This window comes from Pseudomonas sp. SWRI22, from assembly GCF_014268395.2.
Taxonomy (GTDB): domain Bacteria; phylum Pseudomonadota; class Gammaproteobacteria; order Pseudomonadales; family Pseudomonadaceae; genus Aquipseudomonas; species Aquipseudomonas paracarnis.
Genome location: NZ_JABWQK020000001.1, coordinates 2,230,795 through 2,288,009, shown reverse-complemented (window position 1 = coordinate 2,288,009; position 57,215 = coordinate 2,230,795). Strand labels below are relative to the sequence as shown.

General features: G+C 61.3%; 50 protein-coding genes, 2 tRNA genes and 1 rRNA gene (2 of these 53 only partly in view). 24 read left to right on the top strand and 29 right to left on the bottom strand.

Features of this window, described 5'->3' with window-relative positions:
• A protein-coding gene (locus HU730_RS10170; protein WP_034126426.1) for an alpha-2-macroglobulin crosses the window boundary here: on the top strand, positions 1-3,052 show its 3' portion. Its footprint begins 1,844 nt before the window's first position; only the last 3,052 of its 4,896 coding nucleotides appear in the window; its start codon lies off the left edge, out of view; the stop codon is at positions 3,050-3,052.
• A 124-nt stretch (positions 3,053-3,176) separates the two neighbouring features.
• Here HU730_RS10170 and HU730_RS10165 read toward each other — a convergent pair whose 3' ends face one another.
• Positions 3,177-3,470 (bottom strand): hypothetical protein, encoded by a 294-nt coding sequence (locus tag HU730_RS10165; protein ID WP_003188208.1) that lies wholly within the window; start codon positions 3,468-3,470, stop codon positions 3,177-3,179.
• A 224-nt stretch (positions 3,471-3,694) separates the two neighbouring features.
• Between HU730_RS10165 and pbpC the strand changes: the two genes are divergently transcribed.
• The 6 genes from pbpC (at position 3,695) to HU730_RS10135 (ending at position 10,636) form a co-directional block, all read left to right on the top strand.
• Positions 3,695-6,007: a peptidoglycan glycosyltransferase PbpC gene (gene pbpC, locus HU730_RS10160; RefSeq protein ID WP_186527444.1), complete on the top strand. Its 2,313-nt coding sequence runs from the start codon at positions 3,695-3,697 to the stop codon at positions 6,005-6,007.
• Between the two features lie 184 nt (positions 6,008-6,191).
• On the top strand, positions 6,192-6,500 hold the full coding sequence (locus HU730_RS10155; RefSeq protein ID WP_003188211.1) for a MazG-like family protein: 309 nt from the start codon (positions 6,192-6,194) through the stop codon (positions 6,498-6,500).
• The gene (locus tag HU730_RS10150; RefSeq protein WP_047712475.1) at positions 6,493-7,242 is read left to right on the top strand and encodes a methyltransferase; all 750 of its coding nucleotides are present in this window, start codon (positions 6,493-6,495) and stop codon (positions 7,240-7,242) included. The genes HU730_RS10155 and HU730_RS10150 overlap by 8 nt, the downstream gene beginning before the upstream one ends.
• 23 nt (positions 7,243-7,265) lie before the next feature.
• Positions 7,266-7,868, top strand: a complete 603-nt coding sequence (locus HU730_RS10145) for a DUF4136 domain-containing protein (RefSeq protein WP_003188213.1) — start codon at positions 7,266-7,268, stop codon at positions 7,866-7,868.
• A gap of 43 nt (positions 7,869-7,911) precedes the next feature.
• Entirely contained in the window at positions 7,912-8,469 is a 558-nt protein-coding gene (locus tag HU730_RS10140) for a DUF4136 domain-containing protein (protein WP_034126431.1), read from the top strand.
• 223 nt (positions 8,470-8,692) lie between these two features.
• Positions 8,693-10,636, top strand: coding sequence for a pilus assembly protein TadG-related protein (locus HU730_RS10135; RefSeq protein WP_186527435.1), 1,944 nt, complete (start codon positions 8,693-8,695; stop codon positions 10,634-10,636).
• 466 nt (positions 10,637-11,102) lie between these two features.
• On the opposite strand, the gene HU730_RS10130 is transcribed toward HU730_RS10135, so the two are convergent.
• Both HU730_RS10130 and HU730_RS10125 read right to left on the bottom strand, forming a co-directional pair.
• On the bottom strand, positions 11,103-13,853 hold the full coding sequence (locus HU730_RS10130) for a PAS domain-containing sensor histidine kinase (protein ID WP_106117955.1): 2,751 nt from the start codon (positions 13,851-13,853) through the stop codon (positions 11,103-11,105).
• Positions 13,850-14,287, bottom strand: coding sequence for a TadE family protein (locus HU730_RS10125; protein WP_003188217.1), 438 nt, complete (start codon positions 14,285-14,287; stop codon positions 13,850-13,852). The genes HU730_RS10130 and HU730_RS10125 overlap by 4 nt, the downstream gene beginning before the upstream one ends.
• A gap of 71 nt (positions 14,288-14,358) precedes the next feature.
• Here HU730_RS10125 and HU730_RS10120 point away from each other — a divergent pair, with 71 nt between their 5' ends.
• Both HU730_RS10120 and HU730_RS10115 read left to right on the top strand, forming a co-directional pair.
• Complete coding sequence (locus HU730_RS10120) at positions 14,359-14,862, top strand: prepilin peptidase (RefSeq protein WP_054896406.1); 504 nt, start codon at positions 14,359-14,361, stop codon at positions 14,860-14,862.
• Positions 14,863-14,933: 71 nt separating this feature from the next.
• Complete coding sequence (locus tag HU730_RS10115; protein WP_034125881.1) at positions 14,934-15,719, top strand: response regulator transcription factor; 786 nt, start codon at positions 14,934-14,936, stop codon at positions 15,717-15,719.
• Positions 15,720-15,855: 136 nt separating this feature from the next.
• Here HU730_RS10115 and HU730_RS10110 read toward each other — a convergent pair whose 3' ends face one another.
• Genes HU730_RS10110 through cpaB form a run of 8 tightly spaced genes read right to left on the bottom strand, consistent with a single transcriptional unit; the run spans position 15,856 to position 23,282 of the window.
• On the bottom strand, positions 15,856-16,128 hold the full coding sequence (locus HU730_RS10110) for a DUF3613 domain-containing protein (RefSeq protein ID WP_060764614.1): 273 nt from the start codon (positions 16,126-16,128) through the stop codon (positions 15,856-15,858).
• A gap of 10 nt (positions 16,129-16,138) precedes the next feature.
• Complete coding sequence (locus tag HU730_RS10105; protein ID WP_034125883.1) at positions 16,139-16,864, bottom strand: tetratricopeptide repeat protein; 726 nt, start codon at positions 16,862-16,864, stop codon at positions 16,139-16,141.
• Between the two features lie 10 nt (positions 16,865-16,874).
• On the bottom strand, positions 16,875-17,762 hold the full coding sequence (locus HU730_RS10100; protein ID WP_106117953.1) for a type II secretion system F family protein: 888 nt from the start codon (positions 17,760-17,762) through the stop codon (positions 16,875-16,877).
• Between the two features lies 1 nt (position 17,763).
• Positions 17,764-18,645, bottom strand: a complete 882-nt coding sequence (locus tag HU730_RS10095) for a type II secretion system F family protein (RefSeq protein WP_034125885.1) — start codon at positions 18,643-18,645, stop codon at positions 17,764-17,766.
• 9 nt (positions 18,646-18,654) lie between these two features.
• Positions 18,655-19,926 (bottom strand): CpaF family protein, encoded by a 1,272-nt coding sequence (locus tag HU730_RS10090; protein WP_186527436.1) that lies wholly within the window; start codon positions 19,924-19,926, stop codon positions 18,655-18,657.
• Complete coding sequence (locus HU730_RS10085) at positions 19,923-21,116, bottom strand: pilus assembly protein (RefSeq protein WP_034125887.1); 1,194 nt, start codon at positions 21,114-21,116, stop codon at positions 19,923-19,925. The genes HU730_RS10090 and HU730_RS10085 overlap by 4 nt, the downstream gene beginning before the upstream one ends.
• A complete protein-coding gene (locus HU730_RS10080) occupies positions 21,113-22,318 on the bottom strand; it encodes a type II and III secretion system protein family protein (RefSeq protein ID WP_034125888.1) in 1,206 nt (401 codons plus the stop codon). The genes HU730_RS10085 and HU730_RS10080 overlap by 4 nt, the downstream gene beginning before the upstream one ends.
• 19 nt (positions 22,319-22,337) lie before the next feature.
• Complete coding sequence (cpaB, locus tag HU730_RS10075; RefSeq protein WP_106117952.1) at positions 22,338-23,282, bottom strand: Flp pilus assembly protein CpaB; 945 nt, start codon at positions 23,280-23,282, stop codon at positions 22,338-22,340.
• 337 nt (positions 23,283-23,619) lie between these two features.
• Between cpaB and HU730_RS10070 the strand changes: the two genes are divergently transcribed.
• A complete protein-coding gene (locus HU730_RS10070; protein ID WP_034125890.1) occupies positions 23,620-23,817 on the top strand; it encodes a Flp family type IVb pilin in 198 nt (65 codons plus the stop codon).
• A 53-nt stretch (positions 23,818-23,870) separates the two neighbouring features.
• Positions 23,871-24,275: a response regulator gene (locus HU730_RS10065; protein ID WP_057977745.1), complete on the top strand. Its 405-nt coding sequence runs from the start codon at positions 23,871-23,873 to the stop codon at positions 24,273-24,275.
• 226 nt (positions 24,276-24,501) lie between these two features.
• Here HU730_RS10065 and HU730_RS10060 read toward each other — a convergent pair whose 3' ends face one another.
• The 5 genes from HU730_RS10060 to HU730_RS10045 form a co-directional block, all read right to left on the bottom strand.
• A complete protein-coding gene (locus HU730_RS10060; RefSeq protein ID WP_034125892.1) occupies positions 24,502-26,184 on the bottom strand; it encodes a POTRA domain-containing protein in 1,683 nt (560 codons plus the stop codon).
• A gap of 186 nt (positions 26,185-26,370) precedes the next feature.
• Positions 26,371-27,630 carry a collagen-like triple helix repeat-containing protein gene (locus HU730_RS26905; RefSeq protein ID WP_081095849.1) on the bottom strand — a complete coding sequence of 420 codons (1,260 nt, stop codon included), beginning with the start codon at positions 27,628-27,630 and terminating at the stop codon, positions 26,371-26,373.
• Entirely contained in the window at positions 27,585-28,139 is a 555-nt protein-coding gene (locus HU730_RS26900; protein WP_275959750.1) for a hypothetical protein, read from the bottom strand. The genes HU730_RS26905 and HU730_RS26900 overlap by 46 nt, the downstream gene beginning before the upstream one ends.
• A gap of 424 nt (positions 28,140-28,563) precedes the next feature.
• Positions 28,564-29,412: a MaoC/PaaZ C-terminal domain-containing protein gene (locus HU730_RS10050; RefSeq protein WP_060764618.1), complete on the bottom strand. Its 849-nt coding sequence runs from the start codon at positions 29,410-29,412 to the stop codon at positions 28,564-28,566.
• A gap of 2 nt (positions 29,413-29,414) precedes the next feature.
• A complete protein-coding gene (locus HU730_RS10045) occupies positions 29,415-30,767 on the bottom strand; it encodes a 3-oxoacyl-ACP reductase (protein ID WP_186527438.1) in 1,353 nt (450 codons plus the stop codon).
• A 113-nt stretch (positions 30,768-30,880) separates the two neighbouring features.
• On the opposite strand from HU730_RS10045, the gene HU730_RS10040 reads away from it, so the two are divergent.
• A complete protein-coding gene (locus HU730_RS10040) occupies positions 30,881-32,158 on the top strand; it encodes an acetyl-CoA C-acetyltransferase (protein ID WP_034125895.1) in 1,278 nt (425 codons plus the stop codon).
• A gap of 134 nt (positions 32,159-32,292) precedes the next feature.
• On the top strand, positions 32,293-33,192 hold the full coding sequence (locus HU730_RS10035; RefSeq protein ID WP_014716761.1) for a PA4780 family RIO1-like protein kinase: 900 nt from the start codon (positions 32,293-32,295) through the stop codon (positions 33,190-33,192).
• Positions 33,193-33,328: 136 nt separating this feature from the next.
• Here HU730_RS10035 and cueR read toward each other — a convergent pair whose 3' ends face one another.
• The 3 genes from cueR to HU730_RS10020 all read right to left on the bottom strand — a co-directional run bounded on the left by cueR (position 33,329) and on the right by HU730_RS10020 (position 36,557).
• Positions 33,329-33,730 carry a Cu(I)-responsive transcriptional regulator gene (cueR, locus tag HU730_RS10030; RefSeq protein ID WP_003188242.1) on the bottom strand — a complete coding sequence of 134 codons (402 nt, stop codon included), beginning with the start codon at positions 33,728-33,730 and terminating at the stop codon, positions 33,329-33,331.
• Positions 33,727-35,928 carry a heavy metal translocating P-type ATPase gene (locus HU730_RS10025; RefSeq protein ID WP_186527439.1) on the bottom strand — a complete coding sequence of 734 codons (2,202 nt, stop codon included), beginning with the start codon at positions 35,926-35,928 and terminating at the stop codon, positions 33,727-33,729. The genes cueR and HU730_RS10025 overlap by 4 nt, the downstream gene beginning before the upstream one ends.
• A gap of 248 nt (positions 35,929-36,176) precedes the next feature.
• Complete coding sequence (locus tag HU730_RS10020; RefSeq protein WP_034125899.1) at positions 36,177-36,557, bottom strand: hypothetical protein; 381 nt, start codon at positions 36,555-36,557, stop codon at positions 36,177-36,179.
• Positions 36,558-36,704: 147 nt separating this feature from the next.
• On the opposite strand from HU730_RS10020, the gene HU730_RS10015 reads away from it, so the two are divergent.
• Entirely contained in the window at positions 36,705-36,902 is a 198-nt protein-coding gene (locus tag HU730_RS10015; protein ID WP_072445975.1) for a cation transporter, read from the top strand.
• Between the two features lie 86 nt (positions 36,903-36,988).
• Entirely contained in the window at positions 36,989-38,182 is a 1,194-nt protein-coding gene (locus HU730_RS10010; RefSeq protein WP_034125901.1) for a multidrug effflux MFS transporter, read from the top strand.
• Between the two features lie 8 nt (positions 38,183-38,190).
• Here the strand turns inward: HU730_RS10010 and HU730_RS10005 are convergent, their stop codons facing one another.
• The 3 genes from HU730_RS10005 to HU730_RS09995 all read right to left on the bottom strand — a co-directional run bounded on the left by HU730_RS10005 (position 38,191) and on the right by HU730_RS09995 (position 39,961).
• Positions 38,191-38,370, bottom strand: coding sequence for a hypothetical protein (locus HU730_RS10005; protein WP_014716767.1), 180 nt, complete (start codon positions 38,368-38,370; stop codon positions 38,191-38,193).
• Between the two features lie 146 nt (positions 38,371-38,516).
• Positions 38,517-39,530 carry a zinc-binding alcohol dehydrogenase family protein gene (locus HU730_RS10000; protein ID WP_186527440.1) on the bottom strand — a complete coding sequence of 338 codons (1,014 nt, stop codon included), beginning with the start codon at positions 39,528-39,530 and terminating at the stop codon, positions 38,517-38,519.
• A 137-nt stretch (positions 39,531-39,667) separates the two neighbouring features.
• Positions 39,668-39,961 carry a putative quinol monooxygenase gene (locus HU730_RS09995; protein ID WP_003188253.1) on the bottom strand — a complete coding sequence of 98 codons (294 nt, stop codon included), beginning with the start codon at positions 39,959-39,961 and terminating at the stop codon, positions 39,668-39,670.
• Positions 39,962-40,078: 117 nt separating this feature from the next.
• On the opposite strand from HU730_RS09995, the gene HU730_RS09990 reads away from it, so the two are divergent.
• From HU730_RS09990 to HU730_RS09980, 3 genes are all read left to right on the top strand, one after another.
• Positions 40,079-41,008 carry a LysR family transcriptional regulator gene (locus tag HU730_RS09990; protein ID WP_034125904.1) on the top strand — a complete coding sequence of 310 codons (930 nt, stop codon included), beginning with the start codon at positions 40,079-40,081 and terminating at the stop codon, positions 41,006-41,008.
• 134 nt (positions 41,009-41,142) lie between these two features.
• Positions 41,143-41,829 carry a helix-turn-helix transcriptional regulator gene (locus tag HU730_RS09985; RefSeq protein ID WP_034125905.1) on the top strand — a complete coding sequence of 229 codons (687 nt, stop codon included), beginning with the start codon at positions 41,143-41,145 and terminating at the stop codon, positions 41,827-41,829.
• Positions 41,830-41,926: 97 nt separating this feature from the next.
• Positions 41,927-43,297 carry an MFS transporter gene (locus HU730_RS09980; protein ID WP_034125906.1) on the top strand — a complete coding sequence of 457 codons (1,371 nt, stop codon included), beginning with the start codon at positions 41,927-41,929 and terminating at the stop codon, positions 43,295-43,297.
• Positions 43,298-43,434: 137 nt separating this feature from the next.
• Here HU730_RS09980 and HU730_RS09975 read toward each other — a convergent pair whose 3' ends face one another.
• Complete coding sequence (locus tag HU730_RS09975) at positions 43,435-44,388, bottom strand: adenosine deaminase (RefSeq protein ID WP_186527441.1); 954 nt, start codon at positions 44,386-44,388, stop codon at positions 43,435-43,437.
• 193 nt (positions 44,389-44,581) lie between these two features.
• On the opposite strand from HU730_RS09975, the gene HU730_RS09970 reads away from it, so the two are divergent.
• Complete coding sequence (locus tag HU730_RS09970; protein WP_186527442.1) at positions 44,582-45,673, top strand: calcium:proton antiporter; 1,092 nt, start codon at positions 44,582-44,584, stop codon at positions 45,671-45,673.
• 135 nt (positions 45,674-45,808) lie between these two features.
• On the opposite strand, the gene HU730_RS09965 is transcribed toward HU730_RS09970, so the two are convergent.
• The 6 genes from HU730_RS09965 to HU730_RS09940 form a co-directional block, all read right to left on the bottom strand.
• The gene (locus HU730_RS09965) at positions 45,809-47,167 is read right to left on the bottom strand and encodes an 8-oxoguanine deaminase (RefSeq protein ID WP_096143479.1); all 1,359 of its coding nucleotides are present in this window, start codon (positions 47,165-47,167) and stop codon (positions 45,809-45,811) included.
• A 212-nt stretch (positions 47,168-47,379) separates the two neighbouring features.
• Positions 47,380-48,066 carry an SDR family oxidoreductase gene (locus HU730_RS09960; RefSeq protein ID WP_047712496.1) on the bottom strand — a complete coding sequence of 229 codons (687 nt, stop codon included), beginning with the start codon at positions 48,064-48,066 and terminating at the stop codon, positions 47,380-47,382.
• 56 nt (positions 48,067-48,122) lie between these two features.
• Positions 48,123-48,704, bottom strand: a complete 582-nt coding sequence (locus HU730_RS09955) for a YigZ family protein (RefSeq protein ID WP_186527443.1) — start codon at positions 48,702-48,704, stop codon at positions 48,123-48,125.
• A gap of 12 nt (positions 48,705-48,716) precedes the next feature.
• Positions 48,717-49,376 (bottom strand): TetR/AcrR family transcriptional regulator, encoded by a 660-nt coding sequence (locus HU730_RS09950; protein ID WP_034125910.1) that lies wholly within the window; start codon positions 49,374-49,376, stop codon positions 48,717-48,719.
• Positions 49,377-49,463: 87 nt separating this feature from the next.
• Positions 49,464-50,858 (bottom strand): nucleobase:cation symporter-2 family protein, encoded by a 1,395-nt coding sequence (locus tag HU730_RS09945; RefSeq protein ID WP_034125911.1) that lies wholly within the window; start codon positions 50,856-50,858, stop codon positions 49,464-49,466.
• An 88-nt stretch (positions 50,859-50,946) separates the two neighbouring features.
• Positions 50,947-51,867, bottom strand: coding sequence for a LysR family transcriptional regulator (locus HU730_RS09940; RefSeq protein WP_034125912.1), 921 nt, complete (start codon positions 51,865-51,867; stop codon positions 50,947-50,949).
• Positions 51,868-51,993: 126 nt separating this feature from the next.
• On the opposite strand from HU730_RS09940, the gene HU730_RS09935 reads away from it, so the two are divergent.
• The 5 genes from HU730_RS09935 to HU730_RS09915 form a co-directional block, all read left to right on the top strand.
• A complete protein-coding gene (locus tag HU730_RS09935; protein ID WP_034125913.1) occupies positions 51,994-53,343 on the top strand; it encodes an aspartate aminotransferase family protein in 1,350 nt (449 codons plus the stop codon).
• 39 nt (positions 53,344-53,382) lie between these two features.
• Entirely contained in the window at positions 53,383-54,876 is a 1,494-nt protein-coding gene (locus HU730_RS09930) for a CoA-acylating methylmalonate-semialdehyde dehydrogenase (protein ID WP_034125914.1), read from the top strand.
• 572 nt (positions 54,877-55,448) lie between these two features.
• A 16S ribosomal RNA gene (locus HU730_RS09925) occupies positions 55,449-56,985 on the top strand.
• Positions 56,986-57,066: 81 nt separating this feature from the next.
• A tRNA-Ile gene (locus HU730_RS09920) sits at positions 57,067-57,143 on the top strand.
• 30 nt (positions 57,144-57,173) lie between these two features.
• Positions 57,174-57,215: transfer RNA gene (locus tag HU730_RS09915), tRNA-Ala, on the top strand; it runs 34 nt beyond the window's last position.

The following is a 57,215-nucleotide window of genomic DNA, read 5'->3' as shown; positions in this document are numbered from 1 at the left end:
GGAAACCAACGGCGATGGCCCGGTGGAATTCGAAGTGCTGGTGGCCAACCAGGACGGTCAGAAACTGGCCGCGCAAGACCTCAAGGTGCGCCTGGTGCGTGAGCGCCGCGACTACTACTGGAACTACTCGGAGAATGACGGCTGGAGCTACCACTTCAACGAGAAATTCCTCAACCTCGATGAGCAGAGCCTGAACATCAAGGCGGGCGACACCGCCAAGGTCAGCTTCCAGGTGGAGTGGGGCCCTTACCGCGTGGAGGTCGAAGACCCGCACACCGGGTTGGTCAGCAGCCTGCGTTTCTGGGCCGGCTACCAGGCCCAGGACAACACCGAAGGCGGCGCCGTGCGCCCCGACCAGGTCAAGCTGGCGTTGGACAAGCCCGCCTATGGCGATGGCGACACCGCCAACGTCACCGTCACGCCACCGGCTGCCGGTAAAGGCTACCTGTTGGTGGAGTCTGCCGAAGGCCCGCTGTGGTGGCAGGAGATCGACGTACCGGCCGAAGGCAAAAGCTTTGCGGTGAAGCTCGACCCGAAATGGTCGCGCCACGATCTGTATGTGAGCGCCCTGGTGATTCGTCCCGGCGAGCGCAAAGCCAATATCACGCCTAAACGCGCCGTGGGCTTGCTGCACCTGCCGCTGGATCGCACCCAGCGCAAACTCGGCCTGACCCTCACTGCACCTGAAAAAATGCGCCCCAAACAACCGCTGACGGTAAAGATCGCCGCCAAAAACGCCGATGGCAGTGTGCCTCAAAAGGTGCACGTACTGCTTGCGGCAGTGGACGTGGGCATCCTCAATATCACCGAATTTCCAACGCCCGATCCGTACGCCAGCCTGTTTGGCCGCAAAGCCTATGGCGTCGACCAATTCGACATCTACGGCCAGTTGATTGAAGCCGGCCAAGGGCGCCTGGCCAGTCTGGCATTTGGTGGCGACGCGGCGTTGGCCAAAGGCGGCAAACGCCCGGACACCAGCGTAACCATCGTCGCCCTGCAAAGCGCCCCGGTGACGCTGAACGACAAAGGCGAGGGCGAAGTCAGCGTCAATATCCCCGACTTCAACGGCGAACTGCGCCTGATGGCCCAAGCCTGGAGCGATGATCGCTACGGTATGGCGGAAGGCAAGACGGTGATTGCCGCCCCGCTGATTGCCGAGTTGTCGGCGCCGCGCTTCCTGGCAGGAGGCGACCAGACCACCCTGGCCCTGGACCTCTCAAACCTGTCGGGCAAGGCGCAGAAACTCGATGTGCAATTAACGACGCAAGGGCCGTTGGAACTGGTCAACAGCGACGCGCAATCGGTTGAACTCAAGCAAGGCCAGCGCACCACCCTGCGTATTCCGGTACAAGCCTGGGGCGGTTTCGGTCAGGGCAAGGTCAAGGTTACGGTCAATGGCCTGGACCTGCCGGGGGAAAACCTGCCTCCATTCAGCCGCGAATGGACCTTAGGCGTGCGCCCGGCGTACCCGGCCTTGCTCAAGCATTACCGCGCCGTGATCAAGGATCAGCCGTGGAGCTTACCGGCGGGCGCACTGGATCAGTTCGATGCCTCGGGGCGTGAGGCGCTGTTGAGCCTGTCGAGCGGGCCGCCGTTGAACCTGGGCGCGCAGATCAGTGCGCTCAAGGCGTACCCCTATGGTTGCCTAGAGCAAACCGCCAGTGGCTTGTACCCGTCGCTGTACGCCGACGACGCGCTGCTCAAGCGCCTGAGCATCAAGGGCGAGCCGGATGCCGAGCGCAAGCGCAAGATCGAGTTGGGCATCGAGCGCCTGCTGGGGATGCAGCGCTACAACGGCAGCTTCGGTTTGTGGGGCGCTGATGGCGAGGAAGAATATTGGCTGACTGCGTATGTCACCGACTTCCTGCTGCGCGCCCGCGACCAGGGTTTTGCAGTACCGCCTGAAGCCTTGAAGAAGGCCAGCGAGCGCCTGCTGCGGTATGTGCAGGAACGTAACCTGATCGAGGTGGATTACAGCGACAACGCCGAGCACACGCGTTTCGCCGTACAGGCCTACGCCGGTATGGTGCTGGCGCGCAGTCAGCAGGCGCCGTTGGGTGCGTTGCGCAGTCTGTTCGAACGGCGCAGCGACGCACGCTCCGGCTTGCCGTTGGTGCAGTTGGCCATCGCCCTGCAGAAAATGGGCGACCAGCCGCGTGCCGATCAAGCCTTGCTCGCCGGTTTGGCGGCGCAGCGCAGTGCCAAGGAGTGGCTGGCCGACTACGGCAGCCCGTTGCGCGATCAGGCGATGATTCTGGCGTTGCTGGAGGAAAATGACTTGGCCAAGGGCAAGCGTGAAGAGCGCCTGTTTACCTTGTCGGACCAGTTGGCGGCCAGCCCCTATCTGTCGACCCAGGAGCGCAACTCGTTGTTCCTGGCCGGGCGGCTGGGTTTCGCGCAGCCCGAATCGGCGTGGAAGGTGCTGTTGGATGGCAGCGACGGGGAGCATGAGCTGAACAACCAACAGTCGACGCTCAACCTGGAAGGCAAGCTGCTTTCCGGCAATTTGAGCCTGACCAATCAAAGCGATGTGCCGGTCTACCAGCAACTGACAATCTCGGGTTACCCACAAGTGCCGCCTGCCCCGGGTGGCGAGAACCTGAGTATTCGCCGCGAATACCTGGGCATGAATGGCCAGCCGTTGAATTTGCGCAGCCTCAACAGCGGCGACCTGGTGCTGGTGCACCTGGCCGTCAGTGCCAAGCAACGCGTGCCGGATGCCCTGGTGGTGGACTTGCTGCCCGCCGGCCTGGAACTGGAAAACCAGAACCTGGCACAAAGCGCAGCGAGCCTGGAGAACGCCAGTAGCCAGGTCAAGGAGTGGCGCGAGTCGATGCAGAACGCATCGCTCAAGCATCAGGAGTTCCGGGACGACCGCTATGTGGCGGCGATGAATCTGGATGGCTATGGCACCACGCACTTGTTGTACCTGGCACGGGCGGTGACACCGGGAACCTACCGCGTGCCGCCGCCGCAGGTAGAGTCGATGTATCGGCCGAACTGGCAGGCGGTGGGCGAGACGCCGGTGGATATGGTGATCAAGGGCCGCTGAAAGACACTGTAGGAGCGAGCTTGCTCGCGAAAAAACGTCAACGATAACGCGTGCTTCCTGAATCAACGCGGCGTCTGTGAGTTTTTCGCGAGCAAGCTCGCTCCTACAGGAGAGGATCGAAATATCAGTGTACGACCCAGCTCAGCAACCAAAGCCCCAGCATCAGCCAGATGATCCCCACGATAATCGAGGCCCGCATAAAGGCGCGTACCGCCGAGTACAGGAAGAGCAACCCGACGATCAGAGTGATGATGCTGATGATCGAGGTGTCCATGCCCAAGGTGCGTGACAGGCCGTCGATAAAGTTGCCGCCGGCGTGGGTCAAGGCCCCGAACAAACCGCTGAGCCCGTCGACGATAAAACGGATGACGGAACCGAGCGCCTGGCCCAACCATTCGAAAAAGCTTTCTACCTGCATGTGCGTGTCCTGATGAGAAGGTGGGCGTAACTGTGCCTTTGGTTGTCGATAACGCAGGCGAGTTCCCTGCAAGCATAGAGGTTTGCCCGTTTGAGTTTTAGTTTAATCACCTGCGGATGTACGCGGCCCAATGTGGGAGCGGGCTTGCTCGCGAAGGCGGCGTGCCTGTGACATCTCTGCCAACAGACCCACCGCTTTCGCGAGCAAGCCCGCTCCCACAGTTATTGCGCTGGGCTTTGGGTTGTGTGGTGTTGGTGGTTGCCCTGCTATGGCTGGCCGATCGTATCTGGCCCTTGCCCCTGCCCCAGGATGACCTGGCCCGGGTAGTGCTGGCCGAAGATGGCACACCACTGTGGCGATTTGCCGATGCCAATGGCGTATGGCGCTACCCGGTACACACCAGCGAAGTATCGCCTTATTACCTCGACGCGTTGCTCACCTATGAAGACCGTTGGTTCTACCAGCACCCCGGCGTAAACCCGTTGGCGCTGGTGCGTGCGACCTGGCAAAACCTGAGCGGCGCGCGGGTGGTCTCCGGTGGCAGCACCTTGTCGATGCAAGTGGCGCGCCTGCTCGACCCACACTCACGCACCCTGCACGGCAAGTTACGCCAGCTGTGGCGTACCGCGCAGTTGGAGTGGCACCTGTCCAAGGACGAAATCCTCAACCTGTACCTGAATCGCGCGCCCTTCGGCGGTACGCTGCAGGGCGTGGCGGCAGCGAGTTGGGCCTACCTGGGCAAGTCGCCATCACAACTGACTCACGCCGAAGCCGCGTTGCTCGCGGTATTGCCCCAGGCGCCGAGCCGTTTGCGCCCGGACCGTCATCCGCAGCGCGCCCAGCAGGCCCGGGACAAAGTGCTGCGCCGCCTGGCCGAGTTTCAGGTATGGCCGCAATCGGCGGTGGATGAAGCCTTGGAAGAACCCCTGTTGCTCGCCCCACGCCTGGAACCGAGCCTGGCGCCCTTGCTCGCACGTCGCCTGAATCGCCCCGACAGCCCGCCACTGATTCGCACCACGCTGGATGCCACCTTGCAACGCCGTCTCGAAGACCTGCTGTTGGGCTGGCGCGCACGCCTGCCGGAGCACACCTCGGCGGCCATCCTGGTGGTGGAAGAAGAAAGCATGGCGGTGCGCGCCTACCTGGGGTCGGTGGATATCAATGACACCAAACGCTTTGGCCATGTGGACATGATCAGCGCGCTGCGTTCGCCCGGTTCCACCTTGAAGCCTTTTCTCTACGGGATGGCGTTGGATGACGGTCTGATTCACTCCGAATCGCTGTTGCAGGACGTGCCTCGGCGCTATGGCGATTACCGTCCAGGCAACTTTTCCATGGGTTTTACTGGCGCGGTGCCGGCGAGCACCGCGTTGTCCAGTTCGTTGAACCTGCCTGCGGTGCAACTGCTGGAAGCCTACGGGCCCAAGCGCTTTGCCGCACAGATGCGCATCGGTGGCATGCCCTTGGCGTTGCCGGCATTGGCCGAGCCGAACCTGGCGCTGATCCTCGGCGGTGCGGGCAGTCGTCTGGAAGAACTGGTGAGTGGCTACAGCGCCCTGGCCCGTGATGGCAAGAGCGCCAGCCTGCGGTTACAGCCGGACGATACGCTCAGGGAGCGGCCGTTGCTGTCGCCCGGCGCCGCATGGATTGTGCGGCGCATCCTCAGCGGCCAGGCGCGGCCCGACCGTGACCCGCGTGCCGAGCTGGTCCAACGGCCGGTGCTGGCATGGAAAACCGGCACCAGTTATGGCTTTCGCGATGCCTGGGCGATTGGCGTGGGCCCGCGTTACCTGATTGGCGTATGGATCGGCCGGCCCGATGGCACGCCGGTACCGGGGCAATTCGGCCTGGCGTCGGCAGCACCGTTGATGTTGCAGGTGCATGACGTGCTGACCAACCGCGACAGCCAGCGCGGCATCAGTGCGCCAGTCAAACCGGTGCCTGCCAATATCGGCGTGGCAGCGATTTGTTGGCCGCTGGGCCAGCCCATGAGCCGCAGCGACCCCAATTGCCGCCGCCAGCGTTTTGCCTGGACCCTGGACAACACCACGCCGCCGACCTTGCAGGCATTGGATCAACCCTTGAGCGTGGGCTTGATGGAAAGCATCTGGGTTAACCCCAAGGGTTTGAGGGTCGATGCCCATTGCCCTGGCGCAACCCCCAAAAACATCGCGCTGTGGCCGGCGCCGCTGGAGCCCTGGTTGCCAAGGATTGAACGCCGGGAAGCGCGCATTCCTGCGCCTGACCCGGATTGCCCTCCGCCGGCGCTGGCCGCTTCATCGCCGTTGTCCATCGTGGGCGTACGCGAAGGCGACCAACTGCGCCTGCCCGCTGCCAGTCAACAAGCCTTGCGCCTGAACATCTCCGCCCTGGGCGGCAGTGGCCGGCGTTGGTGGTTTCTCAACGGTGCGCCGTTGGGCGACAGCGCGAACCAGGACAGCATCAATGCCAGTTTTGAACGGCTGGGCCGCTATCAGCTCAGCGTATTGGATGAAGCCGGCCAAACCGCCAGGCTCGAGTTCAGCGTTGTCGACTGATCGTTCCCACGCTCTGCTGATCGCTCCCACGCTCTGCTGATCGTTCCCACGCTCTGCGTGGGAACGCCGCCTGGGACGCTCCGCGTCCCGTCATCCGCGCAGGCGACGCGGAGCGTCACTGGAAGCATTCCCACGCTGAGCGTGGGAATGATCGGGTAAGCTATACCCATTCAGGAGCCCCCGCATGAACCTCGAACACCTCACCGAACGCCTGCACCGCATCCGCGATACCAACGACTGGAAGCAGTTCCACAGCCCGAAAAACCTGGCCATGGCTGCCAGTGTGGAAATGGCCGAGCTGGTGGAAATCTTCCAATGGCTCACCGAAGACCAATCCCGCCAACTGCCCGCCGATAAACTTGCCCATGCGGGCCAGGAGGTCGGCGATATTGTCCTGTACCTGCTGTTGCTGTGCAGTGAGTTGGGGCTGGATATGAACGAAGTGGTGCGCGCCAAGCTGGCTGATAGCGAACGGCGGTTTGCCCATGAGTGATCGTCATTTCGACCAGTTGGCCACGCGCTTTGCCGAAAAAATCTACGGCGGTGCCAAGGGCGCGATTCGCCTGGCGGTGCTCCAGGCCGACCTGGTGCAAGCCTTGCCGCAGCGGCCGTTGCGCGTATTGGATATCGGCGCAGGCCTGGGGCACATGTCGCTGTGGCTGGCCGAGCAGGGCCACGAGGTAACCTTGGCCGAACCCGCGGCGCCGATGCTTGAAGGTGCGCGCCAGCGCTTCGCCGACGCGGGCCAAAGCGCGACCTTTATTCATGCACCGTGGCAGGACTTGCTCGGCCAACTCACCGAGCCTTACGATCTGGTGCTGTGTCATGCCGTGCTGGAGTGGTTGGCCGAGCCCCACGCCATCCTGCCGGTACTGCACCAACTGACGCTGCCGGGTGGCTGGTTGTCCCTGGCATTCTACAACCGTGATGCGTTGATCTACCGCAATCTGCTCAAAGGCCACTTCCGCAAAATGCGCAAGAACGACATGGCCGGCGAAAAGCAGAGCCTGACGCCGCAACAACCCCTGGACCCACGGGAGTTGGCGGCGCAACTCGAAGGGCTGTGGCAGGTCGAAAGCCAAAGTGGCGTGCGGGTGTTCCACGACTATATGCCGGTGGAATTCCAGGCTCGCGCCAACCTGCAGGACTTGTTGGAGATGGAGCTCGCTCACCGTCGTCACCCAAGCTTTGCCGGGCTTGGGCGATATTTGCACTGGATCTGCCGCCCGGTTTAAGCGGCCCAGCGTGGGAGGTCGACATGCGTCGTCTCGGTTTAATCCTGTTGTCTCTAGGCCTTGGGGCCTGCTCGAGCCCCAATCCTTACGTGGCCAGTTCGGCACCGATGCCGCCGGCGCCCGCCCAGGCGGCCACTACCTTTGATGCCAGCGCCTACCCCGCGCCGGTGCGCGACTATGGTGCCTACCGCAGCTGGGGTTGGCTCAACGGTCAGTTGCCGGCGGGCACGGCCTGGGCCGATTCGGCGCAGATTGCCGAGGCGGTCAGCGGCGCCCTCGATCAGCGCGGCTTGCGCCCCTTGCATGACAAGCGTGCGCCCGACCTGCTTGTGAGCGCCGATGTACGCCTGGAAAAACGCCTGCGCCAGGTCCAGGACGATTATGGTTACGGCTACGGCGGCTATAACCGCTATGGCAACGGTTACGGCATGTACAACAGCGTGCCCGTGGTGCGCACCTATGAAGTGACAGTGGCCGTGGCGCGTATCAGCCTGTTCGATGCGCGCACCCGCCAGCCGGTGTGGAGCACCAGCGCCGAAACCACCAGCCAGGGCAGCCTGAGCGAACGCGCCGATAGCTTGCGCAAGGCGATGCAGAAGGCAATGGCTGCCTATCCGCCCAGTTAGCAGCTATTCTCATTACATGCCCACGTTGTTTTTGGAGAACACCATGCTTCGTCGCATCGCTGCGCTTGCTGTTGTCATGTTGCTGGGCGGTTGCCAGAGCAACCAGGTCAACCACGATTTCGACGCCAGCCGAGACTTCGGCGCCTACCGTAATTGGGCCTGGAAAGACCCAGCGTTGCAGTACCGTCCCGATGACCCGAGGATCAAGAGCGACCTCACCGAGCAACGCATCCGCCAGGCCGTGGGCGAACAGCTGGATCAGCGCGGTTTGCGTCCTGCGGCGGCGGGTACCAAGGCTGACCTGAATGTACAGGCCTACCTGATCGTCGAAGACCGCCAGCAGCAAGTCACCACCAACTATGGCGGTGCCTGGGGCGGCCCGTGGAATGGTTACTGGGGCGCGCCGATGTACAACGAAACGCGCAACATTACCTACAAAGTGGCGACCATCCAGATCGACCTGCTCGACGGCAAGGACGGCAAGCTGGTGTGGCGCGGCAGCGACGAACAGATGATGGCCAGCACGCCGAACCCCGAGGAACGCAACAAAGCCATCCGCAGCACCGTGACCAAGATCCTTTCCAACTACCCGCCGCGCTGATCGCTCACTGTAGGAGCGAGCTTGCTCGCGAAAAACGTCAACGATAACGCGTACTTCCTGAATCAACGCGGCGTCTGTAGGTTTTTCGCGAGCAAGCTCGCTCCTACAGTATCAGGGCGTATCAGGGCATCTCCGCCAGTCGCCAATGTGGCGAGTTGCCAGCAACCTGCCGAAGCCTTGTCTACACTCCAGTGCAACGGAGAGTTAGCGCAGGAGTGCTTCGATGTCTCCCCGATTCGGCTCCAGACAGCGTGGTGCAATTGGCTTGATGGCGGCAGGCACTTTGGCCTTGGCCTTGGTGTTTACGTTGCTGGCGGTCGACAGCGGGCGCTTGTATTTGGAAAAGCGCAAGCTGCAATCCGTCGCCGATACCTCGGCGTTGGAGGCAGCCAGTCTCGGTGGCCAATGCGGTACCAACACCACCGCAAACGCCTATGCCACGCAAAATGCGGCGCGCAACGGTTTTGTGGTCGGTAATGGCAGCACCCTGGCGGTGACATGCGGCACCCTGGCGACCAATGCTCTGAACACCCGTGTGTTTACCGCTGATGCCACCAAGAGCGACGCTATCCGCGTGGTGGCTTCCCGCACTGTGATGACCAGCGTTGCCAATGGGCTGTGGAACCTGTTCAGTGGTGCGCCGATTACCCCGCAAATCAACTTGAGCGCCACCGCCGTCGCGGCGACACCACCGCCCGTGGCGCAGCTGTCGATCCGCAGCAGCCTGGCCAGCGTCGATTCAGGCAAATCCCCGCTGCTCAACCTGGTCATCGGCAACCTGCTCGGCGGCAACCTTTCGCTCACGGCGGCGGGTTGGAACGGCTTGCTGCAGACCAACGTCAACCTGCTCAGTTATTTGGACCAACTGGCGATTAACCTGAACGTGAAGGCCGGTGACTACGATGCCTTGCTCAGTACCGCAGTCTCGGCTACTCAACTGATCGACGCTGCTGTGAAGGTTTTGCAGAAAAACGGTGCGGCGGTCACAGCGGTCGTCAATGACGTGATTTCGATTCAAGCCATTGCGCCCAACAGCAAGCTGTTGACCGTGGGTGACCTGATCGACATCGCCACCGGCACGCCGACGGCGGCGCTGAATAGCAACGTGCAATTGTTTCAACTGTTGGAAGCGGTGGCGCAGTTGTCCAGCAGCAAGAATGCGGTGAGTGCGGCGGCGCAGGTCGCGATTCCGCTGGTGGGCAATGTGTCGATCCAGACCAAGGTCATCGAACCGCCGCAGCTGTCGGCCATTGGCAATCCTGTGTTGGCCAAGAAGGGCTTGCAGAATACCCCGCCGACCGATCAGATTTTTGTACGCACCGCGCAAGTGCGCACGTTGGTGACCGTGCAGGCGCCGATCATCAAGGCGGTCTCTGGCGTGGCGTCCATATTGACGGGCCTGGGCACGCCGGTGTCCCAGGTGGTCAAGGGCTTGTTGAACCTCAACCTGCCGGCGGTGGTTGGCGGTGTGTTGTGCCTGGTGGCCTGTAATGTGGCTGACGTCGATGTCACCACATCGCTGGCCATTTACATCGAAGCCGGCAGTGCGCAAACCAATGTCACGGATTTCAATTGCGACTCGCCGGCCTCCAAATCCTTGACGGTGAAAACCACTACGTCCCTGGCGACCCTGGCGGTCGGTACGGTGGATCCGGTGGCGGCTTTTTCTTCCTCCGCAGCAGTCGATGTGCAGCCGGTCAGGCTGATCGATTTTGGCCAGCGCTACTGTGTGGTCCTGACGCTGCTGTGCAGCCCCAACCGTACACCCAATGTGGGGGGTGGTTTGCTGTTGAAAGCCAACTCCACCATTGCTGCGCAAACCAGCACGATGGTGTTTGCCCCGGTGGCCGAGATGAATGCGCCGCCCACCTACAAGTTCGCGCCGGGCACCGCCAATATCGTCGGCAGCCTGGCGGCGACCCTTAATGGCTTGCAGGTAACTTATGCACCGCCCAGCGGCAGTGTCTCCAGTGGCGCGTTGGCTGGGGTTGCCGGGCTGTTGGCGACCATTACCACGGCGGTGGTGGGGCTGATCCAGAATGTGCTGTCACCGATTCTCGACCCTGTCGTCAACACCTTGCTCAGCGCCTTGGGCATCAACCTGGGCAATGCCGAAGTCGGTGCCAACCTCACCTGTCATATGGGCAGGGCTTACCTGGTGATTTAGCTGACTCCCCGAGTTCCAAATGTGGGAGCTGGCTTGCCTGCGATGGCGGCCTGCCAGCCGACGCCTATCTACCTGACCCCCCGCGATCCAACTGTGGGAGCGGGCTTGCTCGCGAAGGCGGCCTGGCAGTCAACACAGTTGGAACGTGTACATATCCATTCCTGCGGTAACGGCCACTTAGGGTTCCGCTTTTACAGCGGCTCACTTTTGAAAAGAGCCCAAAAGTAAGCAAAAGGCTCTTGCCCCACCACTCGGCACCTCGCCTAGGCTCGGTGTGCCCGCAATCCGCCAGTGATTTGGGGGGCCGCCGCCACGCGCCATCCATGGCGCGGGGCGGCTAAACCGGCATCCCTGCCGGTTTACCCCCCAAATCACTGTCGAATTCCGGCCAGCGTGGTTTGACGGGGCGCCTAAGATCAAAAGCAGAGCAAGAGCAAGAGCAAGAGCGGCTCGCTTCGCATCGTGGTTAGCTGATTGAGTTTTGCGCGATGGGTAACTCGACGCAGAATTTCGCGCCGGCCTCGCCGTTGGTGACGCTCAGGCGCCCACCCATGTTTTCCACAATCCCATAGCTCACCGAGAGCCCCAATCCGGTGCCGACGCCGATTGGCTTGGTGGTAAAGAACGGTTCGAAAATCCGCTCCAACAGGCGCGGGTCGATCCCGCCGGCGTTGTCTTCGACCCAGATACGCACATGGCGGCTGTCGTGCTCGCTGTGCAGGGCAATCCAGGGGCGCAGGGCAGGGTCTTTTTCTCGCCGGCTGAGTAATGCGTCGCGGGCATTGACCATCAGGTTGATCAGCACCTGTTCCAGCTGGTCGACATAGCCTTTGACCTGCACCGAGAAGTCCGCAGGGCTGATGCGCACGTCTACACCTTTGCCGCGCAGGCCTTCGCTGAGCAGGGACAGGGTGCCCTCCAGCGCCTGCGCGGGGTCGAACGGTTGCTGCTCGATTTCCGAGCGGCGGCCGAACACGCGCATATGGTCGACCACCCGTGCCGCGCGTTGCACCTGGGCGTCGATACGCTGCAGTTTTTCCGTGAGGTAGTCGATTTGCACATCGCCATTGCCCAGGCGCTTGAGCACATTGGTGATGGCCATGTGCATCACGTTCAGCGGCTGGTTGATCTCATGGGCCAGGCCGGTGGCCATTTCGCCGAGGGTGGCCATTTTCGCGCTTTGGGTCAGTTGCTGCTGGGAGCGGCGTACTTCGGTGTTGTCGCGGCCCACGGCCTGCACTTCGATCAGGGCGCCTTGTTCATCGAAGACGCCACGGTCCGACCACACCCACCAGGCATGTTCGCGCCCCGGCAGTTGCAGGCTGATTTCCGCGGTGCTCACCGGGAATTCCGGGGTCAGTTGCTGAATGCGTTGCATAAAGGCGGCGCGCTGTTCATCCGACAGCCACTGGCCCAAGTCGATGCCTGGCAATTGGTCGGGCCGGCATTCCAGGTAATTGGCCAGCGGCGTGTTGCCGAAGGTGAGGATCAGATCGGGACGGTAGCGACAGATCATCGCTGGCGAGTCTTCCACCAGGATGCGGTAGCGCTCTTCACTTTGGCGCACCTGCTCGGCGGCCAGGGTCGCCTCGGTGACGTCCAGCCAAAGGCCCACGGCTTCCACCGGCAAGCCGAGGTCGTCGCGCAAAAGCTTGGCTTCGTCGAGCAGCCAGTGGTAGTTGCCTTGCTTGTCGCGCAGGCGGTAGCGGCTGCGCACGTTGCCTTCGCGCAGCAGTTGGCGGGTGCGTTCGAAGTAGCGTTCTCGGTCGTCGGGGTGGATCAGCGCCGCCAGGGTGTCGTGGTTGCAATCGGCCAAGGTCCAGCCCAGCAGCGGCAACAGGCTGGCGCTGAAAAACGCTGGGTGCAGCGCGCCGTTGACGTAGCGCTGCACATAGATGACGGCCGGTGAGCTGGCGATCAGGTTGTCCAGGCGCGCATGGGCGGCGGCGGCTTGCAGTTGCTGGTTCTGAATGTCGCTGATGTCGAGCATGAAGCCGACCCAGCGCCGTTCATTGCCGGCTCCCAGCACTTGGCCTTGTATGCGGTACCACAGGGGCGACTGCTCGGACTCGGTGCGTTGCAGGCGCACGTTGGTCAGCAGTGGCTTGCCCAGGGCTTGCAGGTCTTGCAGGCGGCTGTCGAGGGCCTGACGGTCGGCGGGGTGGATGAGCTCGAGCCAGGTACCGAGGGGTTGGCGGGTGGGGCCGTCGTCCAGGCTCAGGTTGCGCAGCAATTGTGGCGCCAGTTGGATTTCCTGGGTAGCGGGCAACAGTTCCCACCAGCCAGTGCCGAGCAGGCCTTGCAGGGCTTCTACCCGTTCCAGTTGCTGGTGGTGACGCTGTTCGCGCAGACGGCCCAGCAGCGGCGCGGCGAGTGCTGCGCACAGGTTCAGCCAGTCACGCTCGCCGGTGTGGTGTGCCTGGCCGTTATAGAAGCCACACAGCAGCCACGCGGCGGCGCCATGGCTGTCGCGGTACGGCACCAGGAAGCCGTCGGCATTGCCAAATACACTGTGCAGGCGCGGGTTGTCGCTGCGCCCCTGGGCAATGTCCAGGCTCAGTGGCGTGTTGCCGTTGATGCTGTCCAGGCTGGTGCCCAGGTGTTGCCCGGTCTGCCACAAGGCCGGGGCGTCGTGAGCGGCGTAGTGACTGTAGATGCGCCAGCCTTGATCATCTTCGTCGAGCAGTGCCATGGCGACGCAGGGGATGCGCCAACGCTGGGCCACGCTGCGCAGGTGTTCGCTGAACACCTGGGGCAGGCGGTTGAGGCTGCACACGCGCAGCTGTTCGCTCATCAGGGCGGCGAGTTGGTGGTTCTGTTCGCGTTGCTGCACCCGTACTCGGTCGGCCAGCAGGTCAGTGATGTCCAACAGGTGCAGGGCCCAGCCGTCGCCCTCCGGCTCGATCCAGCCGCGGGTATGCAGGACCTGGCCGGCAGCGCCCTGGAAGTCGAGGTCCAGGCCGTGTCGTTGCCACTCCTGCGGCGTGCCCTCGACACTCCGCGCGCTGTCGGCACACAGCAAGGTCTGCAAGGGCGGGTTGGGCGCGTTGGCAAGATGCTGGGCAAGCAAAGGCCTCAAGGTGCCTGAGATGTTCAGCACCCCACCCAGGTTGTCCAGTTGCAGTTGCAGGCCCGGCGCGGGGGTTGCTGGCGCGCCCAAGGCCAGGGCGCTGGTGCGCCCGCGCAGGCGTGCGAACAATTTATCCCCCGTCGTCAAAACTGAAGGCTCGAGGTAGCAGTGAGGTTGGTGGGCAGGTTGGGTACGGTGCCCACCCCGGGCAATACCAGGGCCGGCAAGACCGCTTTGATATTGGCCGAGGGGTAGGTGATCTTCACTGTCAGCAAATTATTGGTGTAGGTGGCGGTGATATAGCCGGGCAAGAATTTCAATGAGCCGGGGATCCAGTTCAATTGGGCCTGGGCGGCATCCTTGGCGCGTTGCACCACCAGGGCCGAATAGCCTGCGGTGCTGGGGTCCAGGGACACACTGCGGCGTACCCCTTCGGCTGCCGCTTGGTGAAATGACTGCATCAACAGCAGCGGCAAGCTGTAGCTGAGCATGCCGTAGAACACTGCAAAGAAAATCACGAAGACCAAGGCAAACTCGATCGCCGCAGCGCCTTTTTGCTTTCTCGGGAGGCTCGATTTCATGACTGCGTCTACCCTGAGTCGAGTACTTGATATCAGCATAGAATCATTCAGCCAAAAGGGATGTTTTTTACGTGATCCAGACGCTAGTGATTGTGCTGTGGTTGGGCGTATGTGCTGTGCAGGATATTCGCCAGCGCCAAATTTCCAATACGCTGACCCTGGGCGTAGGCCTGCTGGCGTTGATCTACCTGCTGTGGGCGGGGTCGACCTGGCTGGGCGCACCCCGCAGCGAGGGCGGCCTGGCCTTGGCTTTAGCACTGGTACTGACCTTGCCGGGCTATGCGTTGGGCCGCTTTGGCGCGGGGGATGTGAAGTTGCTAGCCGCCTTGGGGCTGGCCTCCAATATCGACTACCTGTTGGGGGCGTTGATCGGTGCCGGCATCGTCATGGTGGCCTGGACACTTATGCATCAATGGCTTAGCTCAAATCGCGTTGAGCGGGCAGGGCAAGCGTCAACAAAACAGCCCTTTGCGCCCTTCGTTTTGACAGGTTTTGCCGGCAGCTGGTTTTGGATCCATCAGTCGCACGAGTTGATTAATGCTATGTACATAGTCGGAAAGTACGTCTACGTTTAATGAGTAGTTGTGTAGGAGTTTTCGTCAGAAAGGATAGGTCATCATTTGGCTTGCCAGGCATGGAGTAGCGCGTGAACAAGCTTACGTCTGCAGTAAAAGTGCTCGTTGTCGACGATCAACCATTGATCGTGGAGGAACTCTGTGAATTTCTTGAAAGCAGCGGGTACCGTTGTGTCCCGTGCGAGTCCAGCCAGCAAGCGGTCCAGCGTTTTGGCGAAGACCTTCAGATTGGTTTAGTGCTGTGTGACCTGCATATGCCGGACATGGACGGCATCGAACTGGTCCAGGCGCTGCAACGGATCGCCGGCAAACATCGTGCGTTCGAAGCGATCATGCTCACCGGTCGTGCCGACAAACAGGATGTGATCAAAGCCCTGCGTGCGGGCATCGCCGATTACTACCAGAAGCCGATCAACCTCGATGAATTGCTCGAAGGCCTCAAGCGCCAGGAAGCGGCGTTGGAGGAACGGCAAAAAGACCTGCAGCTGGGCACGCTCAACCAGAAGTTGCAGTACCTGTCCGAATCGATCAATGACTTGTATATGGACTTGGACAAAGTGCGTCGCAACCCGACGCTCCAGGACCATGATGGGGACCCATCGGCCGATGAAGCCGGGCCGTTGGAGATCCCGGCGATTTTCAATCAGCTGTCACCGCGCCAGCTGGATGTGGCTCGCCTGGTGGGCAAGGGCCAGACCAACTATCAGATTGCCTGTGAATTGGGGATTACCGAGAACACGGTGAAGCTGTACGTGTCCCAGGTGCTGCGCCTGACCCATATGCACAACCGCACGCAGTTGGCGCTGGCGTTGTCACCGAGCAACTCGGCGATGCGCCAGCGGGTGACTGCGCACTAAAGGCCCAAGCAAACCTTGCAGGAGCCATCTTTCTGTGGCGAGGGAGCTTGCTCCCGCTCGACAGCGCAGCTGGAGTCGGCTTTTCTTGGGGGCGCTTCGCTCCCCAGCGCAAGCAAGCTTGCTCGCCACAGTAGCTTTACTTGCTTCCACTTTGCGCAGTGCCGCCTATTTTCTGATCAAAGAACTCCGGAATCGGGTGCTTGTTGCTGTCCAGCCAGCGCTTGAGCGCCTGTTCGCGTTCTGCCGGCGTGGTTTTCTGGGGGTTGGCCGAGGCTGCGCGCCCGCTCAGTTGCAGTGCCATCCAGTTTTCCGTTTCGGCCTGCCGGGGTGAAGACGGCCCCGCTTCGATGGCCGAAGCGAGGAGGGGCAGGGCCAGGCATGCAAGGCCGGCGAAGTATTGGAATTTCATCATCGACTCCTTATTTTACAGAGGCCGGCAGCGTATCGCTGACCGCCGCTACCTGATCTTTGACTGGACGCTGCGGTGCCGTGCCAGCGTCCTTGAGGTGTTGCGCCCGTGCCTGGGCTCGGGTCACCTGATCAGGGCTCAACCCGAGTTGGCCGACCACTTTCGCGGCTTGCTCCCAGTTGTCCTGATAGATCAGCAAGGTCACCAGGTTGACCGCCGCCAATTGATCGCTCTGCTTGAGTTCGATGGCGGTCATGAATTCAAAGCGCGCGTCTTCAAGGCGCCGTTGATCGAGGTACACCACGCCGAGGTCGTTGCGGATTTTTTCGTCGGTGGGCGCCAGCCGTGCTGCGCGTTGCAGGTGAGCCATGGCCTGGCCGTTGTCGCCCTTGGCCGACGCCAGTTGCCCCAAGCCGTGCTCACCGTCGGCGGCCAGGCAGGTGCCCAGCAGGCTGCGGTACAACGGCTCGGCGTCGGGACGGCCTAGCAAGCGATAGGCACGGGCCTGGCGCTGACGAACCTGGGGCAGGGCGCTGGGCAGGTTCTGCAGGTTGGCAAGGCTGGCGTGCAGCTTGCCTTCGTTGGCCATGTCATCGGCCAGGTTCAGCGACAGCTCCTGGTCCGAGCTGGGCTTGGGGCAACTGCCCGGCGCCAGCAACCCGGCCCACGGAACCTGGCCGTTGCTGGCACAGCCGCCCAGCATCAGCAGGCTCAAGGCGACGATCAGTGGTTTCATGGCAGGCTCCTCAAAAGTTATTCAAGGCTCGGGAGATGGCGATCATGGCCGGCCCCCCCAGCACGATCAGCAAGGCGGGAAACAGGAACACCATCATCACCACGGACATCTTCGCGGACATCTTCGAGATGTATTCCTGCAGGCGGGTCAGGCGGCGGTCGTCAAGCAACTGCTTGAGGGCCAGCAAGGATTTCATCGCGCCGCCGCCCTGGTGGATCAACTGCTGAAGGATGATGCAGGTGTCGGTGAACTCATCCACGGCCAACAGGCGTGCGGTCTTGCCCAGCTCTTCGGACAGTTCCAGGCCCGAGTCGACCCTTGCCAGGATCAGGCGCAGTTCATGGGTCAGGTCTGGCAGCAAGCGCTGGGCTTCGGTGCCCAACACCCGCAGCGATTGCTCAACTGCCATGCCGGATTCGAACAGGATGCGCAGTAACGGAATGAAGGTGGAGATTTCCCGAGCGATACGCTCCTGGCGGTATTTCGCACTGAGGGCGAGGATGCGTTTGGGCAGCAAGTAACCGATGCCTAGGGCAATCGCCGGGGCAATCCAGGGTGAGCCGGCATGGGGAAACAGCAGCTGTTGGCCGAGCAGGGTCAAGCCCAGCAACACGATGGGCACGCCGATCTGGAAAGCGGCAAACATGGAGCGCTGGTTGGCTTTACGCCAACCGACTCGGTTGAGCAGGGTCTGGGTTTCGTTGTCCAGGCTGACCGAGCGCTGGGCCACGGCGCTGGCGCCCAACTGGCGCATCAGGCTGCCGAGTTTGTCCTCGCGGGTCAGTTGGCCTTGCAGGCGTTGGCTGACCAGGCGTTGTCGGCGCCTTTGCTCTAGCAGGTTGCCGACGATCAAGGCGACGGCGGCGAGCGACAACAGGATGCAAATCAGGATGGCCATCTCAAATACTCCGCAACATGCGCCACATGACGAAGGTGCCCGTGATGTCGAGCGCCACCGCGGCCAGCAGCAGGTGGCGCCCGGTTCCGTCATTCCACATGCTCATCAGGTAGCCCGGGTTGACCATCAGGAAGTAGCCGACCATGACGATAGGCAAACCCGCCAGCACATAGGCGGTCATGCGTGTTTCGCCAGTCATGGCCTTGAGTTGGCGCGCACCCTGTTCGCGCTCGCGGATCATCTTGATCAGGTTTTCCAGCAGCTCGCTGGCGTTGCCGCCGTAGCGGTGGTTGACCTTCAGGCCAAGAGCAAACAGGCGGAATTCATCGCGCTCGTAAAACTCGGCAAAGTCGCTGACCGACTCCGGCAGGCTCACGCCCATTTGCACGTTGCGCTGGATGCGGCTCATGGCCTGCTTGAGCGGCGCTTCGGTGCTGTCGATCGCGCCCAGCACAGCGTCCGCCAGGGTGCGCCCAGACTTGAGGCTGCGCACGCTGTGGTCCAGCAGTTGCGGTAATTGTTCGACCATGCGCTGCACTCGCCGTTGGTAGCGCCAGGCGATATACACCCGCAGCAGCAGCGGCGGCAGGATCAGCATGGCCAACAGTCCCAGCCCGCCGGCCAGCAGATAGCCCAGCAACATGCCCAGCGCCCAGCCGCTCAGCCACAAACCCAGGCGGTCGGTGGGCTTGCCCAGGCCGGCGCGCTGGAACATGCGCTCCAGCGCGACCCAGCTGCCGTTCGGCTCCTGGGGCACCGGCTGGCCGTCGCTGAGCCGCTCCAGCACCCGGTCGGTGCCGGCCTGGCGCAACCCTCGCTGGAACAGCCAGACGGACAGGCTGATCAGCAGGATGCAAATGAGCAGCAAGACAAGTCCGGTCATGAGCCCTCTCTACAACGGCAATGCCGATTCGCGCCGCAGCTTGTCGCCGGCCGGGTTGAGCGCTTCGCGCAGAAAGCCGAAACCGGTACGGCGGTCGAGGCGGAACAGGGTGTTGGTGACATACACGTCGTCGCGCACCCCCACCACTTCCACCACCTCGCTGACGCAACGGCGCCCATCGGGCAGGCGCGTCAGTTGCACCACCACATCCAGTGCGGCACAGATCATCTGCCGCAGGGTTTTCTCCGCCACCATCCGGCCGGTCAGGCCCACCAGGGTTTCCAGGCGCAGCAACGCGTCCTGGGCATTGTTGGCGTGCACGGTGCTCATGGAACCGTCATGGCCGGTGTTCATGGCCGTCATCACGTCGAGCACTTCGACGCCACGGATCTCGCCAAGGATGATGCGGTCCGGGCGCATCCGCAGGGCGTTGCGAATCAGGTCGCTGGCCTTGACCTCGCCATGCCCCTCGGCATTGGGCGGGCGGGTTTCCAGGCGCACCACGTGGGGGTGGCCCAGTTGCAGCTCAGCGACGTCTTCGATGGTGACCAGGCGTTCGTGGGGGTTGATCAATTGGCTGAGGATATTGAGCAGCGTGGTCTTGCCGGTGCCGGTGCCGCCACTGATGAGGATATTGCAGCGCTTGCCCACCGCCTCCTGGAAGAACTCGAAGATGTTGTGGTCGATGGTTTGCATCGCCACCAGGTCGCTGCTCTTGAGCATGTCCTTGCGAAATTTACGGATCGACAGGCACGGGCCGTCCAGGGCAATCGGCGGGATGATCGCATTGACCCGGCTGCCATCCGGCAAGCGCGCATCGACCATCGGCGACGACTCATCCAGGCGCCTTCCAAGGGGCGCGAGAATGCGCTGCATCACGCGTTCTACATGGTGCGCGTCGATAAAGCGCAGGTCGCTCTGGTGGAGTACTCCGTCACGCTCGATAAACACCCTGTGCGGGCCGTTGACCAGGATCTCGGTGATCGACACATCGCGCAGCAGTACTTCCAGCGGGCCGAAGCCGGTCAGCTCATCGACGATTTCCTCGGCCAAGCGCTCCATCTCATAGCGCGAAATCGCCAGGTGCATGCGCGTGATGTATTCGGCCACTTTGTCGATGACAAATTGCGCCAGGGATTGGCGCGAGCCTTCCAGCAGGTTCTGGCCCGACTCTTCGATGGCATCGATGATGTAGCGATGCAGCACCAGTTTCAGGCCGTCGTGGTCGTTGTGCGCGGTACTTCCACGGGCCGGAGCGCCGAAGAGTTTTTCGCCGTTCATCGACTCGCTCCCAGAAGGCGTTCGAACCAGCGCGTCGAAGGTTTATCCAGGCCTTCGGTGCGTTTGGCCAGGCGCTCGCCCAGGTGGCGCAGGGCTTGGGTCAACGCTTCGCGTGGGGCCAGGGTGAACAGGCTTTGCCCCTGGTTCTTGGCGTTCAGGCGCACTTCGGGGCTCAGGGGCAGCACGGCGATGCACTCCAGGCCGAAGCTTTTTTCCAGGGCTTCGGTGCCGGGGGCGCAGCCTTTGACGTAGCGATCGACGAGCAGCTTGGCATGGTCGAGCTTCATGCCTTTTTCGCGCCACAGGTTCAGCATCGCCAGGTTACGCCGACAGTCGAGTACGCACTGGTCGGTGCACCACAACAGCTTGTCGCAGTGGCTGACAAAGGTGCGCAGGGCTTCGCTGTCCGCTTGCCCGGTGAGGTTGACCACGATGTGCTGGAAGTGCTGACGCAAGGCGCTGAGCAGCATGTACAGCTCGGCGGCGCTGGTCATTTCCAACGGGTCATCGCTGGCGGCGTAGGCAAGGATCCGCAGGCCGTCGTCGGTGCTGGTGAACGCGCTGTTGATCAGGGTGGCGTCCAGGCGTCGCAGGTGGCGCAAGGCGTCGCCGAAATTGAAGGTGCTGTCCAGGCCCAGCAGTGCCAGGCTGTCGCCCCTGGGCAGGCCGAGGTCGAGCATCAGCGTCTGCTGGCCGCTCTTTTGCACCACCATCGCCAGGTGGCTCGCCAGCAGGGCGCCATCGGTATTGCCCTGGGCACCGTAGAGCACGGTGAGGCCGCCAAGATGGGCGTTCGGCGCGCTGGGCGGCAAGCGCTTGCTCAGGCGCCGCACCAGCCCGGCCACTTCGCTGGAGCGTGAACCATAGGCGACAAAATCCCGCGCACCGGCACGCATGGCGTTGAGTACCAACTGGTTGTCCATGCCGTCGCCCAAGGCCACCACCGCCAACATCGGCTTGGCTTCCAGGGCGCCTTCGATCAAGGCGCTCTGGGCTACCAGGTGCTCGCGATCCAGGCCCACGAACACCAGGTTGGCGAAGGTCACGTCCACCAGTGCCAGCAATTCATCCAGGCTGCCGCCGCCCACGTTGATCACTTGGCCAAGAGGGGCCAGGGCACCTTGGAGCCATTCCAGGTCGGTGCTGTTACGGGTGATTGCCAGGAAGGTCTGGCTCAGGCTATCGCTCATTGGGAAAGTCCACTGCGACGGTCGAAGTTGCCGTTTTCCAGGAAGAACAGGCGGAACCAGTTCGGGTCATAGGTGCGCAGTTTTTCGCCGGGCAGCGACGGCAACTGCGCATTGGCAGCCAGTGGCTGGACCAGATGCGGCGTGACAATCATCAGCAGTTCTTTCTCTTCGCTCTGGATATTGGAGTCGCGGAAAAACGCACCAAGGATCGGGATATCGCCCAGGCCCGGGAGCTTGGCGATGGTGGAGCGGTTGGTGCTGCTGATCAGGCCGCTGATCACAAAGCTTTCACCGTCGGCCAGTGACACGCTGGTGTCGGTGCGCCGGACGGTCAGGGCCGGCACCTGGATATTCTGGATTCGGATCGCGTTGCTGTAATCCAGCTCGCTGACTTCCGGGGCGACTTTCAGGGCGATGCGGTTGTGGTCGATGACCGTGGGCGTGAGGGTCAGGCGAATACCGAACTCCTTGTATTCGATGGTGATGGTATCGCTGCCGGCACTGGGCACCGGAATCGGCACTTCGCCGCCGGCCAGGAAGGTCGCGCTCTGGCCGCTCATGGCCACCAGGCTCGGGCGCGCCAGGGTATAGGCGAAACCGCTGCTTTCCAGGGCGTTGATCAGTGCCTTGACCCGGCCACCGCCAAACCCGATGTTGAAGTTGTCGGCACTCACCGGCAATTTGAAAATGCCCTCTGACGGGGACAGCAAGTCGGGGCTGCCGAGGAAGAAGTTTTTACCCATGCCCAGGATTTTGGTGCTGGCTTCCTTGAGCTTGGTGCGGCTGACCTCGACAAAACGAATATCGGTCTGCACCTGGCTGGGCAGCGTCGGGTCTTCGGAGGGCGACAGCGATTGGCTGGTCAGCGCCGAAGTAGCCTTGCCCTTGACGAACACCATGCTCTGGCGCGGCGTGGTCGAGCAGCCGGTCCACACCATCAGGCTGGTAGCGCCGCTGCCGACGCCAGTGAGCAGGAAATGGCGGTCGCCGTTGACCCGCACATCGGCAATTTTCGGGTCGCCGATAGCCAGGCGCGTAATCGCTACCGGCGACTGCAGCTCGGTCTGCAAGCCTTCGCCTACCTCGATCACGGCGGGCAATTGGCCCAGGGCGTTGCAGCTGCCCGATGCGCCCATCGCCATGCCCAGGGGCAGGCACGGCAGCATCAAGGCCAAGGCCAATTGAGCGTAGCGTTGGCTCATTCAAGGCATCCTTGTTCAATCAGGGGGTAGGTTGTGCTGCCGCCGCGCCGCGAATCACTTCGATACCCTGACGCTGGCCGGTGACGGCCACCGCGGGGGTGATTTTTTTCGGCGGGCCGCTGAGGGCCAATTGGGTGAATTGGTAGAGGTCGCGGTTGGCGCTTTGCACCTTGTCCGGGGTGTCGCTTTCACCGGCCCAGTAGCGGCTGAGCAATTGTTCGTCGGCACTGCGCACGGCCAGGCGCAGCGTGCCGGCTTGGGAAGCGAGCATCAGCCGACTCAGCAATTGTTCGGGCACCGCCAGCACCACACTGCGCGCGGCGGTGCGACGTTGAGCCGCCTGGGCGCGTTCTTCGGCGGTGGCGGGTGGCGGTACTGCCGGGGTGCCGTCGTTGGCCAAACCCAGTTGGTCGCCGACGCTGAGCAGGCGAATCGCCGGGATGACCACCTGCGCCGATTGCTCGGCATTGGCATTGTCCTGGCGCAAGAACAACAAGACATCCACGTAGTCGCCGGGGCTCAACTGGCCACCGGCACCGATGACCTCGTCGACGGCGACGGCGAGCGCGCGTTCATCCGCACGAATCATGCGGGCCAGGGGGCCGCCGGCGGTGAAGCTTTCATCATTGAGCCAAGTGCCGGCACCCAGGGCCCGCAAAGGCGTACGACCGATGGCCTGGTCAACGCTGGTCAGGCTGCCTGCCGGCACGGTGCGCAGTTTTTCCACGGCTACATCGGCAGCGGTGAGGGGCACAAAAGGCGCAACCGCGTGCACCAGTACCACGACGGGCTGGCGGGTCTGGTCTTCCACGACCGCAACGGTTTTTTCCACGGAAATGACAGGTTGTGGCGAGGGTGCTACGGCAGGTGCCGGTGGACGGCTGAGCACCAGGCCCCAATACCCTGCCACCAGGGCTCCGATAAGCAGCAAGCCAGCCAGGACCATGCTGATGCGACTGTTCATGACGGCGCTCCCTATCCTGTTGCACTACTTTTATTCCCGTTAATCCAAACGAGTTAAATTCGCAACTGGGCTGTGATGAACAACTAACGATTTGGCTATTTGAAGGTAGCTCAGCTAGGACGAAATGCCATTACCGAACGAAAAATTTATCGATGTTTTTAGCATCGGGCCTTTAAACAACGGACTTGCAGGGCGCATGAAGCCACTAATACTTTATGATTAATTCATTCTTACAGTTGTGAGTGTTAAATTTGTTGACAATGCTCTAGTGGCACACGGCAATCATTGTGCGGGCCAGCTGTATCGGCGCTTTGTGGCGCATGAAGGAGATCTCAACATGATCCTTGACCTGTTCTTGAAGTTTTATGTTCACGCTCAGTTATTCCTGCGCCGCAGAGATGGGGCGTCGGCTATTGAATATGTGATTATCGTCGCGATAGTTGCGTTGGTGATCGTCGGTATTGGTACTGGGCTTGGCGATAAGATAAAAGGCATCTTCGAGCAAGTGTCCGATGCGCTGCCAGCGGCGACTTAGCCGTCATTGCGGTATTCTTTCGTTCCGGTGATTCTTTTTATCAGGTACCGCCCATGACCCACCCTTCGTCATCCCGCCAACAAATCCTATTGGTGGACGACGAGGAGGATGCGCTGGTGGAGTTGGCCGAATCCCTCGAAAACGAGGGGTTCGTCTGTTTCACCGCGACCTCCGTCACCTTCGCCTTGCAAGAATTGACACTTCACCCTGATATCGCCCTGGTCATCACCGATCTGCGCATGCCCGAGGAAAGTGGTATCTCCTTGATCAAACGCCTGCGCGAACATACCTCACGCTCGCATTTGCCTGTGATCGTGATGTCTGGTCATGCAGAAATGGACGATGTCAGCGATATGCTGCGCTTGCAGGTGCTGGACTTGTTTCGCAAGCCGATCTACCTGGTGCGCTTGCTCGATACCCTCAACAGCCTGTTTCCCCTCACTAAACCTGACCGGTAATGTTCGCGCGCCATTAAAAAATGTGGGAGCTGGCTTGCCTGCGATGATGGCCGAACAGTCAACGACTAACTGCCTGACACTCCGAAACCCAACTGTGGGAGCGGGCTTGCTCGCGAAGGCGGTATGGCAGACCGAGATATGTACTCATTCCAACCCAATTAAATGGTCGACCCGAAGAGCGCCATCGCAGGCAAGCCAGCTCCCACATTGATTACAGGTGCCCTCGTCACAGCTGATAACTGAAGCTCAGCGTATACCGAGGCCTGCGATTGAAGCTGTCCAGGGCGATATCCGACATTGGCTTGGCCGCTTCCAGCGCGATGTTGTAGTACTTGTTGTCGCCAAAGCGTAAACCTACCGCCGCCGACGACATGTCGTTGGCCTTGACCGGCAGGTCGTTGAACCAGGATTTGGCGCGATCGACCACTACGTAGGGTTGCAGGATTTTCACCCAGTTGCCGGCGCGGTTGAAGCTGTAGTTGACCTCGTACGCCACCCCCCAGCCCTTATCGCCCGAGCCTTGGTCGTCCGGGTAGCCGCGGCCGAAATTTTGCCCCCCGAAGGTGGCGCGTTCGCTGTCGGGCAGGGTGTTGTTGCTCCAGTACAGCGCGCCGGAAAGTACGCCTTGCCAGTTGTCGAAGAACTTGTCGCTTTGCACGCCGGAGAGGCGCAGGCGGAAGAAGTCCAGGTCGGGTTTAGCCACGTCCAGGTCACTGCGGGCCTTGGCGCCCAGACCATCGATGCCCTGGTACAGGCCACCGCTGATGATGCGTAGGCGTCGCGCGTCGGCTTTGCGCCAATCACCTTCGAAGGCCAGGGCGCGCAGGTTGGATTCGATGTCGAAACGCAGCGGGTAACCCACCAGTTTATAGCGCGTAGTCTGGTCGACCGCGTACAGGCGTGTGCCCAGGGTGAAGGACTCGGTCGGGGAGGCAATGAACGGGTGGCTCAGGCCGATGGAGTAGCGGTCGATGGACTGGTGCGGCTTGAGTTCGAAACCACCGTCCAGTTGCACGCTGCTGCTGGGGTCGGCGCGATAGCGCTCGGCGGCGAGCGCCAGTTGGGTGCCTTCGGCATTGATGAATTGGTTGTAGTCCACGCGGTAGTAATGCTCTTTGTCCTCGCCGGGTGGGAACAGGCCGCTGACGCTGAGCTGCTCGCCCATGGACGTCTGGGAATTGCTGGTGGCGCTCAGCAACGCTTGCGTGCCGCCACGGCTTTTCTGCACCAGGCTCATGCTGGTGGTGAAAGGTTTGCGGCTGGCCTGGATCTGCATGTGCGTGGCGCCATCGGTGGTGCCTGGCGGCGGTACTTGCGCTTGTACGCTGAGGCCGGGGATGCGGCTCATCAGCGTGGTATAGCGCTCGAAGGTCTTGCGAGTCAGTGGGCGTTCGGCCAGGAGCTTTTGCGCGAGTTTATCGACGTAGGCCGACACCGAACCAATGTCGCCGGTTTGTTGATAGTCCTTGATGTAGCCTTCCACCAGTACCACGCGGACCAGGCCATTTTCGAAGTTCTGTTGCGGCAGGAAGGCGTAGGACAGCAGGTAGCCATCCTCCTGATAACGGCGGGTGATGCCACGGGTCGCTTCAATCAGTTGCGCAAGGTTGGTTTCACGTCCAATCAACGGCGCATACACCTGCGCCGTCTCGGCGAGCGGGTAGACCGTTCCGCCTTCGATCTGCAACTTTCGAATAGTGACCTTGGTGTCCATCAACAGCGGCTGGCCTGCAGTCGGCGGCGCCTCGGGTACTTGGGTTTTCGACGTGGGTGGTCGGTAGGCGTCCGCGGGCAGGTTGGGTACCGGCAGGGTGCGGACAGTGTCGTTGCTGTTGAGAAAGCTGGGAAGGGTCTCGGCCTGGGCGTAAGCACTGAGGGTGAGCAATAACAACGGGGTCAACACGCGCATAGGACACTCCATGGTCAACTGCAGCAGCGCTTCGGGCCCGCCGGGTTCTGGGACTCGGTTCGGGAGGGCGGCGACTGATCACAGGTGTCGCTGCCCATAAAAAAGACGAGAGACTTATTAAAGGTCTCTCGTCTCAACCAAGCGTAGGCGCTGTAGGGGAGGCCGTCTAATCGGCCAGGTGCATTTCTATTTGCCGGTCAGGCCATTCAACAAACCGCCCAGACCGCCTGTGGCCGTAGTGCCGCCCGTGGTGGTGGCAGTGCCGGTTGCTGTGGCGGTGGTGCCGATATTCAGGCCGCCGAGCAAACCACCGCTGGTGCCGCCAGTCGCGCCGCCGGTTACCAGGCCACCCACCGAGGCGACGGTGCCGCCGACCGCTGTGACGGTGGTGCCTACCGCGTTGGTGATCGGGTTGGCATTGGCTGCCGTCAAGTTAGTGCCCACGCTGCTCACAGCGCCGCCGACTTGAGTCACCAGACCATTGACCGGAGCACCCACCCCGGTAGTGGTGCCGATGGTTTGGGTCAGGTTGGTGACGCCGCTGGTCACAGGGTTGAGCGCTGCGCCGACATTGGCCGCTACGGTGGCGACCGGTGCGGTAGCTGCGGTGTTTGCTACACCTGTGCCACCCAGCGCAGTGCCCAGCGACGCAACGGTGCCGCCGACTGCACCACCGGTCACACCCGCTGCACTGACTGTGCCGTTGGTATTGCCCACGTTCAGGCCGGTACCCACGTTAGCCACCAGGCCACCCACCAGTTCCGGAATGCCGGGAGCCGAGGTGCCACCGGTTGGGGCGACATAACCACCTGATTTATCCAGTGTGCCACCGACGCCAGTGAGTACAGTGCCGACAACGCCGGTGACCGGGTTGCCCGTGCCGCCCGTGCTGGCGACTTGAGTACCCAGGCCAGTGACAGCCGAACCGACTTTATCCAGTACGCCATTGAGTGGAGTGCCCAGGCCGGTTGCGTTACCCAGGTTGCCGGTGGTGTTTTCCACCAGCGACACCACAGGCACCACGACTTTGCTGCCCAAGGTGTTGGTCAACGAACCCAGCGGGCCGGTGGTGCTGGCCGTACTGAGGGTATCGCCGAGCATGGTGACGGTGGTGCCGACTTTATCCACGACGCCACCTACCGCAGTGCCCACTCCGCCTGTCGCGCCGCCGACCACAGGTATTCCGCCGAGAGTGGTTGACAGTGTTTGGCCGGTGGTCGAGAGGCCGCCGCCCAGGTCGGCCACGCCATTACCTACGCCTGCCACCGTGGTGCCCAAGGAGTTGGTGTTGGTGCCCAGTGAGCCCAAGCCGGCGGTTACGCCAGTGCCGATGCTGTTAACGGCGGTGCCTGCCGAGGTGACCAGGCCGCCAGCGGTTGCGCCGACGATGGGTACGCCATTCAACGTCGAACCCAGGTTACCGACCGCTGTACCGACATTGCCCACAGTGGTGCCAAGGGTGCCGGCAATCTGGCCGGTGACCAGTGGGGTGGTTGTCGAACCTGTTCCGCCACCTGTTCCGCCGCCAGTTCCACCGCCAGTACCGCCGCCAGTACCGCCGCCAGTACCGCCGCCGGTGCCGCCGCCGGTGCCGCCGCCGGTGCCGCCGCCAGTACCGCCGCCAGTACCACCGCCAGTGCCGCCGCCGGTGCCGCCGCCGGTGCCGCCGCCAGTACCGCCGCCAGTACCACCGCCAGTGCCGCCGCCGGTGCCGCCGCCGGTGCCGCCGCCAGTACCGCCGCCGGTGCCGCCGCCGGTGCCGCCGCCGGTGCCGCCGCCAGTACCACCGCCCGTGCCACCGCCGGTTCCGCCACCAGTACCGCCGTCACCGCCGCCTGTGCCACCACCGGTTCCACCACCAGTACCGCCGTCACCGCCGCCTGTGCCACCACCGGTACCACCGCCTGTACCGCCATCACCGCCACCAGTACCGCCTCCGGCACCTGCACCAGCATCCGGCGATGACGCCGCCACGCTGGATTTATGCCCGCCACCACCGCTGCTGCAGCCGCCCAGGCTCATTGCCAGAATCAGGGCCAGCGCGGTACTTGCTTTCCAAAACACGACTTGAGTTTTCATGATTGAGTTCCTTGCACCTGGTACAACCTTGGTTGTTTCAAACCTTCGTTACTTCTTCGGATAACGATAGGTTTGTCCGTGTGGCTATCTCAGGCGAGGGCACTCTTTCACGCAACGCTCAACTTGGTATTAACGATTTATATACATCCGGCCATCGTCGGCTTAATGACTAATACCAAAGGTGTAATGGAAGGGTGTTTCAGGATTTTTATATTAGTAAAATCAAAGTGTTGTAAATAAAGACGGACCTCGTAAGGTCCGCTATAACTTAGGGTGTATATATACAATTAATCAGGGTTTTCAGGCAGTCGGCTGCCACTGCCCCAGCATATGTTGTATATCCCCAGCGCCTTTGAGTTCCAACGCCCCGCTGGAACCGGCCGCGCTGCTCATCAATATCACTTCACTGGGCAGGCGCACCGGCTTCATGAACGCGACGTCGATTTCAATATTGGCGGCCGGTAAGTGTTCTGCCAGCGCCGCGAGAGTGCGCGCCTTGTTCCATAACCCGTGGGCGATAGCCTGGGGAAAACCGAACAACTTCGCGGTCGGGGTACTGAGGTGGATGGGGTTGTAGTCGCCAGACACTCGGGCGTAGCGTCGGCCAATATCAGGGGGGGCTTTCCAGCGCGTCAGTTCGGTGAGCGTTCCTGGAGTCTGCGATCCGCTGTCCGCAGCTTCGCCTTCAACCTTTACGCCCCGACATAGCATTTGGCTTTCGCCCTCCCACAAGAGCCCAAGGGCATCCTCGACAACCGTCACGATGTCAAAGGTGGCCCCCTTGGGATGGGTGCTGAGATTGCGTGCGTAGACACCGACACTCACGTCACCGACTCCACCTAAAGGCCGATGAATCCGGATGCGATTGCGCAGGTGGATCAACCCCAGCAGCGGAAATGGAAAAGTCTTGTCCGTCAGCAGTTGCAGTTGCAGGCCGAACGCGAGGATATGCGGATAAGTCGCCGGCAGCATCGGGCTGTCAGCAAAACCGCACACCTTGCGGTACGCGGCAACGGCGCTGGGGTTGACATTCATCCTGCAGCGCAACCCACGCTCGGGCAGTGAGCTGCCGGTGATCTTGCGCTTGAGCGCCGCACGCCAATACAGCGGCAGTAGAGGTGGGGTGCTGTCCAACGTTTGCCATTGCATGCTTACGCTCCCAGAAGACTTTGCCCGCACACCCGCAGCGCTTGGCCGCTGACCGCACCGGAACCCGGCTGGCTCAGCCAGGCGACGGCTTCGGCCACGTCCTGGGGCAAGCCACCTTGGCCCAGGGAACTCATGCGGCGCCCGGCCTCGCGCAGGGCGAAGGGAATATGCGCGGTCATCTGGGTTTCGATAAACCCTGGCGCGACGGCGTTGATGCTGATCCCACGCTCCTTCAACAGCGGCGCCCAGGCTTGAGCCAGGCCGATCAACCCGGCCTTGCTTGTGGCATAGTTGGTTTGCCCACGATTGCCGGCGATGCCACTGATGGAAGCCAGCAACACCACCCGTGCATTGTCCTGCAGGGTGCCGCTGTCGAGCAGGGCCTTGGTCAGCACTTGCGGAGCCTTGAGGTTGACCGCCAGCACTGCGTCCCAGTATTCCGGGGTCATGTTGGCCAGGGTTTTGTCGCGGGTGATGCCAGCGTTGTGCACCAGGATGTCGAGCCCGTCTGGCAGGTGCTCGATCAGTTGGCGTGCGGCATCTTCGGCGCAGATATCCAGGGCCACCGTGCGTGCATTCAGGCGTGCGGCCAGGGCTTCAAGGTCGGCCTTGGCCTGGGGCACATCGAGCAGAATGACCTCGGCGCCGTCGCGGGCCAGGGTTTCGGCGATGGAGGCACCGATGCCTCGAGCGGCGCCGGTCACCAACGCCTTGCGCCCGGCCAAGGGGCGCGTCCAGTCTTGCACCGGTGTGTCGCAAGCTGACAGGCGAATCACCTGGCCCGATATATAAGCGCTTTTGGGCGAGAGGAAAAACCGCAGCGCGCCTTCCAACTGGTCTTCGGCACCGTCGCCCACGTACAGCAATTGCAGCACGCCACCGCTGCGCAACTCCTTGGCCAAAGAGCGGCTGAACCCTTCCAGAGCGCGCTGGGCGCTGGCGGCGAACGGATCGCTGAGGCTTTCCGGCGCCCGGCCAAGGATCACCAAGTGGGCACTGTGGTCGAGGTTTTTAAGCAGTGGTTGGAAGAATTCGCGCAGCTGCTTGAGCTGGTCGGTGTGCTGCAAACCGCTGGCATCGAACACCACCGCCTTGAGCTTGGGGCCGTGTCCTGGAATCCACGCGGGCGCTGTCGAGGCTTCGGCGCCGTAGCTGTAGACGGCGTCGGTGAGTCGGTTGGCAAATGCCAGCACCTGGGTAGCCAATGCGCCACCGCCCAGCAGCAGCGCACCTTCGACCGGGCGCAGGCGCCCGGCTTGCCAGCGTTCCAGGCGTACCGGTGACGGCAGGCCAATGGCGGCGACCAGGCGATGGCCGAGGCTTGAGTTGGCGAAGTCGATATAACGGTCAGACATGGAACGCTCTCCGAAGGCTGGGGTTCAAAGGTTGACCACCCTGGGGTGGCAGTCGTTCGATTGAGCCTAGGCTAGGCTTGATGATTCCACCCACCACCACGAGGGAGCTTTCCATGACTCAATTGCGCCGTGTAGCGATCATTGGCGGTAATCGCATTCCTTTCGCCCGATCCAATGGCCCCTACGCCACGGCGAGCAACCAGGCGATGCTGACTGCCGCGCTGGAGGGCCTGATCGAGCGCTACAACCTGCACGGCCTGCGCATGGGCGAAGTGGCCGCCGGCGCGGTGCTCAAGCATTCCCGTGATTTCAACCTGACGCGTGAATGCGTGCTCGGTTCGCGCCTGTCACCGCAAACCCCTGCGTACGACATTCAGCAAGCTTGCGGCACGGGGCTTGAGGCGGCGCTGCTGGTGGCCAATAAAATTGCCCTGGGCCAGATCGAATGCGGCATTGCCGGCGGGGTGGACACCACCTCGGATGCACCGATTGGTGTGAATGAAGGGCTGCGCAAGATCCTGCTGCAAGCCAACCGCAGCAAATCCCTGGCAGATAAATTAAAACTCCTGTTACAACTTCGTCCTCATCACCTCAAGCCGGAACTGCCGCGCAACGGCGAACCGCGTACCGGTCTGTCCATGGGCCAGCACTGCGAACTGATGGCCCAGACCTGGCAGATCCCTCGTGCCGAGCAGGACCAGCTTGCGCTGGAGAGCCACCAGAAGATGGCGGCGGCCTACGCCGAAGGCTGGCACAACGATTTGCTCACGCCCTTTCTCGGCCTCACCCGCGACAACAACCTGCGCCCCGACCTGACCCTGGAAAAACTCGCCAGCCTCAAGCCGGCCTTCGAGCGCAGCGAAAAGGGCACGCTCACCGCCGGTAACTCCACACCGCTGACCGATGGTGCCTCCCTGGTATTGCTGGGCAGTGAGGCATGGGCCAAGGAGCGCGGCTTGCCGATCCTGGCTTACTTGCGCGATGGCGAAGCGGCGGCGGTGGATTTCGTCCAAGGCGCCGAGGGCCTGCTGATGGCGCCGGTGTATGCGGTACCGCGTTTGCTGGCGCGCAACGGCCTGACGTTGCAGGACTTTGATTATTACGAGATCCACGAAGCTTTCGCCGCCCAAGTGCTGTGCACGCTCAAGGCCTGGGAAGACGCCGACTATTGCAAGACCCGCCTGGGCCTGGACGCGCCGCTGGGGTCGATCGACCGCAGCCGCCTCAACGTAAAGGGCAGTTCCCTGGCGGCGGGCCATCCGTTTGCCGCCACCGGTGGGCGTATCGTCGCCAGCTTGGCTAAATTATTGGATGCAGCGGGCAAGGGCCGTGGGTTGATTTCCATCTGTGCAGCCGGTGGCCAAGGCGTGACGGCGATTATCGAACGCTGATTGCCGACAAAATTGGCCCATTGAATGCATTCTCAAGGGGTCAGAGGTCAGTAGCCTCTCCCCCCGGCGAGCCGATTGCCGTATAACGAGTTCCACACGCGTGTTTGGTAATACAGGACCCACAATAAAAGCTGATGAAGACTCCTAAACGCATTGAACCCCTGATCGAAGACGGTCTGGTCGACGAAGTGCTGCGCCCTCTGATGAGTGGTAAAGAAGCAGCTGTTTATGTGGTGCGCTGCGGCAATGAATTGCGTTGCGCCAAGGTTTACAAGGAGGCGAATAAACGAAGTTTTCGTCAGGCATCCGAATACCAGGAAGGCCGTAAGGTCCGTAACAGCCGCCAGGCGCGAGCCATGGCCAAGGGCTCCAAGTTCGGCAAGAAAGAAACCGAAGATGCCTGGCAGAACGCGGAAGTGGCGGCGCTGTTTCGCCTGGCCGGTGCGGGCGTTCGTGTGCCCCAGCCGTTCGACTTTCTCGAAGGCGTGCTGTTGATGGAACTGGTGGCCGACGAATACGGCGATGCGGCGCCGCGTCTGAATGACGTAGTGCTGGAGCCGGACCAGGCGCGCGAATACCACGCTTTCCTGATCTCCCAGATCGTGCTGATGCTGTGCACCGGCCTGGTGCACGGTGACCTTTCCGAGTTCAACGTACTGCTCACGCCTACGGGCCCGGTGATCATCGACCTGCCCCAGGCGGTGGATGCGGCGGGTAACAACCACGCGTTCAGCATGCTGGAGCGCGACGTTGGCAACATGGCTTCCTACTTCGGGCGTTTTGCCCCGGAGTTGAAGAAAACCAAGTACGCCAAGGAAATGTGGGCGCTGTATGAAGCCGGCACCTTGCACCCGGCCAGTGTATTGACCGGTGAGTTCGACGAACCGGAAGAACTGGCGGATGTGGGCGGTGTGATCCGCGAAATCGAAGCGGCGCGGCTGGATGAAGAGCGTCGCCAGGCGATTCGCGCGGCGGATGATGCGCCACCAAGCAAAGTGCCGGACGAGCCACCGCCGCCGCCTTGGATGCAGTAACTCACAGCGACGCTGATCGTTCCCACGCTCTGCGTGGGAATGCATCCCTGGACGCTCTGCGTCCTAAAGCGTGACGCGGAGCGTCGAAAGCGGCATTCCCTCGCGGAGCGTGGGAACGATCATTGCGTGCTGTCTGTCAGGCGCAGCAGTTGCCCGCTGCCAACTCCTTGAGGATCGGGCAATCGGGCCGGTGATCGCCCTGGCAGTGCTCCATCAGGTCCTGCAAGGTATCGCGCAGTTGCCCCAGCTCGCGAATCTTGTGGTTCAGCTCGTCGATGTGCTGGCGCGCCAGGGCTTTTACGTCGGCGCTGGCCCGCTGGCGGTCCTCCCACAGGGTCAGCAACTTGCCGACTTCTTCCAGTGAAAACCCCAGGTCTCGCGAGCGCTTGATGAACGTCAGGGTGTGCAGGTCGTCGTGGCCGTACACCCGGTAGCCGCTGTCGGTGCGGTGGGCGGTTTTCAGCAGGCCAATGGATTCGTAGTAGCGAATCATCTTCGCGCTTAGCCCGCTGGTGCGGGCGGCTTGGCCGATGTTCATGGGCGTTGATCCTCCAATTCCTTGGGTTTCCAGGTTTTCAACAACAGGGCGTTACTCACCACGCTGACGCTGGACAAGGCCATGGCGGCGCCAGCCAGTACCGGGTTGAGCAGGCCGAAGGCGGCCAGGGGAATGCCGATCAAGTTATACACAAAGGCCCAGAACAGATTCTGTCGAATTTTCGCGTAGGTCTTGCGGCTGATCTCCAGGGCGGCCGGCACCAGGCGCGGGTCGCCACGCATCAAGGTGATACCGGCGGCGTGCATGGCCACGTCGGTGCCGCCGCCCATGGCGATGCCGATATCGGCAGCGGCCAGGGCTGGTGCATCGTTGATACCGTCGCCGACCATGGCCACCACGCCGGTTTTTTTCAGCTCGGCCACGGCAGCGGCTTTATAGGCGGGCAGTACCTCGGCATGCACATCGTCGATGCCCAGGGCCTCGGCCACCACCCGTGCACTGCCGTGGTTATCGCCGGTGATCAGGTGGCTGCTGATGTGCTGCGCCTTGAGTTGTTGCACGGCTTGCAACGCGCCGGGCTTGAGCGTGTCGCCAAAGGCAAACAGCCCCAGCACACGAGGTTGCGCGCCTTGTTCGATCAGCCAGGACAAGGTGCGGCCTTCGGCTTCCCATTCCTTGGCACGCGGGCCTAAATCGCCTGCGTCCAGGCCGGTCTCTTCCAGCAAGCGGCGATTACCCAGCGCCAATGGCCGACCGTCGAGCGTACCGGCAATGCCGCGCCCGGTCAGGGATTGGCTGGCGCTCACATCGGCCACGTCCAAGCCTCTTTCGCGGCAAGCATCCAGCACGGCTTTGGCCAGTGGGTGCTCACTGCCGCGTTGCAGGGCGCCGGCCTGTTGCAACAATAGGGCTTCGTCACCATCCACGGCCGCCAAATGCGCAATGTTGGGCGCGCCTGAGGTGAGGGTGCCGGTTTTGTCGAACACCACGGCGCTCACGGCATGGGCGCGCTCCAGGGCTTCGGCGTCCTTGATCAGGATGCCATGGCGTGCGGCGACGCCAGTGCCGGCCATGATCGCGGTCGGTGTGGCCAGGCCCAGGGCACAAGGGCAGGCGATCACCAATACGGCCACCGCATTGATGATGGCGGTTTCCAGGGATGCGCCATACAGCCACCAGCCCACTACGGTAATCAGCGCCAATACCAGCACGGCCGGCACGAACACCTGGCTGACTTTATCCACCAGTTTCTGAATCGGCGCCTTGGCGGCCTGGGCGTCTTCAACCAGGCGGATGATGCGCGCCAGCACGCTTTCCGCGCCCAGGGCCAGGGTGCGCACCAGCAGGCGGCCTTCACCGTTGATGGCGCCACCGGTGACCGCGTCGCCGGGTTGTTTGGGTACCGGCAGGCTTTCGCCGCTGATCAGGGCTTCATCGGCATGGCTCTGGCCTTCCACCACCTCACCGTCCACCGGGAAGCGTTCGCCGGGTTTGACCAGCACCAGGTCGCCGTGCTTCAACGCACTGATGGCGACGTCTTCTTCGCGGCCGTCCTGCACGCGAATCGCCCGCTCCGGCCGCAAGGCTTCAAGGGCGCGGATGGCGCTGGCGGTCTGGCGCTTGGCGCGGCTTTCCAGGTATTTGCCCAGCAGCACCAGGGCGATCACCACCGCCGAGGCTTCGAAGTACAGGTGCGGCGTCACGCCTGGGGCGGCGGTGAGCCATTCATAGATACTCAAGCCGTAGCCGGCACTGGTACCGATCGCCACCAGCAGGTCCATATTGCCGGCGCCGGCGCGCACGGCTTTCCACGCGGCGACATAGAAGCGCGCACCCAGGATGAATTGCACCGGCGTGGCCAGGGCAAACTGTATCCAGGCGGGGAGCATCCAGTGCAGGCCGAAGGGTTCTACCAGCATCGGCAGCACCAAGGGCAGCGCCAGCAGAATGCCCGCCACCAGCGACCAGCGCTCGCGGCGTAGGCGCCGGGCTTGATCGGCGTCGGTGGCGGTTTCGCTTTGGGGCAGGGTGGCGGTGTAGCCGGCTTTGTCGACAGCGGCGATCAGCACGCTGGGGTCCATCTGGCCCTGTACTTCGATGTGCGCGCGCTCATTGGCCAGGTTGACGCTGACACGTTGCACGCCAGGCACTTTGCCCAGCGCGCGTTCGACCCGCCCGGCACAGCTGGCACAGGTCATGCCGCCGATGGGCAGGTCAAAGGTGGTGGATCCATTCATGGGGCAGTCCTCCAGAAGAAGTTGCCACTAGGATCAACCTTAACCTGTGGGGAAGGTCAAGCCCGATCGTTCCCACGCTCTGCGCCGATCGTTCCCACGCTCTGCGCCGATCGTTCCCACGCTCTGCGTGGGAATGCAGCCCGTGACGCTCCGCGTCACCCTGGCGTTGAAGCAGTGCCTTGTACTCTGGACGCAGCGCGTCCGATGAGGCGTTCTCACGCAGAGCGTAAGAACGATCGTGGGGTTACTCAGTATTCCAGTTTCGCCGCTTTGAGGTACATGCCGTCCGGGCCCAGTGCAATGCGTAATTTGCGTACATCCCCGGCTTTCAAGGTGATGTTCTGCGCGGGAGGCGCGAGCATGCCTGGCAGACAGCCGGGGGCCTGACTCGGCAACACTTTCAGGCGCAGCGACACATCGCCGGGGGGAAGGTTGAAGGAGGTGGCCTGTTCCTGGAACAGACGCCCGGCCAGTTGGTCCTGGATATACAGGCCGATCTCGCAGTGGGTCGGCACTTCCAGGCGTTCGCGGGAAATAATCAGCACCGCATAATCTTCAGCTGCCAGGGCCTGGGGCGCAGCGGCAGGCAAGCTCATCAGGCCGGCAAGGGCAAAAAACGACCAGCGCATGGCGAATGCTCCATGGTTCACAGCTAGGGAGGTTGAAGCTTGGACGACGCCGCCGCCGAATACCAGCCCGGCAGAAATACTGAGAACTTGACCTTGCCATCATGGCAAGCTCGACACTGGGCTCAACCTCATCAAAGGAGTCATGTCATGCAAATATTCAGCGTTGAAGGAATGACCTGCGGCCATTGCGTTAAAGCGGTGACCCAGGCGGTACAGAGCCAGGATTCGGCGGCAAGTGTGGAAGTCGACTTGAAGGCTAAGGAAGTGCGGGTGGCAAGCAGTCTGTCCTCTGACCAAGTGATCGACCTGATTGCCGAGGAAGGCTACAGCGTCAAGTTGGCGTGATTTTCTGATCGTTAGCCACCTAACGTAATGTTCATGGCACCCAAGCGCGGCTAGACTGTCGAGCTGCCGACTCACTTGGGTGTCTGATGAACCTTCGCATAATCCTGATTCTGGGCGCCTTGAGCGCCTTCGCGCCGTTGGCGATCGACTTTTACCTGCCGGGATTTCCGGCAATGGCCTCGGCCTTCGCCACTGACGAAAAACATATCCAGCTGACCCTGGCGGTGTATTTCGCGGGCCTGGCTATTGGCCAATTGATCTACGGGCCGCTGGCCGACCGCTTTGGCCGGCGCGTGCCGTTGCTCAGCGGCGTCACCCTGTTTACCCTCGCGTCTTTCGCTTGTGCGTATGCGCCGTCCCTGGAATGGCTGATCGGTGCACGCTTCGTGCAGGCCCTTGGCGGGTGTGCGGGCATGGTGATTTCCCGGGCGGTGGTCAGTGACAAATGCGATGCCGTGGGTTCGGCCAAGGTGTATTCGCAACTGATGCTGGTGACCGGCCTGGCCCCGATCCTGGCGCCGTTGGCCGGTGGCCTGATGGTCGGCGTGTGGGGCTGGCAGTCGATTTTCCTGGCGTTGTCGTTGTTCAGCGTGATGGCGGCCATCGCCGTGGCGGTCGGGTTGCCGGAAACCTTCCCGGCCGATCAGCCGCGTCAGCCGTTGTCGGGCTCGTTGCGCCGCTACGGCTCGCTACTGTCAGACCGGGTGTACCTGGGCTATGCCTTGACCGGCGGTATCTCGATTGCCGGAATGTTTGCCTACATCGCCGGTTCCCCCTTCGTGTTTATCAAGCTCTATGGCGTACCGGCCGAGCATTACGGCTGGTTGTTTGGCTCCAACGCCGCGGGCTTTATCCTGGTGGCGCAACTGAACGCACGCTTGCTGGCCAAGCGCGGCCCGGCGTTTTTGTTGTCGCGTACCGTGTGGGTGTACGTGGCGGCGGCGTTGACGCTGTTGGGAATTGCCGCGTTGCGCACTGAGGCACTATGGCCGTTATTGGTGCCGCTGTTTATCTGTATCGCCAGTCTGGGCTGCATTTTGCCGAATACCTCGGCCTGTGCCATGAGCGGGCAGGGGGCTCGGGCCGGCAGCGCATCGGCGTTGCTCGGTTGCATTCAGTTCGGTGTGGCTGCAGGGGCGGCGTCGTTGGTTGGTGTGTTGCACGACGGCACGGCGATGCCGATGGCCATGGTCATCAGCCTCTGCGGGGTGCTGGCGGTGACCATTGCCATGGCGACCCAGCGCCTGCAACGGGCAAGGGCCGTACAGGCGCAGGTCTGAAGTTCGGTTTAGCCAGCGGAACGTTGCTGGTTGAGGGGGAAGCGATGGGGCGCCTGGATCCGGGCCTGCAGCGTGTCGGCGAAGGCGCGGGCCTCGGCTTCACTGCGAAAGGTGATGGCCTCGCCGTCGAGACGAACTTGCCATTGGCTGCCGGGGGATTTTGCTAACGCTTTTATCAGGATTTTCATTGCTGACTTCCTCACGTAAAAGAATCGTGGCAAAGGCGGCCAATATAAACCTGAACGGGCGCATAAATATGACAAGGATCAACTCTCGGACTAATGGTGTCGTCCGTTACCTACGTGGATAACAGACGACACTGACAGCCGTTTTGTCAGAACCCTCCCAGCACAATCTTGCCCTTGGCCTTGCCGCTTTCCAGCAGGGCGTGGGCGCGGCGCAGGTTTGCTGCATTGATCACACCGAAGTGCTCGCCTACCGTAGTTTTCAGGGTGCCGGCGTCGATCAGTTCGGCCACGCGGTTGAGCAGGTTGTGCTGCTCGATCATGTCTGGCGTTTCGAACATCGAACGGGTGTACATGAACTCCCAGTGCAGCGACAGGCTCTTGCGCTTGAGCTTGCTCACATCCAGGGCCTTGGGATCGTCGATCAACGCCAGCTTGCCTTGGGGTTGCAGTGCTTCGACCAGTTGGTCCAGGTGTTGCTCGGTCTGGGTCAGGCTGGCGACGTGGGTCACTTGCCCGTGCCCGGCCTGTTTCAACACTTCGCTCAGCGGCTGGCTGTGGTCGATCACCACGTGTGCTCCCAGGGCCTTGGCCCATGCGTGAGTCTCGGGGCGCGAGGCGGTGCCGATGACCTTCAACGCGGTGAGCTGGTTGGCCAACTGAGTCAGGATCGACCCCACACCACCGGCAGCGCCGACGATCAGCAGGCTCTGGCCTTGATCGTCTTTGCCTTCAGTCACCTGCAAACGTTCGAACAACAGCTCCCACGCAGTGATAGCGGTCAACGGCAATGCGGCCGCCTCGGCAAACCCCAGGCTTTGGGGCATATGGCCGACGATGCGCTCATCAACTGTGTGCAATTCGCTGTTGCCGCCTGGGCGTACCAGGGAACCGGCGTAGTACACCTTGTCGCCGGCCTTGAACAACGTCACGTCACTGCCGACCGCCTTGACCACACCCGCCACGTCCCAACCCAGCACCTTGGCGGCGCCATTTTCCGGGGCGACGTTCTGGCGCACCTTGGTGTCCACCGGGTTGACCGAGATGGCTTTGACTTCCACCAACAGGTCACGGGGGCCGGCCACGGGGGCTGGTAGTTCGATGTCTTGCAGGGATTCTGGATCGGTGATCGGCAGTGAGGCGTAGTAGGCGATGGCTTTCATGATGACTCCAAGTGAATACGGTCAAGGTAGGAGCGAGCTTGCTCGCGAAGATCGTTAACGATGACGCGGTGTTTCTGGTTTCGCGCCTCGTCGTTGGGGTTTTCGCGAGCACGCTCGTTCCTACAAAAAAGGCGGGATCAGGCGAGAAATTTCAGGCGCTTGAGTTCGAAGTGTTCGATCACATCGGCGGCCTTGGCGCGAAAGCTCTGGATATGCGCGCTCTGGTCGTGGTCGGCCAGTGCAGCGTCGTCGCTCCAGCGCTCGAGCATGTAGAAAGTCTCGGGGTGCTGCAGGTCCTGGTGCAGGTCGTACTGCTCGCAACCGGCTTCCAGGCGGGTCGGTTCCAGCAGGCCGCGCAGCAGGGTTTCCAGGGTGGCGTGCTGGCCGGGTTTGGCGATCAGCGTGGCGATGACATTAAAAGCGGTGGACATAGTCGACTCCGGGCACGGGCTAACGGGATGGGCAGATGATTGGCTATTTCCCACGCCGATAAAAGCGGCTAAAACAGCAGGCTGTTTCAACCAAATATTGATAATGAGCGGAAATGCATGCTGCGTTTTGATGATTTGCAGTTGTTTGTGCGGGCCGCCGACTTGGGTAGCCTGTCGGCTGCGGCGCGGGTCATGGACCTGTCACCGGCGGTGGCCAGTGCCGCGCTCAAGCGTATCGAACAGCAACTGGGTACGCGCTTGCTGGCGCGCTCCACCCGCAGCCTGCGCCTGACAGCCGAAGGCGAGGGCTTCCTTGCGTACGCGCGGGCGTCACTGAGCGCGCTGGATGAAGGGCGGCGCCTATTGGCCAGTGGCCAGGATCATGTCAGTGGTGTGCTGCAATTGTCGGCACCCTCGGATTTCGGCCGCAACCAACTGTTGCCGTGGCTGGATGCGTTCCAGCAGGAGCATCCGCAACTGAACGTGCGCCTGTTGCTCGGTGATCGCATCGCCGACCTGTTCCGCCAGCCCGTGGACATTGCCCTGCGTTACGGCGAACCCGAAGACTCCAGCCTGATTGCGCTGCCCATTGCTCCGGACAATATTCGCGTACTCTGCGCCGCCCCCAGTTACCTCGCCCGGCATGGCGAGCCGCGCCATCTGGAGCAATTGGCCCAGCACAATTGCCTGCTGTACATGCTCGGCAGCCGCGTCCACGACCACTGGGGTTTTTACGATGGCAAGCGCCATGTGGGCCTGACGGTCAGCGGCGATCGCTTCAGCGATGACGCCGATGTGGTGCGCCGCTGGGCGGTGGCGGGCATGGGCATCGCCTACAAGTCCTGGCTGGATGTGAGCACCGATGTGCTGGCCGGGCGCTTGCGTCTGATCCTGCCGGAACTGCAGGGCGAGCGCACCCCGCTCAACCTGCTGTGCGCCCACCGTGCGCAATTGAGTAAACCCATCAATCTGCTGCGGGACATGCTCGTGTCCCGTTGTGCGACATTGACGGCCCAGCGACCGGGACGAATGGCTTCTCGTCAATAGCCTGCGCCACGCTCGGAAGTTTCACTCATATCTTGTCCTGATTTGCACCGTCAGACACCGGGGAACCTCCTGCCTGCGCACCTATACTTGGGCGTCAACCGCAGCAGAAAAATGGTTTAACAGGGAGTGAATACATGGGAGCAGCACCTTGCATCAGTCAGATCGCCAGCTTGCTCGCCGAGCCTAAACGCACGGCCATGCTCTGGGCCTTGATGGACGGTTCGGCGAAGACTTCCGAAGAACTGGCGACGCTGGCCGGGCTGTCGCCGGCGTCAGCCAATGCACATTTGGCGCGGCTGTCCGGCAGCGGCCTGTTGCGGATCGAGGCGCGGCGGGGCCAGCGCCTGTTTCGTGTAGCGGCGGCCGATGTCAGTGCCGCCATTGATGCGCTGGCCAGCACCACTATGGCCAGCGCGGCCCGCAGCACACCTGATGTTTTGCCAGCGGCGCTGCGCGCACCGCCATTGCTGCGCCGTGCCCGCTGGTGCCATGGCCACCTCGGCGGCGAGCTGGCGGCGCAGTTGTATCAACGGATGCTTGAGGCCGGGTGGATCGAGCGCCATGAGCCGCGTACAGAGGTGACGCCCAATGGCGTGCAGGCATTGGCGCAGCTGGGCATTTTTACCCAGGCATTGGCATCGCCGCTGGCCTGCGACTGTTTCGACTGGAGCCAGCAGCAACCCCACCTGGGCGGTGCGTTGGGGGCGGGCTTGATGCAACTGTTTCTGCAGGCGAACTGGATCAGCGTGATCAACGAGTCACGGGCCTTGTCGGTCAATGACCTGGGGCTTGAGCACATAGCTCGCATTGCCAAGCTGTAGGCGTCGTTCTCAGCTGTCGTCAGGTCGCATCCAGCAATAGCCGGCGCAAACGATGCCGCACACTCGCAAGGGGGATTTTTCATACGAGGGGTGTGGCATGGGTAGGCAGGGTTATAGCGCGGCGGAACGCCTGGAACGGTTGCCCATCAGCGGTTACCACCGAATCATTTTCATCATCATCGCCCTGGCGTTTTTCTTTGACTCCATGGACCTGGCGATGATGACCTTCCTGTTGGGCTCGATCAAAACCGAGTTTGGCCTGAGCACGGCCCAGGCCGGGTTGCTGGCCAGTTCGAGTTTTTTCGGCATGGTGGTGGGCGCTTCTCTGTCCGGGATGCTTGCTGATCGATTCGGTCGCAAACCGGTGTTTCAGTGGAGCATCGTCCTCTGGGGGTTGGCGAGCTACTTGTGTTCCACGGCCCAGACGGTGGAGACGCTGACGTTGTTTCGGATCCTGCTGGGCATTGGCATGGGCATGGAGTTTCCCATTGCCCAGTCGATGCTGTCGGAGCTGATCCCCGCTAAAAGACGCGGGCGCTATATCGCCTTGATGGATGGTTTCTGGCCGTTGGGCTTTGTGGCTGCGGGCGTACTGTCTTACTTCTTGTTACCGGTGATTGGCTGGCGCGACATCTTCCTGGTGCTGGCGGTACCGGCGGTGTTCGTGCTGGCCATCCGTTTCTTTATCCCGGAGTCGCCGCGTTGGCTGGAACAGGCTGGGCGCCATGAGGCGGCGGACAAGGTCTTGCTTGGCATCGAGCAGAAGGTGCGCGATTCCCTGGGCCGTGCCGACTTGCCGGAGCCAATTGCCCTGCCACGGATCGAGAGTGCGCCGGGGACGTTTTTCTCCGCGTTCCAGCAGCTGTGGTCGGCGCAGTACCGCCAACGCACGATGATGATCTGGAGTGTGTGGTTCTTCGCCCTGCTTGGGTTCTACGGGCTGACGTCGTGGTTGAGTGCGTTGTTGCAGCAATCGGGTTTTGCCGTGACTCAGTCGGTGTATTACACGGTGATCATTTCCCTGGGCGGAATCCCAGGCTTTTTGATGGCCGCGTGGTTGGTGGAGCGCTGGGGACGCAAGCCTGTGTGCGTGGTGACCCTGCTGGGCGGCGGGGTGATGGCGTTTCTGTATGGGCAGAGCGCAGTGTTTGGCGGCAACGTGGGCCTGCTGATCACCTCGGGGTTGTTGATGCAGTTCTTCCTGTTTGGCATGTGGGCGGTGCTGTACACCTACACGCCGGAGTTGTATCCCACCTCGGCACGTGCAACCGGCTCGGGGTTTGCGTCGGCGATTGGGCGGGTTGGTTCGTTGCTGGGGCCGTTGGTGACCGGGTTGGTGTTCCCGATAACCGGGCAGGGCGGGGTATTTGCCTTGGGCGCGCTGTGCTTTGCGGTGGCGGCGCTGGTGGTGTGGCTGTTCGGGATGGAGACCAAGGGCAAGACCCTGGAAGAACTCACCCAGGCTTGAAGCCGATGGGGCCATGTGGGGGCCATGTGGGAGCCGGGCTTGCCCGCGATAGCGGTAGGTCAGGCAATAAGAGGCTGGCTGATACACCGCTATCGCAGGCAACCCAGCTCCCACAGGTTGAGTCCAAGTCTATTCAGTTACGGTTTCACGAGCCGCGCATCCAGGCTGTTCTGCGCCAGGCGTTTGGCCTGGTCCTGGGTCATGCCCAGGGAGGTGTGCAGCGCGTGGAAGTTCTCGGTGACATAACCGCCGAAGTAGGCAGGGTCGTCCGAGTTCACGGTGACTTTTACACCACGCTCGAGCATGTCGAGGATGTTGTGCTGGGCCATGTCGTCGAACACGCAGAGCTTGGTGTTGGACAGCGGGCATACCGTCAGCGGGATCTGTTCGTCGATGATGCGCTGCATCAAGCGCTCGTCTTCGATGGCGCGCACGCCGTGGTCGATGCGCTGGATTTTCAGCAGGTCGATGGCTTCCCAGATGTACTCGGGCGGGCCTTCTTCACCGGCGTGGGCCACGGTCAGGAAGCCTTCGTGACGGGCACGGTCGAACACGCGCTGGAACTTGCTCGGTGGGTGGCCCATTTCCGAGCTGTCCAGGCCCACGGCCACGAACGCGTCACGGAACGGCAGCGCCTGGTCGAGGGTTTTCTGCGCTTCGTCTTCGCTCAGGTGGCGCAGGAAGCTGAGGATCAAACCGCTGGTGATGCCCAGTTGCTGCTCGCCGTCTTTAAGCGCAGCGGCGATGCCGTTGAGCACCACTTCGAACGGCACGCCACGATCGGTGTGGGTTTGCGGGTCGAAGAAGGGTTCGGTGTGGATCACGTTCTGGGCTTTGCAGCGCAGCAGGTAAGCCCAGGTCAGGTCGTAAAAGTCCTGGGACATGCGCAGCACATCGGCGCCCTTGTAATACAGGTCGAGAAACTCTTGCAGGTTGTTGAAGGCGTAGGCTTTGCGCAGGGTTTCGACGTCGTTCCATGGCAGCGCAATCTTGTTGCGCTCGGCCAGGGCGAACAGCAACTCAGGCTCCAGCGAGCCTTCCAGGTGCAGGTGCAATTCAGCCTTGGGCAGGGCGTTGAGCCAATCGTACATTTTTAAAATCTCATCAGGTGCAATGGCGGCATTCTACAGGCCATGGCTGAAATAATCGGCAAAACCTGACCAGCAGGAGAGTATTTCTGTCACTCACGCAAGGGCGGCCTGAACTAAGGTGTAACGAAACGTTAGCGGCTCGGCGCAGTCTGTACCCCATCAATGACTGATTCGCTGTACGAAAAGGCCCGGAATGCTCACATCCCTCAAGCAAGAAAAATTCATGCTGCTGGCGCTGATTGCCGCCATCGCCGCCTACCCGCTGGAGCACTGGATGCTCCACAGCGGCCAACTGGTTGCGTTGCTGGCCGGCTTTGCGCTGATCGCGTTTATCGTGATGGCGTCGATGCGCGTGGCCCATCACGCCGAACAGTTGGCGGAAAAAGTCGGCGACCCCTACGGCACCATGATCCTGACCCTCGCCGCGGTATTGGTGGAAGTGGTGATCCTGGCGATCATGATGAGTAACGAGCCATCGCCCACCCTGGTGCGCGACACCATCTACTCAGCGGTGATGCTCGATATCAACGGTATCCTCGGCCTGGCCGCGCTGATGGGCGGCATCAAGCATGGCGAACAGTCCTACAACGATGACTCGGCGCGCACCTACAGTGTGATGATTCTTACCGCCATGGGGGTGTCGATGGTGGTACCGGAATTTATCCCCGAAGCGGACTGGAAAATTTACTCGGCTTTCACCATTGGCGCGATGGTGGTGCTTTACACCTTGTTCCTGCGCATGCAGGTGGGGCCGCACAGTTATTTCTTCAGCTACAGCTACCCGGAGAAACGCCGTAAGAAACAGCCGGAAGACGAGCACGCGCGGTCTGTCAGCCTGACGTTTTCCATTGCGACCCTGGTGTTTGGGGTGATCGTGATTGGCGCGCTGGCCGAGGTGATGTCCAAGACCCTCGACCTGGGCCTGGAAGGCACAGGCGCACCACCAGTGATTACCGCGATTGTGGTGGCGGCTATCTCGGCCGCTCCGGAAATCCTCACGGCATTGCGCGCCGCGTTGGCCAACCGCATGCAATCGGTGGTCAACATCGCGCTGGGGGCGTCGTTGTCCACGGTGATCCTGACGGTGCCGGTGATGGAAGCCATGGCGCTCTACACCGGGCAGCCGTTCCAGATGGCGATGACGCCGGTGCAAACGGTTATGGTGTTTATCACGCTGATCGTCAGCGCGATCAACCTCAACGATGGTGAAACCAATGCGATAGAAGGGATGACGCATTTTGTGTTGTTTGCGACCTTTATCATGCTGTCGCTGTTGGGGCTGTAACCCGATTTGAAAGGCGCCGCAGACCCAATGTGGGAGCGGGCTTGCTCGCGAATGCGGTGTGTCAGTCAGTACATCTGTGACTGAACCACCGCATTCGCGAGCAAGCCCGCTCTCACATTTTGATTGGCGCCTGGCTTAGGTGCCCGCGATCAAATGGCGCGCGGCCTGGCTGTGATCGGCGATCAAGCCCTTGAGGTCCAGGCCTTCGACTTGACCATCGATCACCCGCCACTTGCCGCCAACCATCACTCGATCCGCCCGGTCCGCGCCGCACAGCAGCAGTGCGGAAATGGGGTCATGGCTGCCGGAGAAGCGCAGCTCATCGAGCTTGAACAGTGCCAGGTCCGCCTGCTTGCCGACGGCCAACTCGCCAATGTCTGTGCGCCCCAGCAACTGCGCCGAGCCCTTGGTGGCCCAGCCCAATACGCCTTCGGGGGTGATCTTTTCCGCGCCGTAGCGCAGGCGCTGGATGTACAGGGCCTGGCGGGCTTCAAGGATCATGTTCGAAGCGTCGTTGGAGGCCGAGCCGTCCACGCCCAAGCCGATCGGGGCGCCGGCGGCAAGCAGGTCCAGGGTGGGGCAGATGCCGGAGGCCAGGCGCATATTCGAGCTTGGGCAATGGCAGATGCCGGTGCCGGCTGCGCCCAGGCGCTCGATTTCGTCCGGGTTGAAGTGAATGCCGTGGGCCAGCCAGGTGCGCGGGCCGAGCCAGCCGACGCTGTCGAGGTAATCAACGGTACGCAGCCCGAAGCGTTGCAGGCAGAAATCTTCCTCATCCAGAGTTTCCGCCAAATGGGTGTGCAGGCGCACGTCCAGCTGGTTGGCCAGCTCGGCGCTGGCTTGCATGATTTCGGGGGTGACGGAAAACGGCGAGCACGGCGCCAGGGCGATCTGGATCTGCGCACCGTCACCGCGCTGGTGATATTCGCGGATCAGGCGCTGGCTGTCTTCGAGAATCACCTGGCCTTGCTGCACCGTTTGCTGCGGCGGCAGGCCGCCATCGGCTTCGCCCAGGCTCATGGAACCGCGGGTGAGCATGGCGCGCATCCCCAGTTCACGCACGCTGCCTACCTGCACATCAATGGCGTTTTCCAAACCATCGGGGAACAGGTAGTGGTGATCGGCCGCCGTGGTGCAGCCCGAGAGCAGCAATTCGGCCAGGGCGACTTTGCTGGCCAGGGCGAGTTTTTCCGGGGTGAGCCGCGCCCATACCGGGTACAGGGTTTTCAGCCAGGGAAACAGCGGCTGGTTGACCACTGGGCCCCAGGCGCGGGTCAGGGTTTGATAGAAGTGGTGGTGGGTATTGATCAGCCCAGGCAGCACCACATGCTCGCGGGCATCGAACACCTGTGCGCAGGGTTGTGCAGGTGCCTGCCCTTGGGCCAGCACTTCTGTGATGACACCGTCTTGCAGCACCAGGCCGCCACGGGCATCAAGGCGATTGGCAGTGAATATCGCGAGGGGGTTTTTTAACCAGATACGGGTCGCAGGCATTGGCCGGCTCCTCTGAATGATGGGTTCAGGTTTGCCAGCTCAGTGTTGCCCTGTCTGCTGATCCAGGGTCGCCGGGGAGGGCGAGGTGGGCAGTTTACCTCTGTGGGAGCGAGCTTGCTCGCGAAAATCGTCAATGATGACGCGGGCAGTCTGGTTTAACGCAGTGCTTGGGCGTTCTTCGCGAGCAAGCTCGCTCCTACAGTGGAGGGTGGTTACCAGGTGATGGTGTCGCCCTTGTAGTCGACGAAGTGATGGCCGCCTTTGCCGGTGTAGGCATTTACCTGGTCCACCAGGCCGCGCACGCTGGTCTCGACGTCGATGTGGGCATTTTCGCCGCCCATGTCGGTCTTCACCCAACCTGGATGCAGCGACAGCACCGTCGGCTTGGGCTCGCCCAGTTGCGTGATAAAGCTATTGGTCATCGAATTGAGGGCGGCCTTGCTGGCCTTGTACAGCGCCAGGTCCGAGCCGTCGGGAATGGTCACGCTGCCCAGTACCGAACTCATGAAGGCCAGCACGCCGGTGTCTTTGCGGATCTGCCCGACAAAGCGCTGGGCCAGGTTGATTGGCGCCACGGCGTTGGTGAAGAACAACTGGCCGACTTCCGCCAGGGTCGCGTGGCCGGGCTCCTGGTTGGCCGGGCCCTTGACGCCAGCGTTGACGAACAGCAGGTCGAAGGTGCGGTCTTTCAGGCGTTGGGCTAGGGCGATCACGGCTTGCTGGTCGTCCATATCCAACTTCTCGATCTGCACCGGCCCCACGGCTTTCAGGGCATCAGCCTTGTTCGGATCGCGCACGGTGGCGGTCACGTCCCAGCCGTCCTGGAGCAGTTGCTTGACCAGGCCAAGGCCCAGCCCGCGCGAGGCGCCGATGATCAGTGCTGTTTTTGGCGTAGACATGAAAGGCTTCCTTTGAAATCGCAGTTCAGGGAGTTCAGCGCATAACAGTAGCAGTTTCAGCGTTCGAGCAGGATGCGCCCACGGCTCAGGTCGGCGAGCTGGGTTTGCAGGGTGTCGATGTGCGCCTCCCCCAGGGCGAGCTGCAGCTCTACGCCATTGGCGGAGAAGGTTTCTTCCACCACAAGCCCGCCGAGTTCAGCGACACGCAGCTTCACCAGGTTCAGTTCGGAGAAGCCACAGGCGCAGCTCAGAGGTACGCGGCTGATCAGCTCGATGCGCTCGGCATTTTGCAGGCATTTATTGGCCCCGCCGCCATAGGCACGGGCCAAGCCACCCGTGCCCAGTTGAATGCCGCCGTACCAGCGGATCACCAAGACGGCCACCTGATCAAAGCCCTGGGCCTCGATGGCCGCGAGGATCGGGCGCCCGGCGGTGCCACCGGGTTCGCCGTCATCGCTGCTGCGGTATTGATCGCCCAGCTTCCAGGCCCAGCAGTTGTGCGTGGCGTTCAGGTCGCTGTGTCGCTCGAAAAACGCTTGGGCGTCCTGCGGGCTGGTAATCGGCGCCGCCAAGGTGATAAAGCGGCTTTTGCGTATTTCTTCACGAAACTCGCAAAAACCGGTGAGCGTAAAAGACATAAATCGCTTCGTTTATAGGGCTGGCTTGATGCCGCAGCCTTTGAGAATGATATGGATCAGATTGGTGCCGGCATCTTCCATGTCCTGCTTGGTCAGCTTGGTGCGACCGGTGACGCGGCAGATCTGGGTGGCGAAGTCAGCGTAGTGCTGGGTGCTGCCCCACAGCAGGAAGATCAGATGCACGGGGTCGACGGGGTCCATTTTGCCGGCGTCGATCCACGCCTGGAACACTGCGGCACGGCCACTGAACCAGGCCCGATAGTCCTGGCCGAAATATTCCGTGAGGCATTCGCCACCGCTGATGATCTCCATGGCGAAGATCCGCGAGGCTTGGGGTTGGCGGCGCGAGAATTCCATCTTGGTGCGGATGTAACGAGCGAGCGCCACGGCCGGGTCATCCTCGGCGGTCAGCGCGTTGAAGGTGCTGTCCCAGAGTTCGAGGATGTTGCTCAGCACTGCGATGTACAGGCCCAGCTTGTTGGTGAAGTAATAGTGCAAGTTGGCCTTGGGCAGCCCGGCGCTGGCAGCGATGGTGTTCATGCTGGTGCCTTTGTAGCCATGGCGCGCGAATTCATCTTCAGCAGCCTGGAGAATCGCTTGTTCATTCTTTTGCCGAATGCGGCTGGCGGGTTTACCGCCGTGGTTGCTGTGGGCAGGAACTTCGAGGCTCATGGAGGTTTCCGTGCTGATCGATAGAGACGACGTGTGCACAGATAACCCACCCTCAAGCCTCAGACAAGTCCTGATGCAATAAAACCGTCAAAGCGGTTCCAGGCTGTCGCGTTCCGGGGTGTGGTTTGCGGCGGTGGTACTTGCCTTGGCCTCCGGCAGTAACAGGCACAGGAGGATGGCGGTGATACCGCCGCTGGTGATGGCGGAGTCGAACAGGTTCTGCACCAGTGTCGGCATCAGGTGCAGCAGGTTAGGTTGCGCGGCGATACCCAGGCCAACACCGAACGAGGTGGCGATAATCAGCATGCTGCGTCGATCCAGCGGTGCCTGGGCGAGAATGCGCACGCCGGCTGCGGCCACACTGCCGAACATCACCAGGGTCGCGCCGCCCAGCACCGGCTTGGGGATTTGCTGCAGCACGGCGCCAATCAGCGGAAATAGGCCCAGACAGAACAGCAACACGCCGATGTATAAACCGACGTAACGGCTGGCCACGCCGGTGAGCTGGATCACACCATTGTTCTGCGCAAACGTGGTGTTGGGGAAAGCGCTGAAAGTGGCGGCGATCATGCAGCTCACCCCATCGCCGAGGACGCCGCCCTTGAGCCGGCTTATATAAGAAGGGCCGCTGATAGGCTGGCGGGCAATCATGCAATTGGCGGTGAGGTCGCCGACGGTTTCGATGCTGCTGATCAGATAAATCAGCGCAATCGGCAGGAAGGCGCTCCAGTCGAAGTTGAAACCAAAGCGGAATGGTGTAGGCAGGCTGACCAATGGCAGGTCAGGCAAAGCCTGGGGAATCAGTTTACCGCTGAACCACGCCGCGAGGCTGCCCAGGGCCAGGCCGATGATGATGGCCGACAGGCGTACCCAGGGCGTGTTCGAGCGGTTGAGCAGGATGATCGTCAGTACAACGAACAGGCCCAGCGCCAAGTTGGCGGGGGCGCCGAAGTCCGGTGCATTGAAACCGCCGCCGAGGTCGGTGATGCCCACTTTGATCAGGCTGATGCCGATCAGCGTAATCACAATGCCGGTCACCAGCGGTGTGATCACGCGGCGCAGCTGGCCGATAAAGCGGCTCAATACAATCTGTACCGCCGCGCCGAAGAAGCACACGCCGAAAATCATCGCCAGAATGTCTTCCGGGCTGCCGCCGCGTTGTTTCACCAGAAAGCCTGCAGACAACACCGCGCCGAGAAACGCAAAGCTGGTGCCTTGCAGGCAGATCATGCCGGCACCGATACCAAACGGCCTGCGTGCCTGGATGAAGGTGCCTACGCCGGAAACCATCAACGCCATGCTGATCAGGTAGGGCAAGTGGGCGGTGAGGCCGAGGGTGGAGCCAATAATCAGAGGCGGCGTGATAATGCCGACGAACGCCGCCAATACATGTTGCAGCGCCGCGAGGAGAGCCGGCAGTGGTTTCGGCCGGTCGTTGAGGCCGTAGATGAGGTCGCTGGGGCTGGAGGATTTTGGGGGCATGGCGGGTCAACTCAAGGCGGACGGTTCAAGGTCCTTGAGTCCTTGCAAAAAGCTGTCCATATGCTCAGCTTTTTGCGCGAGGCCCGAATCAGCGGGTGGCGGCCAGGCTTTCCAGGAAACTTTCCAGCACCAAATGAGGGCGACGGCCCTTGCGCGTGACCGATGCCAGGCTCAAATCGTAAAAACGTGTAGCCGGTTTCAGCGCACGCAGTCGGCCTTGTTGTACCCACAGGCTGGCGTAGTGATCGGGCAGGTAGCCGATATAACGCCCGGTGAGAATCAGGAACGCCATGCCTTCACGGTCTGACGCACTGGCGGTGCAGTTGAGCGCCTGGTAATGGGCCTGGATTTCCGCAGGTAAGCGGAAGGTGGGGGCGATGGCGTCCTGGCTGTCGACGCGCTCGTCGTCGAGTTGCTTGTTGTCGGCGTAAAACAGCGGGTGGCCGACCGCGCAATAGAGCAAGGAACGTTCGCTGTACAACGGCTGGTATTCCAGGCCCGACAGTGCGCTGGCCTGGGGCACCACACCGACGTGCAGGCGACCGTCGAGTACGCCTTGCTCCACTTCATTGGGGGCGATCATGCGGATCTGGATCTGCACGTCCGGGCCGCGTTCTTTCAACTGCGCCAATGCGTGGGTGATGCGCATATGGGGCAGAGTGACAAGGTTATCGGTGAGGCCAATGATCAACTCGCCGCGCAAATGTTGGTGCAGGCCGTTGACCTCGGTGCGAAAACTTTCCAGGGCACTCAGCAGTTGCAGGGCAGATTGATAGACCTCGCGGCCTTCTTCCGTCAGGGAAAAACCGGCGCGGCCGCGTTGGCAGAGTCGTAGCCCTAGTCGTTGCTCAAGGTCGCTCATCTGCTGGCTGATGGCCGAGCGCCCGATGCCGAGAACGGTTTCCGCTGCCGAGAAGCCGCCGCACTCCACTACGCTGCGAAAGATGCGCAGCAGGCGAATATCGAAGTCACTGACTTGGGCCAAAGGGTCGGGACGACGGCTGCTCATAGTTTAGTGAAGTCCTGACTGAAGGTTAGAAGAGTTGGATTTCACCGACTTTATCCCCGTGGCAATTTAGCTGCAACAACGCTTTTTCAATCCCGACGCTGCCTTTTGCCCTGCGAGGTTTTGCTGATGAACATGCCCGAAAACGCCCCATCGTCCCTGGCCAGCCAATTGAAGCTGGATGCGCACTGGATGCCTTACACCGCCAACCGCAACTTCCAGCGCGATCCACGCCTGATCGTGGCCGCCGAAGGTAGCTGGTTGACCGATGACAAGGGGCGCAAGGTCTATGATTCGTTGTCGGGCCTTTGGACCTGTGGCGCCGGGCATACGCGCAAGGAAATCCAGGAAGCGGTCGCCAAGCAATTGGGCACCTTGGACTACTCTCCAGGCTTCCAGTACGGTCATCCGTTGTCCTTCCAGTTGGCGGAAAAAATCACCGAGCTGACCCCAGGCAACCTGAATCATGTGTTCTTCACCGATTCGGGCTCTGAATGTGCCGATACGGCGGTGAAGATGGTGCGGGCCTACTGGCGCCTGAAAGGCCAGGCCACGAAGACCAAGATGATTGGTCGCGCCCGTGGTTACCACGGCGTGAACATTGCCGGTACCAGCCTGGGCGGTGTGAACGGTAACCGTAAGCTGTTTGGCCAGGCGATGATGGATGTTGACCATCTGCCTCACACCTTGCTGGCCAGCAACGCTTTCTCCCGGGGCATGCCGGAGCAGGGCGGTATTGCCTTGGCCGATGAGTTGCTCAAGCTGATCGAGCTGCATGACGCGTCGAACATTGCGGCCGTATTTGTCGAGCCTATGGCCGGTTCCGCTGGGGTATTGGTGCCACCGCAGGGGTATCTCAAGCGTCTGCGCGAAATTTGCGACCAGCACAATATCCTGTTGGTGTTCGACGAAGTGATCACGGGCTTTGGCCGCACCGGCTCGATGTTCGGTGCCGACAGCTTCGGCGTGACCCCGGACCTGATGTGCATTGCCAAGCAAGTCACCAACGGCGCGATCCCGATGGGCGCGGTGATTGCCAGCAGCGAGATCTACCAGACCTTCATGAACCAGGCGACGCCGGAATACGCAGTGGAATTCCCCCACGGCTACACCTACTCGGCGCACCCGGTGGCTTGCGCGGCGGGCTTGGCGGCATTGGACCTGTTGCAGAAAGAAAACCTGGTGCAGAGCGTAGCCGAAGTCGCGCCGCACTTTGAGAATGCGCTGCACGGTTTGAAGGGCAGCAAGAATGTGATCGACATTCGCAACTACGGCCTGGCCGGTGCGATTCAGATTTCCCCACGTGATGGAGATGCCATTGTGCGTCCATTCGAGGCCGGCATGGCGTTGTGGAAGGCCGGTTTCTATGTGCGTTTTGGCGGCGACACCCTGCAGTTCGGGCCAACCTTCAACAGCCAGCCGCAGGACCTGGACCGTCTGTTTGACGCGGTCGGCGAAGTGCTGAACAAGATCGACTGATTTCTCCTTCTATATAGAACAATTTTTCAGGAGCCCTGCATGAGCCTTATCCAGCATTTGATCAACGGTGAACTGGTCAACGACAGCGGTCGTAGTGCCGACGTCTATAACCCGTCTACCGGCCAGGTGATTCACCAGGTGCCTTTGGCCAGCCGTGAAACCATTCAACAGGCGATTGACTCAGCCAAGGCGGCGTTTCCGGCTTGGCGCAATACGCCGCCGGCCAAGCGTGCCCAAGTGATGTTTCGTTTCAAGCAACTGCTGGAGCAGAACGAAGCACGGATCTCGCAGTTGATCAGCGAAGAACATGGCAAGACCCTGGAAGACGCCGCGGGTGAACTCAAGCGTGGGATCGAGAACGTGGAGTACGCGTGCTCGGCGCCGGAGATTCTCAAGGGTGAATACAGCCGCAACGTAGGGCCGAACATTGATGCGTGGTCGGACTTCCAGCCGTTGGGCGTGGTGGCGGGTATCACCCCGTTCAACTTCCCGGCGATGGTGCCGTTGTGGATGTACCCGCTGGCGATTGTCTGCGGTAACTGTTTCATCCTTAAACCTTCAGAGCGCGACCCGAGTTCGACGCTGTTGATCGCGCAGCTGTTGCAGGAAGCCGGACTGCCCAAAGGCGTGCTCAGCGTGGTGCATGGCGACAAGGGCGCGGTGGACGCATTGATCGAAGCTCCGGAAGTCAAAGCCTTGAGCTTTGTAGGTTCGACGCCGATTGCCGAGTACATCTATTCCGAAGCGACCAAACGCGGCAAGCGCGTGCAGGCGCTGGGTGGGGCGAAGAATCACGCGGTGCTGATGCCGGATGCAGACCTGGATAACGCTGTGAGTGCCCTGATGGGCGCGGCTTATGGTTCCTGCGGTGAGCGTTGCATGGCGATCTCGGTGGCTGTGTGCGTGGGCGACCAGGTAGCGGATGCGTTGATCGCCAAGCTGGCGCCTCAGGTCAAGGCGTTGAAGATTGGTGCGGGCACTTCTTGCGGGCTGGATATGGGCCCGTTGGTGACGGGGCAGGCGCGAGATAAAGTCAGTGGCTATATAGAGGACGGTGTGTCGGCGGGGGCTGAGCTGGTCGTTGACGGCCGTGGCTTGAGTGTTGCAGGGCATGAGCAAGGTTTTTTCCTCGGTGGCAGCTTGTTTGACCGTGTGACCCCTGAGATGCGTATCTATAAAGAAGAGATCTTTGGGCCGGTGCTGTGCGTAGTGCGGGTGGATAGCCTGGAAGCGGCGATGCAGCTGATCAACGATCATGAATACGGCAACGGTACTTGTATCTTCACCCGTGACGGTGAAGCGGCGCGCCTGTTCTGTGATGAGATTGAAGTCGGCATGGTGGGGGTTAACGTGCCGCTGCCTGTGCCGGTTGCGTATCACAGCTTTGGTGGCTGGAAGCGTTCGCTGTTTGGCGACTTGCATGCCTATGGGCCGGACGGGGTGCGTTTCTATACCCGTCGCAAGGCAATCACCCAGCGTTGGCCGCAACGGGCCAGCCATGAAGCGTCGCAATTCGCCTTCCCTAGCCTGTAAGGCTCGGTAGGTAAAAGGCCGGCCCCTTGGGGCCGGCCTTTGCATTATTGGGGCTTTTTTGACTTATATGACAGAAATGTGAAAAAGAAGGTTGACGGCAGATTCTGGAAGCCTATAATTCGCCCCACTTCCGGCGCAGTCGAAACGGAAAACTCCTTGTTAAACAATGAGTTATGCAGTTTTCGGTAGCAAGTTGCTTCAGTTCATCGAAGCCAGAAGGAAGGTGAAAAAGAGGTGTTGACAGCAGCGTGTAACGCTGTAGAATTCGCCTCCCGCTTACGAGAGATCGCAAGCGCAAGTGGTTGAAGTTGTTGAAGAAATCTTCGAAAGCTTCTGAAAATAATCACTTGACAGCAAATGAGGCTGCTGTAGAATGCGCGCCTCGGTTGAGACGAAAGATCTTAACCAACCGCTCTTTAACAACTGAATCAAGCAATTCGTGTGGGTGCTTGTGGGGTCAGACTGATAGTCAAAAAGATTATCAGCATCACAAGTTACTCCGCGAGAAATCAAAGATGTAACCAACGATTGCTGAGCCAAGTTTAGGGTTTCTTAAAAACCCAAAGATGTTTGAACTGAAGAGTTTGATCATGGCTCAGATTGAACGCTGGCGGCAGGCCTAACACATGCAAGTCGAGCGGTAGAGAGAAGCTTGCTTCTCTTGAGAGCGGCGGACGGGTGAGTAATGCCTAGGAATCTGCCTGGTAGTGGGGGATAACGTTCGGAAACGGACGCTAATACCGCATACGTCCTACGGGAGAAAGCAGGGGACCTTCGGGCCTTGCGCTATCAGATGAGCCTAGGTCGGATTAGCTAGTTGGTGGGGTAATGGCTCACCAAGGCGACGATCCGTAACTGGTCTGAGAGGATGATCAGTCACACTGGAACTGAGACACGGTCCAGACTCCTACGGGAGGCAGCAGTGGGGAATATTGGACAATGGGCGAAAGCCTGATCCAGCCATGCCGCGTGTGTGAAGAAGGTCTTCGGATTGTAAAGCACTTTAAGTTGGGAGGAAGGGTTGTAGATTAATACTCTGCAATTTTGACGTTACCGACAGAATAAGCACCGGCTAACTCTGTGCCAGCAGCCGCGGTAATACAGAGGGTGCAAGCGTTAATCGGAATTACTGGGCGTAAAGCGCGCGTAGGTGGTTTGTTAAGTTGGATGTGAAATCCCCGGGCTCAACCTGGGAACTGCATTCAAAACTGACTGACTAGAGTATGGTAGAGGGTGGTGGAATTTCCTGTGTAGCGGTGAAATGCGTAGATATAGGAAGGAACACCAGTGGCGAAGGCGACCACCTGGACTAATACTGACACTGAGGTGCGAAAGCGTGGGGAGCAAACAGGATTAGATACCCTGGTAGTCCACGCCGTAAACGATGTCAACTAGCCGTTGGAAGCCTTGAGCTTTTAGTGGCGCAGCTAACGCATTAAGTTGACCGCCTGGGGAGTACGGCCGCAAGGTTAAAACTCAAATGAATTGACGGGGGCCCGCACAAGCGGTGGAGCATGTGGTTTAATTCGAAGCAACGCGAAGAACCTTACCAGGCCTTGACATCCAATGAACTTTCTAGAGATAGATTGGTGCCTTCGGGAACATTGAGACAGGTGCTGCATGGCTGTCGTCAGCTCGTGTCGTGAGATGTTGGGTTAAGTCCCGTAACGAGCGCAACCCTTGTCCTTAGTTACCAGCACGTAATGGTGGGCACTCTAAGGAGACTGCCGGTGACAAACCGGAGGAAGGTGGGGATGACGTCAAGTCATCATGGCCCTTACGGCCTGGGCTACACACGTGCTACAATGGTCGGTACAGAGGGTTGCCAAGCCGCGAGGTGGAGCTAATCCCATAAAACCGATCGTAGTCCGGATCGCAGTCTGCAACTCGACTGCGTGAAGTCGGAATCGCTAGTAATCGCGAATCAGAATGTCGCGGTGAATACGTTCCCGGGCCTTGTACACACCGCCCGTCACACCATGGGAGTGGGTTGCACCAGAAGTAGCTAGTCTAACCTTCGGGAGGACGGTTACCACGGTGTGATTCATGACTGGGGTGAAGTCGTAACAAGGTAGCCGTAGGGGAACCTGCGGCTGGATCACCTCCTTAATCGACGACATCAGCTGCTCCATAAGTTCCCACACGAATTGCTTGATTCATTGAAGAAGACGAAAGAAGCAGCCCGAAATTGGGTCTGTAGCTCAGTTGGTTAGAGCGCACCCCTGATAAGGGTGAGGTCGGCAGTTCGAATCTGCCCAGACCCACCAATTTTGTGTGGGAAACGCCTGTAGAAATACGGGGCCATAGCTCAGCTGGGAGAGCGCCTGCCTTGCACGCAG

Coding starts and splice junctions, on each gene's coding strand:
- HU730_RS10165 (WP_003188208.1), bottom strand. CDS start 3,470: ATGCAGGTAGAAAGCTTTTTCGAATGGTTGGGCCAGGCGCTCGGTTCC.
- HU730_RS10155 (WP_003188211.1), top strand. CDS start 6,192: ATGAACCTCGAACACCTCACCGAACGCCTGCACCGCATCCGCGATACC.
- HU730_RS10150 (WP_047712475.1), top strand. CDS start 6,493: ATGAGTGATCGTCATTTCGACCAGTTGGCCACGCGCTTTGCCGAAAAA.
- HU730_RS10145 (WP_003188213.1), top strand. CDS start 7,266: ATGCGTCGTCTCGGTTTAATCCTGTTGTCTCTAGGCCTTGGGGCCTGC.
- HU730_RS10140 (WP_034126431.1), top strand. CDS start 7,912: ATGCTTCGTCGCATCGCTGCGCTTGCTGTTGTCATGTTGCTGGGCGGT.
- HU730_RS10135 (WP_186527435.1), top strand. CDS start 8,693: ATGTCTCCCCGATTCGGCTCCAGACAGCGTGGTGCAATTGGCTTGATG.
- HU730_RS10125 (WP_003188217.1), bottom strand. CDS start 14,287: ATGAAATCGAGCCTCCCGAGAAAGCAAAAAGGCGCTGCGGCGATCGAG.
- HU730_RS10110 (WP_060764614.1), bottom strand. CDS start 16,128: ATGAAATTCCAATACTTCGCCGGCCTTGCATGCCTGGCCCTGCCCCTC.
- HU730_RS10105 (WP_034125883.1), bottom strand. CDS start 16,864: ATGAAACCACTGATCGTCGCCTTGAGCCTGCTGATGCTGGGCGGCTGT.
- HU730_RS10100 (WP_106117953.1), bottom strand. CDS start 17,762: ATGGCCATCCTGATTTGCATCCTGTTGTCGCTCGCCGCCGTCGCCTTG.
- HU730_RS10095 (WP_034125885.1), bottom strand. CDS start 18,645: ATGACCGGACTTGTCTTGCTGCTCATTTGCATCCTGCTGATCAGCCTG.
- HU730_RS10090 (WP_186527436.1), bottom strand. CDS start 19,926: ATGAACGGCGAAAAACTCTTCGGCGCTCCGGCCCGTGGAAGTACCGCG.
- HU730_RS10085 (WP_034125887.1), bottom strand. CDS start 21,116: ATGAGCGATAGCCTGAGCCAGACCTTCCTGGCAATCACCCGTAACAGC.
- HU730_RS10080 (WP_034125888.1), bottom strand. CDS start 22,318: ATGAGCCAACGCTACGCTCAATTGGCCTTGGCCTTGATGCTGCCGTGC.
- cpaB (WP_106117952.1), bottom strand. CDS start 23,282: ATGAACAGTCGCATCAGCATGGTCCTGGCTGGCTTGCTGCTTATCGGA.
- HU730_RS10070 (WP_034125890.1), top strand. CDS start 23,620: ATGATCCTTGACCTGTTCTTGAAGTTTTATGTTCACGCTCAGTTATTC.
- HU730_RS10065 (WP_057977745.1), top strand. CDS start 23,871: ATGACCCACCCTTCGTCATCCCGCCAACAAATCCTATTGGTGGACGAC.
- HU730_RS10060 (WP_034125892.1), bottom strand. CDS start 26,184: ATGCGCGTGTTGACCCCGTTGTTATTGCTCACCCTCAGTGCTTACGCC.
- HU730_RS26900 (WP_275959750.1), bottom strand. CDS start 28,139: ATGCTGGTGCAGGTGCCGGAGGCGGTACTGGTGGCGGTGATGGCGGTA.
- HU730_RS10050 (WP_060764618.1), bottom strand. CDS start 29,412: ATGCAATGGCAAACGTTGGACAGCACCCCACCTCTACTGCCGCTGTAT.
- HU730_RS10045 (WP_186527438.1), bottom strand. CDS start 30,767: ATGTCTGACCGTTATATCGACTTCGCCAACTCAAGCCTCGGCCATCGC.
- HU730_RS10040 (WP_034125895.1), top strand. CDS start 30,881: ATGACTCAATTGCGCCGTGTAGCGATCATTGGCGGTAATCGCATTCCT.
- HU730_RS10035 (WP_014716761.1), top strand. CDS start 32,293: ATGAAGACTCCTAAACGCATTGAACCCCTGATCGAAGACGGTCTGGTC.
- cueR (WP_003188242.1), bottom strand. CDS start 33,730: ATGAACATCGGCCAAGCCGCCCGCACCAGCGGGCTAAGCGCGAAGATG.
- HU730_RS10025 (WP_186527439.1), bottom strand. CDS start 35,928: ATGAATGGATCCACCACCTTTGACCTGCCCATCGGCGGCATGACCTGT.
- HU730_RS10020 (WP_034125899.1), bottom strand. CDS start 36,557: ATGCGCTGGTCGTTTTTTGCCCTTGCCGGCCTGATGAGCTTGCCTGCC.
- HU730_RS10015 (WP_072445975.1), top strand. CDS start 36,705: ATGCAAATATTCAGCGTTGAAGGAATGACCTGCGGCCATTGCGTTAAA.
- HU730_RS10010 (WP_034125901.1), top strand. CDS start 36,989: ATGAACCTTCGCATAATCCTGATTCTGGGCGCCTTGAGCGCCTTCGCG.
- HU730_RS10005 (WP_014716767.1), bottom strand. CDS start 38,370: ATGAAAATCCTGATAAAAGCGTTAGCAAAATCCCCCGGCAGCCAATGG.
- HU730_RS10000 (WP_186527440.1), bottom strand. CDS start 39,530: ATGAAAGCCATCGCCTACTACGCCTCACTGCCGATCACCGATCCAGAA.
- HU730_RS09995 (WP_003188253.1), bottom strand. CDS start 39,961: ATGTCCACCGCTTTTAATGTCATCGCCACGCTGATCGCCAAACCCGGC.
- HU730_RS09990 (WP_034125904.1), top strand. CDS start 40,079: ATGCTGCGTTTTGATGATTTGCAGTTGTTTGTGCGGGCCGCCGACTTG.
- HU730_RS09985 (WP_034125905.1), top strand. CDS start 41,143: ATGGGAGCAGCACCTTGCATCAGTCAGATCGCCAGCTTGCTCGCCGAG.
- HU730_RS09980 (WP_034125906.1), top strand. CDS start 41,927: ATGGGTAGGCAGGGTTATAGCGCGGCGGAACGCCTGGAACGGTTGCCC.
- HU730_RS09975 (WP_186527441.1), bottom strand. CDS start 44,388: ATGTACGATTGGCTCAACGCCCTGCCCAAGGCTGAATTGCACCTGCAC.
- HU730_RS09970 (WP_186527442.1), top strand. CDS start 44,582: ATGCTCACATCCCTCAAGCAAGAAAAATTCATGCTGCTGGCGCTGATT.
- HU730_RS09965 (WP_096143479.1), bottom strand. CDS start 47,167: ATGCCTGCGACCCGTATCTGGTTAAAAAACCCCCTCGCGATATTCACT.
- HU730_RS09960 (WP_047712496.1), bottom strand. CDS start 48,066: ATGTCTACGCCAAAAACAGCACTGATCATCGGCGCCTCGCGCGGGCTG.
- HU730_RS09955 (WP_186527443.1), bottom strand. CDS start 48,704: ATGTCTTTTACGCTCACCGGTTTTTGCGAGTTTCGTGAAGAAATACGC.
- HU730_RS09950 (WP_034125910.1), bottom strand. CDS start 49,376: ATGAGCCTCGAAGTTCCTGCCCACAGCAACCACGGCGGTAAACCCGCC.
- HU730_RS09945 (WP_034125911.1), bottom strand. CDS start 50,858: ATGCCCCCAAAATCCTCCAGCCCCAGCGACCTCATCTACGGCCTCAAC.
- HU730_RS09940 (WP_034125912.1), bottom strand. CDS start 51,867: ATGAGCAGCCGTCGTCCCGACCCTTTGGCCCAAGTCAGTGACTTCGAT.
- HU730_RS09935 (WP_034125913.1), top strand. CDS start 51,994: ATGAACATGCCCGAAAACGCCCCATCGTCCCTGGCCAGCCAATTGAAG.
- HU730_RS09930 (WP_034125914.1), top strand. CDS start 53,383: ATGAGCCTTATCCAGCATTTGATCAACGGTGAACTGGTCAACGACAGC.